This is a genomic window from Chryseobacterium viscerum (genome assembly GCF_002899945.2).
In the GTDB taxonomy this organism is placed as follows: Bacteria; Bacteroidota; Bacteroidia; order Flavobacteriales; family Weeksellaceae; genus Chryseobacterium; species Chryseobacterium viscerum.
The window spans coordinates 230,686-288,356 of the sequence record NZ_PPEG02000006.1; the positions used below are offsets into that span (position 1 = coordinate 230,686).

Here is a 57,671-nt window from a genome sequence, read left to right on the forward strand (position 1 = left end):
ATTCTCCTGGAAATGGCTATACTGCCAACAATCTTAATATCAGATCCTCATTATCATTGGTGATTACTAAGATGGGTCAATAAAAAAAGCTCAAGCATTAGAAATGCTTAAGCTTAATAATTTATATTCAGACAGGGCTTTAATTACAAGGCTCTGTTTTTTTTAATTCAATTTTGCAGTCAGTTTTTTAAACTGTTTTTCAGCATTTTTACCTTCATAAAGGATTGCATATACTGCATCTATAATGGGTAGTTTAAGATTTTTCTGTTTTGCTGTTTTATAAATAGAATCTGCAGCATAATATCCTTCAGCCACCATATTCATAGACTGAATTGCTGACTTCACGGTATATCCTTTTCCGATAAGGTTCCCAAGGTTTCTGTTTCTTGAGAAAAGTGAATAAGCCGTTACCAAAAGGTCACCCAGATAAGCACTTTCATTCACATCTCTAGGTGCTTCATAGATGGCTTCCAGAAAGGTTTCCATTTCACGGATCGCATTGGAAACAAAAACAGCCGTAAAGTTATCTCCATAACCTAATCCGCTTGCGATTCCCGCCCCAATTGCAAAAATATTTTTAAGAATAGCACTGTATTCATTCCCTAAGATATCTTTACTTGTTTGTACTTTGATAAAGTCTGAACTGAAAATACCTTCCAGCTTTTCGGCAGTTTCATCTTCTACCGTAGCAATGGTAAGATAAGAAAGTCTTTCCATAGCAACCTCTTCTGCATGACAAGGTCCGGCAATAACCGCCTGATTTCTGAAACCAATTTTAAATTCATCGCGCAGATAATGGGCAACTACATCATTTACTTTAGGAATAATCCCTTTAATTGCAGAAATAAAAATTTTATCTGAATATTCACAAGTCATTTTATCCAGCGTATCAGACAGGTAGATAGATGGTGTTGCCAAAACAACAACATCGCAGGCAGAAACCAGTTCATTGATATCTGTTGTCAGTTTCAAGCTCTTGAGATTAAAATGAGCAGCGGTAAGATAAGTCGGATTGTGTCCACGAAGTTCAATGGCTCCTTTTACAAATTCACTTCTTACACACCAGTGTACGACTTTGCAGTTTTCAACAAGCATTTTTACGATTGCGGTTGCAAAACTTCCGCTCCCTACAACTCCTACAGAAATATCCTTTTTATTCTTTTTTGGATTCGAAGATTCTGAAATAATTTTCTTTTTAGCCATAATTGGAATGTGAACTGCAAAGATATTAAAACAATGACGTAACGGAGGCTTTGAAACTATGATAAAAGCCATTTTTTGAAAAAATTAACACTTCAACACAATTAAATAGCTAATTAACCGTTAAATACAGAAAAAAGTGAATTTTAATTAAAAATAACCAGCAAAGATTATTTTTAATTAAATTTGCAGCTTCAAAACCGTTTTAAATTTACTAAGAGAAGAAATATGAAAAAATTTCTAAGCAGCAAGAAGAACGTAAACATTCTCCTGGGAGGACTTTTACTAGTAGTTTTTGCACAGGGTGTCTTCATTGCGAAGCTCTTTTCTGAAAGAGACGACAAAACCTACGAAGTCAATCTTGTAAAAATAAACACTGAAAAAGACAGTGTAGATTATCTAAAAATGAAAACTGATCTTACTCTCGTAGATCAGACAGTTGCTCAACTCAACTCCTTCCTGAAGTCCAAAGACATTACCAACGAAAAACTGATGATGCTCGACCAGGACAGTATTTCAAATTCTATTTATCTTTCCAAACAGGCAAACCGCTACAGCCAATATCTGATGGATCTTCAGAAAAAACTGATGCAGGTTCCATTAGGTATGCCTACAGACGGATATATTTCCTCAAACTTCGGAGTGAGAAAAAATCCGATTCCGTTCAAAACTGTTTTCGCTTCGGTAAAGAAGAGTGCGGCAGCGGAAGCGAAACCAGCAGTTGCTGCAGCTTCAAAACCTGAAGTAAAAGCTGAACCTGTTGAGAAGATCATAGAACTTACAGACAGCTATGGAAATAAGAGAGAAGTAAAAGTGATGGTGACTCCAAAAGCCGCTCCTGTGGCAGCTGCCTCTACTCCTGCCACTACAAAAATGGCTGCAGGAACTGCAACAACCAAAACTGAAGTTGCTAAAAAAAATAATCCACCTGCTGAAGCGGATCAGATGCAATTCCACAAAGGGCTGGACATTGCTGTTGCCTATGGTTCTGATGTAAGAGCTGCGGCTGCCGGAACAATTATTTTTTCCGGACAGAAAGGGGGCTATGGAAACTGCGTGATTGTTTCTCACGGAAACGGATTGGCTACGCTCTACGGACACTTATCACAGCTTGTATCTAAAGTAAATGATAAAGTAAAAGTAGGTCAGGTGATTGCTAAATCCGGAAACTCAGGACGTTCTACAGGTCCTCATCTTCATTATGAAGTACACAAAAACAATACTCCGATTAATCCGAAATTGTTTATGAATCTATAAAACAAAAGGCTGTTCGCATTGAACAGCCTTTTTATTTTGAATCACTCTCAAGCTCCGAAGAGTTGATAGGTATTTATTTTATGGAAACTCAATATTCAACATTTTTTTTGTTTTTCTGTCGAATGCCATATTGATAAAAGGGAAAAGCTGATCTCTTTGGCCTACTTCTCTCATGACCACTATATCCCCTAAGTTGGAATCCTTTATAAACTCAAACCCCTGAAACTGTATTCTTTTTATTGCCCCCATTTTAGAATCCATTTCAGAAAGCTTTTCATTTGCAAATTTTTCATCAGGTTTAAATTTAGGATCAAACATTTCAAAAATTCCGTTGTAGTTTTTATTAATCAGAAATGAATTGACCTTTTCAACTTCCGGATATATCTCTTTTACTTCCTGCAATTCTTTTTGGGTAAAAGATTTTGCAAAACTGGCACCATCAGATAAAAGTAATTTTGTTTTAATCACATCATAGTTTCCCGGTTTCTGATTCTGAAAAACGATAAAGGCAATATTGGCAGCATTCGATATCGCTCTCTGAGGCTGGTTATTGATCAGCTTGCTGTCTTTAATCTCCACCTCAAAAAAATCACTACTTTTTCCGTTCAAAGTCTGCACTCCTTTCATCGTTTGGACATAGCCACCATAGAACTTCTGAATTTCGTCGACAGATTTTTTATCTTCCGGAGTTGTGGCCAGTTTCCCGCAGCTGAACAAGAATAGTAACAGTAAAAAAGGTAAGAATTTAATTAATTTCATTGATTATTAATTGGTTTTAAATTTTCATCTAAAGGTTCATAGCTTGGTATATGTATACATTTTCAACGAAAAGCACTTTCCAAACTCTATAGTCAAATATAACAAAAAAGCACATGTAAATTTCACATGTGCTTTTCATTTTTGCTATTATTTTAAAACCTTGAGAGTTCCTTTTAGATGGGTAAATGTGCCGTCGCGACCTGCAATATTTGAGTAAATAATATTTTTATTATAATCCTGTATATGGGTTACATTCGAACCAAGGTGAGGCTCATGCCAATATACCATAAAAACATTCTTTGCTACTTCTACAGCGGTATATTCTACAGTATCTGTGCTGTTTTTTGAATTTCCGGCTGTCCCTTTAAAGGTCATTGTTTTGTTATCTTTAAAATCAAGAATGAATTTTACGGCTCCAAAATCTACTTCAACTTGATGCCCGATGGCAGGATATGGCGATTTTAAATCCCAATCCATTTCTTTAAGGAAAACCTTTACTCCCATTTCCAGTTCTTCTTTTCCGTGTAGATTAGGATATTTTTTGACCATAAAATCTACAATAGCAGGTAAAGTTTTATTTTCAGTCACCGCTTGTTTATAGTTTTCCAGATAGCTTTTCACAAAATCAAGTGATTGTGGTGAGGTAGACAATTCTGCAAAATGGGAAGCAATCACCTGATTGGGGTTCAATGCTTTCATGGCATCAATCTGTCCGATCCATTGATCAATCGCTTTTACACTCTGTGTATCTGCCATCCAAAGATGGGATCCTACTGAAACTGAAATCCCGCCTGCAATGGTTTTAATAGATGGGATCCAAAGAAAACTGTGCGCCGGATCTTCAGGGTTTTGTCTGATCTCAATTTTGTTTCCTTCAAGATCAGGAATAGAAGAAGCGGCTTCAGGAATGATGATCTCTGATGGGGCATCCGCTTTTAATTGTGGTTTCCACACTCCCATTTTCTCATCTTTCGAAGCTGAAATCAGATAAGCTGTCTGAGCCGTTGAGATAATCTTTACATTTGGGAAAGCTTTTTTGATCACATCTAACCCGAAATAGAAATCAGGATCGCTGTGAGAAATAAAAACTGTTTTCAGGTTTTTTCCTGTCGCTTTTATTTCTTTCACAAGCTGTTCTGCATATTGTTTCTGAAACTGGGCATCAACGAGTATGGCATCTTTATCTCCATAAATAATGGTGGAAGTGATCGGAAAAATAGCTTTGGTTCCCGGATTATACACTTTCACTTTGAGGTTTCCTGCAAATATGCTGATAAAGCTCAGCAGCGTCAATATCGACAATAATTTCTTTTGTATCATTTCTGTTTTTTTTTATGATTAGTATGATTAATAAGCTGCTGTAAAACGTTCACGGATGTGGTTGTTCTGTTCCAATTCATCTACCAAAACTACCGCTACATCTTCTACAGACAGACGGCTTCTCCCGTTTTCATCAAACACCGGAGTTTCTAATGAAGTTCTGTATTTCCCTGTTCTTTCCCCTATATTGGCCTGGTTCATTTCTATAGCAGGGCTGAAGAATGTCCAATCCAAAGTATTATTTTCTTTGATTTTGTTTAAATAATCTCTCGCTGCTGTTGCCCCTGGTTTGTAGGCTTCCGGGAAATCTGGAGTATCTACGATCTGTACATTATCCGGAGTATAAAGACTTCCTGCTCCTCCTACTACGATCAATCTTTTTACGCCTGCCGCTTCTACTGCTTTTTGAATATTCTCAGAACCATTCAAAAAATCGTTGTAAAGATTAGGATTCGTCCATCCTGCATTGAAGGTACTGATTACTGCATCGCTTCCTTTTAATGCTTCAGCCAATTCATTTACATTGTTTACATCAATGCTCTTTGCCGTTACATTTTCCTTTGTGTCTACTTTTGATGCATCTCTTACCAATGCTTCTACCGCATATCCCCTGTCTGCTAATTCTGATACTACGTGTGTTCCTACAAATCCGGTTGCTCCGATTACTGCTACTTTTTTCATAATGTTTTATTTTTAATTAAATTGTAATAAATTTTGTTACAGTTAGGGTTAAAAAAATTTTATTCGAACTGGTCAGCGAATTCCTGCAATGACTTGTCTCCTAAAAAGTTTACCACCAAACGATCTGTTTCTTCAAATAATGTATTTAAATGAACGTTAATTTCCTTTCCAACACTACACGCCGGATTGGGATTCTGATTTTTCTTTCCGAGTACTTCAGTATTTTTTACCGCTTTATAGATCTCAGAAATTGTAATCATATCAGCATTCTTTGCAATCTGGCTGCCTCCTTCTTTTCCCTGTCTGCTGATAATCAGACCTGCTTCTTTCAATACGCTGATCTCCTTTCGGACAATCACCGGATTTACATTGATACTACCGGCTACCCATTCGGAAGTAAGCCACTCCTGAGGGCTCTTTGCCAATAATGTCATTATATGTACTGCCGTAGCAAATCTTGTATTGTTCATTGTAATTACTTGGCAAAGATACACATTTTTTAAATGTAACAAAATTTATTACAGTTATTTTTTTCTTAGAGAATTAATTTATCCAGATCAAGCAACAAATAATTGATATTCTGATTGATAGTACGTGTTGCTGACTGCATCTGATTGAGCATAGCAGCGCGGTTATGAAGATCATCTGCCCTGTAAAAGCCTCCGTCACTGAAAATAACAGACTTATCTGCGACTTCTTTTACATCATCAAACTGATAATGAAGCCATCTCGATTTCATATTTCCAATAATGGAATGTTCTTCCCTGTTGGAAAACTTTTTCTCAGTATACATATACCAGATAAAAGGTGGAAAGTTCGGAGATTCTAATTTTTCTTTCCAGATATCCCTTAAAAGATTTCTCTGATGGATAAACTCAACTTTTTTCCCTTTGGGATTAAGAGTTGCCAAACCAAACCCAGCTCCCAAAATACCTCCTCCGATACCTATTGCATTATCCCAACCGTCACTTTTAACGATCCCTCCTGCTATGGAAGAAGCTGCTCCGGCAATGATTGAATATAAAATCAGTTTATTATTTCTTGATGAATTCAGATTATCCACATAGTTTCCAATCTGCGCAACTCTTTCTCCCTCACAATCGAACTCTGCTGCTACGGCATCCAGCTCTGTTAAAGCAATGGTGATTCTGCTGTTGATTTTCGTCTTCAGCTGCAATATTTTCACCTGTGACGTCAGCGAAGAATCTTTTTTAAGTTCAGTGATCTTGTGAACATCCTCCAGATTGTTCAACGCATTTAAAATTAAAATGCTCTGATCGCTAAACATCTCTTTAAGATCTTTATTCGCTATTAAAATAGAATCCGAATTATAAGATGGAAGTTTATTGTTGTAATTATACTTAAAAGGAGCCTTACAGTAGCTGTCTTTTAGGGTAAGAATATTCTGCTGGATAGCCTGATTCTTTTTGGAAACACAGGATACCAGTAAGCCCACCACAGCGAAAAGGTAAAAGAGTTTTTTCATTCAGTCATATTTTTGTGTTAGCAGGATCTATTGCAGAACAGATCTCCCTATTTTACAATTGATCTATACGAAGATAGTACAAATAAAAAAATTTACCTGAAATCAGGTAAATTTTTAATCTATTTTTAAGAAGGATTATTTAATATCCAGCAATTCAACTTCGAAAACAAGCGTACTGTTTGGTCCGATCTCTTTGCTAATTTCCTGATCTCCATACGCTAAATGCGGAGGAATAATCAGTCTCCATTTGCTTCCAACAGGCATCAGCTGAAGAGCTTCTGTCCAACCTGAAATCACTCTGTTTAAAGGGAAAGATGCAGGAGTTCCTCTTTTTACAGAGCTGTCGAATACTTTACCGGAAATAGTCGTTCCGTGATAGTGGCATTTTACAGTAGACTTAGGTCCTGGTTTCTGCCCATCCCCTTCTGTAATGATTTCATATTGTAAGCCGCTAGGTAACTGCACAACGCTTTCTCTCTTACCATACTCTACCATATATTCTTTACCATCATTCAGGTTTTTCTCTGCCAGTTCTTTTTTACGTTTAAATAACATATCTGCTACTCCCATATTATAATTTTTTTACAAAGATAAGATTTGTTGCCGGAAGTAAGAAGCGAGAATTATTAAACATTAAAAATCAACAACTTAAAAAGATTATTAATCAAAATAAGGCACCCATATTTGTATACTTTTCGTGATTCAAAGTCTCTTTATCAACAAAATTCAAATAATTGTAATACTTGCTTAACACAGATTCCGAAACTTGGCGTTATAATTGAATTTTAAAAACTAAATGCCAAATCCATTAAAATATAATAAGAAGTTTGATGAACTAAATGAGGAGGAAAAAAAACTTCTGGAGATCAATAAAAAAACAATAGCGGATTTTGTTGAGCAATCCTCTTCTATAAGTGACGTCAATTATGCTACCCGGAATGCTCATGCAAAAACGTATGCGGTAGCGAAGGGTGCCTTCTGGATTGAACCGGATATCCCTGAATCATTACAGCCTTTTTTTGATAATGAAAAATTCGACCTGACCATAAGATTTTCTAATGCTCAGCTGAAAATTAAAAATTCTAAAAAAGATATTCCGGCCTACGGATTTGCAGTGCAGATCAGGGATGAAAACAGTGTATTACTTGCCAATTACCCTTTGGTGAATTTTCCTTTATTTCCGGTAAATTCGATTTCTACTTTCCTAAAACTGTTTACAGCAATCAACCGGCTTTATATGAAACAATGGAGAAGTTTGTTTCCGATGTTTATTCAGCTGGTCAAAATGATTCCAGCTCTTTGTACAGTTGATTTTATCCGTCATAGTATACAACTGATGGGCAAAAGGAATGATTTTATCCTGTCGTTCGATTACTATTCTGTAGGCGCTTATCGTCTGGGAGATCAGGTGATAAAAATAAAACTATGTCCAAAGTCTGTAGATAAAAATACAGGCAGAAAGCAAAATATAAAGGATTCGTTAAAAGATTATCTTCAGACCCATGACTTTGAAGCAGATGTGATGATACAGATTTGTTATGACCTGAAAGATCAGCCGATCAATAAACTGAATGTAGAATGGAAAAATTCTCCTTTTATTAAGATTGGCGAGGTTAGAATTAATAAAGATTCGCTCCTGGATTCACGCAACTGTACCAATGAACTTCTTTCATTCAATCCTTTTGAAAGTAAAATCTTTTTCCAGCCTGTAGGAAAAATACAAAAACTGCGTGATGAAGCTTACAAAGTATCTGTGCAGACGAGGAGAAAGATTAATAAGCTGCTGCATGGGAAAAACGGCTAGCATAAAGATAAATTATAGTTATAAATTTTTGAATACAGGGCAACAAAAAGTTGTTGGATATAGCCCGATCAAATAAAAAAGGAACAGTGCTTAGACCGTTCCTTTTCTAATATTTATTAAATTATTACTTTTCAGTTTTAATTAATTTTCTTGTGATTATAGTGCCTTTGGCATCTTCTACTTTAACCCAATATATACCTTCTGATAAGGATTGTACATTAATGCTATTACTATCAGCATAGGAACCGACTAATCTTCCTTCTTCACTATAGATTTTTACTGTTTTAATTCCTGATAGATTTTGGATTTTAAATAACTTTCCTGTAGGATTTGGATACAATATTATTTCTTCATTTCTTTTACTATTTTCTCCTACTTGCAATGTCATAGTTGTAGGACATGAAATGGCTGTAGGTATGATTTTTTCAATATTGGTACCATTTCCAAGCTGGCCTGCGCTATTATCTCCCCAGGACCAAAGTGAACCATCCGTTTTTAGGGCTAGTGTATGATTATAACCCCCAACTACACTTTTCCAATTACTATCTGTACCTATTTGTATAGGGGTCATTTTAGTAAGATATGTACCATCACCTAATTGTGCTGTCATGTTATCTCCCCAGGCCCAAAGTGTTCCGTTATTTTTTATGCCTAGAGAATGATTCACTCCGGCGATGACACTTTTCCAATCAGACGCAGTTCCTATTGGGGTAGGTACAATTTTGTCTGTACTCGTACCATCACCTAATTTTCCACTGTTATTGTATCCCCAGGCCCAAATTGTACCGTCTGCTTTTAATGCAAGAGTATGATTAGCTCCAACTGATATGCTTTTCCAGTTCGTATCTGTTCCTATCTGAACGGGAGCTTTTTTCCCAATTATAGTACCATCTCCCAATTGTCCTGTAGCATTAAAACCCCAAGCCCAAAGTGTTCCATCTGTTTTAAGTGCAATACTGTGAAATGCTCCAACTGCAACAGATTTCCAATTGATATCTGTTCCTATTTGAATATAATTATTTTGGTCCGTCAACGTTCCATCACCTAACTGCCCAAAAGTATTATTTCCCTTAGCCCAAAGCGTTCCATCTGTTCGTATAGTTAAAATATGCACCCCTGGAGCCACACTCTTTAAATTTGCAGCACTCCCGATCTCTATAGGACTGGTTATATTTTCATTGGTTGTACTCACGAGTATTCCCATAAAATTACTTCCCCATCCCCAGAGCGAATCATCAGATTTTATAGCCAGAACATAATCTTCTGCAGGAGTTGATATGATACTTTTCCAGTTAGCATTTCCAATCTGAACCGGGCTTGTTTTATAAACATTGGTTCCATCACCCAATTGTCCATACCAATTACTTCCCCAAGTCCAGAGAGTTCCGTCATTTTTTAAGCCGACAGAATTCCATCTTCCTGTAGAGATTTCTTTCCAACATTGGGAAAAAGCCAGAAAAGGCATAAGTAAAAAAAGTAAGAATACTTTTTCGATTGATCGATTTTTTCTCATTTGTATTTAAGTTTTATATCCAAATCCTCCTTCTAGCGAAAGAAAAATTCAGATGATTATTAGTTTATATATAGAATTATTAACCTAATTTTTTGGTAAATATAAAACAAGAAAATGAATTTTCATCATAAAAAAAGACTGTTACAATGACAGTCTTTTTTTACTTTTTATTTAAATTTTCGGTCTTCTTCTTTTATAGCCAGATCATTGATGCTTGCATATCTTTTCGCCATCAGTCCGTTTTCATCAAACTCCCAGTTCTCATTTCCATACGCTCTGAACCAATTGCCATCTTTTGTCTGATATTCGTACTCAAAACGAACAGCAATTCGGTTATCGGTATGTGCCCAATATTCTTTTTTAAGCTTATAATTGAATTCTTTCGCCCATTTTTTCTGGAGAAATACTACAATATTTTCCCTTCCATTCACGAAAGTATCCCTGTTTCTCCATTCGCTGTCGATCGTGTAAGCTTTAGAAACCTTTTCGGGATCCTGACTGTTCCAGGCATCTTCTGCCAATTGAATTTTTTCAATTGCCGTTTCAAGGGTGAAAGGTGGAATTGGGTGTTTTTGTTCCATAGCTTATTGTATTAAATTGGTGGCTATTGTCTTTGATTTTTCAATCAGTTCATTGGATTTGAAAAGCTGGCTTTCTATAATACTGCTCTCAAAAAGCATATAAATATGATCAGAAAGAGTATCATCATTCAGTATTTCTAAAAAATAGTTTCTGAGATCTGTTTTATGGGATTGGATAACCTTTAGGATTTTAATATTATCCATCGGTATTTCCGACAAGATGTTTAGAAAACTGCATCCCCTGAAGTTTTCTTTTTCATTCATATACACAAGGAAATCGAAAGCTTTCGTAGTTTTAGACCTTATCTCTTTTCCCTGCGATACAAAATTGTTAAGCTCCTTAAACCAATACTCATGTCTTACTTTCAGAAATTCTACACACAAGTCTTCCTTAGATTTAAAATGCTGATAGAAACTTGCTCTGGCCACTTCTGCTTCAGAAATAATCTGGTTGATTCCGGTAGAATTATAGCCTTGTCTGGCGAACAATTGAAAGGTGGTTTCTATTATTCTTTCTCGTGGAGATTTCATATTGCTTTTCTTTTACTGAGCAAATGTATGAAAAAAAATAATGAACAGACTAGTCTGTCTGTTTTGATTTTAAAATAATAATTTTGGAAAACGCAAAGGCGCAAAAATTCTTATAAAAATAATGTGGTAAGGCGCAAGGATTTTATCTCCGATAAAATTTAATACTGTCTTGATAAAGTCGATAATAAAAAGGCAACCATGCTAAAAATTTTTGATTTTCTTGCGTCTTAAAGCAGCATAATGTTGATAACTTTTGCGTCTTTGCGATTTCCAATAAAAAAAATATTAGGTCATAAAAAAGCCTCCAGAATAACATTCCAGAGGCTTTTTATATATTTTAAATATTTTGTTTTCTTACAATTCTTCTTTTTTCTCTTCTTCTTTTTCAGGGAAGATGATGGATAAAAGAACAGAGATAACCAATACTCCTCCTACGATTCCCAACGAAACCGGAGATGTAATATGAATCCAAGGGGCAATAAGCATTTTTACCCCGATGAAGGATAAAATAATGGCCAATCCATAAGGAAGTTTGCTGAACATATGGATAAAGTTCGCCAACAGGAAGTATAATGATCTCAATCCTAAAATAGCGAAGATATTCGATGTATAAAGGATGAATGGGTCATTTGAAATCGCAAAGATCGCCGGAATAGAGTCTACTGCAAAAAGAACGTCTGTAAACTCAATAACCCCAACCACTACTAAAAGCGGTGTTGCCATTTTGATCCCGTTTTGAACAGTAAAGAATTTATCACCATCATAATTATCGGAAACTTTCCAGAAACTCTTGATCAATCTTGCTCCTGCTGTATTGCTGTAATCTTCGTCATCATCATCACCTCCATCGCCCCAGGATTTGATCCCAGCATACACAAGGAACAGACCGAAAAGAGCCATTACTATATTGATCTGTACTGCTTTTCCGAAAATATTCATTTCAGGAAGATACGTCAGGTTAATCAATCCTACTCCTGCAAAAATAAATATTGCTCTGAAGATCAATGCTCCAATAATACCCCAGAAAAGAACTTTATGGTGAAGGAATTTCGGTACTTTAAAGAATCCGAAAACCAGAATAAATACAAATAAGTTATCTACCGAAAGGGCCTTTTCAATCCAATAAGCAGCCTGGTACTGTGTAAATTTCTCCACAGCCACCGCATGACTTTCAGGCGATCCGTCTGTATTGAATACCCAATACACCACTCCTGAAAATATCATGGAAAGTGAGATCCATACGATAGACCAGATGGTAGCTTCTTTGGAAGAGACTTCATGACTTTTTTTATTAAATACCCCTAAGTCCAGGAGCAGCATGATAACAACTGTTATCGCGAATCCCCACACCAGACCTGGGTGCAGTTCTAAAATACTTTGATGTTTATCCACTTGAGTTATGTTATTATATGATAAAAGCAATAGATGTACAGAGTACAAATATTGCTATTTTATTTATCTTTTGATTGTCAATTGATTATAGGTAATTCATCTGTACTGTCTGAATCGTCTGCTCCAGCTTTCTATCTGCTGTAGGATCTCCGACGGCATTGAATTTCCATTCCCCATTTCTCTTATAGAAAACTCCCATTACCATAGCAACATGTCCGTTGAAAGAAGCATCATTTGCAACATCATATTTTGCAAAGACCTCTCTTACATTAGTAGGTGATCCTTCATAAATACGGATAGAAGCAAAAGGAATCGTCCCGAAATCCTGACCTTTGTAGCTGTTCAGTACCATTGCCACATGTTCTACATTGGGCTCCAGCTGGCTGAAATCAACAGTGATTACTTCATTATCCAATCCGTCATCTCCGTCTACATCTCCGGTAAGGTCATCTCCACTGTGTTTTACAGATCCATTTTTGGATTTAAGATTTCCAAAATAGATTACTTCCGTAACATTTTTGTTTGAATCATATAAAATACAGCTTCCATCTAAGTCTACTGCTTCTTTTTTGGTTCCGAAAAATCCTTTCTTTTCGATTGCTCCCCAGTTGATTCCTACACAAGCTTGGGAAAGCTCAGCTCCATTTTCTTTTTTAAGGTTGATTCTCTGACCTTTTTGTAAGTTGATAGCCATCTTTTTATGTTTAGTTGTTATTTACTTTTTGCAAAGGCTAAGCTGCCAATTTGTGATTATACTTTTTGCAATTTTACCTTCTAGTTATTATTCAAATTCAAATTAAGCATTGCGCGCAGAATATTCGTTTCTTCATCGAAATCAAATATTTTGCTCATAATATCTATATTTTCCAGGTTTCTAATATAGTCTTTCAAAACGGCTTCCACTTCGGCTGGTAACGTACGTTTTCTTTCGTTCATACTATGCTCCAGCACATCATTTTTAGTTCTCAGCTGATCGATAATGGAACTCTGGTTAGACTGATTTTCAGAAATATCCAGCTTATCCAATTCTTTGTCGAAAAGATACAATTTCTTTTCGTCTACACTGAAAATAAAATAATCGTCAGACTGAAAGACTCTGAAGAGTTCATAATCGCGGTTCCCAATAAGGTAACCGCAAACAAAACGGACTTTAAATCCTTGTATATTCAATCTCCCTAACAGTTTTCTTTCAATGGCGTAGTCTTTATACTGATAGGCAGGAAAAGAACCGGACTGCAAAAGAGATTCATCGGCTTCCGTTCTGTAAAATTCCTGAGCATATTTTTTATGAAAATACAGAACATTCTCCCAATTGGCAGTAAAAATATCTTCTGTAAGATCTTTGTACAAAGTTTTCAGATGTTGGGAAAATACACCGCTGTACATTTTCCTGTCGGTCTGAAAGCTGTCTACCCGTCTTTCTTCAAAACCTGAAATATATTTATTGTTGATGTTAATTTCATTAATGACAGCCAGCATATCATTTTCCTTTTGCCTTTTTATCTTCGTCAAAAGTTCTATGAGACTGTCGGTATACTGCAGGTGGAAAAGTTCCAGTTTATTATAATCTAAAGCCGTATTTTCCTGGAACAGATTGTGGATAATATCGGTTTTGATGTAAATCGATATTATGTCAATATGTTCAAAAAAATTCGCGAGAAGCTTAAGTTTTGTTAATCTTCTTTTGCTTTGCGACAATATGGTTGCTGCATCATCCCCCACCTTGGTATCCTATAAATTAACCTCTGACATTCGCTTTAAGCTCATGCTCCAATGTCTGAAGATCCTGATCCAGTTTTCGTCTGTTATCGGCTCCCTGTTTCTGGATTTGTTTCACTTCATTCAATGTATTGATAAGCATTGACGTTGTTTCTCTCAATGTTTCTACTGACACGATAGTTTGCTCGTTCGCTCTGGCAACATTCACTGAATTCTGGCCAAGACGCTCTGCATTCTTTCTTAGAATCTCTTCTGTAGTAGAAGACACTTTCTGCTGAATTTCAATATTCTGCTGCTGTCTGTACATCGCGACAGCAAGGGAAAGCTGGTTTTTCCATACAGGAAGCGTAGTGGTAAGAATCGTCTGTGCTTTTTCAGCAATAGAAACGTTGTTATTCTGTACCAGTCTGATCTGTGGAAGCGACTGCATCATAATCACACGCACCACTTTAAGATCAGCCATTCTTCTGTCTAGCCTTGCGATGAAATCTCTCTTATCTGCAATCTGGTAATCCTGAAAATTCTGAGGACTGGCTTCCATTTGAGTAAGCTCAACGGCTGCTCTTTCCATTCTGATATTTCCTGCAATCACAAGACTTTCAATCTGCTTGATAGAATTCACATTACTTTCAAAAATAGTCTGAAGAACAGCATTATCTTTTGTAGAAGTAATGATTCCTGCATTTACTTTATAAGAGATCTGCTCAATATTATTGATGATCTTGTCATATTTTGTAAATAAGTTTTCCACCTGAGTGATCACCTTTTTCATGAAAGGTAATTTGCTCAGGAAGCTTTTCACTTTATTTCCGTTAAGCTCTTCTACATCTACATAGTTAAGCTCTACTAAAAGGTCATTGATAAGCCCGCCTACTTCTCCTGAGTTTGATCTTCTTACATTTCCTAAGAAGCTGTCACTCTGGTTTGTTAACGTTTTCTGAAGCTCTGCCCCGAAATTCACAATCGAACCTGGGTTGGCTTCATCAATAGAGTTCGCAAGAACTTCATATTTCTGGCGTTCTTCTGACTGCATCTGAGTCAGATTTACATTTCCTTCTCTGTCCACAAGAACTGCCGGCGCTGCATTTTGTACAGGCTGAGCTGGAGTTGGGGGAACCATTGGAGTAGGTTCAAATGTTTTAAGAGGTTCTATTGATCCTAGTGGATCTATGGGTTGATTTTCCTGATTGTCCATGATTAATTTTGATAAATTGATACAAATTTGTCAAGGCCGTCTCTCTGTCCTGCACCTACAGCCTCAAATTTCCATTCTCCGTTTCTGTTGTAGATTCTTCCGAATTCTACTGCCGTTTCGATTGAGAAATCTTCATCTAGTTCATATTTTAAGATCTCTTCATTGGTATCTGTGTTGAAAATTCTGATGAAAGAATTTCTTACCTGTCCAAAGTTTTGTTTTCTCGCATCTGCATCGTGAATCGTTACCACTACTGTAATTTCTTTGATGGCATCGTCAATTTTCGTAAGATCAATTTTGATCTGCTCATCATCACCTGTTCCTTCTCCTGTAAGATTATCACCCGTGTGAATCACAGATTTGTCCGGAGACTCAAGGTTGTTATAGAAAATAAAGTGGTTATCTGAAACTAATTTTTTGTCGTCACCCAGCAAAAATAAAGATGCATCAAGGTCGAAAGCAGTTCCTGTAGATGTATTATTGATATCCCATCCTAAACCTACAGTAAATTTAGGTGCGTTAATATTTTCTCTTTGTCCTTTTTGTAAGTTAATAGCCATAATATAATTCCGTTTGTGTTAAAGTATTGATGTTATTTTCGTATTCTTTTATTAAATGATAATTGTTGCTGATGGCCAGCTCCAAAAGTAGGTCCATCTGTTCTTTTTTTACTTTAGACGTAAGATAATCAAAATTACTTGAATCCAGGCCTAAAATATATTTCACAATCCTTGTATTGAACTGAAAACTGTCTTTATTCATCACTTCTGCAACGTGTTTTACATTTTGTACTGCATAATAATTAAAAAAGTTTTCGATCTTAGGATCAAGGTCAAAATTCATCAGTTCTGCGTAATACAGGAACATAAAGTCTGCTTCCACGCTATATTCATCCAGAATCCTGTTGACTGTATATTCATGACTTCCCGTGATTTTTATATCGTCTATAAAAATACAAAGTTTTCCTCTTAAAAAATCTTTATCTATATAATAAGTATCATTGGCAATCAGATTTTTACGATCTTCAAAATTAAGATTGCCATAATCTGTTATATACGTGTGATTTCTATTGATTTTGGATAAAACACTTGATTTTTTTCCTTTTTGAAACATATAGAAATCCAAATACTTCTTAAAGTAAAAGCATAAAAAATTGGAAGCCGTAGGAATAGCCATATACGGGCTTGGAAGCACTACAATCTCTTTATCAGTCTGTAAAAGTGCTTCGTTTTCGGAAATAAATCCGTCGAATAATTCTTTTGCAAATTTTTCAGCATACGACTTATCGCCATACTTGAAATAGCTGTATTCTGCAGGTGAGAAGCTAAATTCATCTGCCGAATGAATGTGGTGTAAGCTGTATCTTGTATTCATGTTTATTTTTAGTGTTTAAGTAAATGTGCACTGAAACCGAAGTTTTTTGCCCCTTGATAGTCGGCTACCGGATTGTCTCCGATATGCAAAATCTGATGTAATGGCAAATCCTGGTCTTTGATCCTATTCTTCACTTCCTGAAAAATAAGCGGGTTCGGTTTGGAACAGTTGATTTCATCAGAATAAATATGAAAATCAATATACTGATCCAGGTTTTCATGAATCAGAAATTTTCTCATGGTCTTTCCCTTGATAAATCCTGTGTTGCTTAAAATATTAATGGTCTTTCCCTGGTTTTTGATATCTTCAAAAAAATCATGAATATTTTCAAAAATCACAACCGGTCTGTATTCCAGAAATAAGTCTTCACTCTTTACATAAAACTCATTGAGTTTTTCTTTATTCAACTCTTTTACATCTACATTCAAAGAACCAAGAATCATCAGATAGATCTCAAATGTATCTATATTCCCTCCTGTTACCTCATTAATGGTATTACAAAGATCATCGTAATACTTTACGGTTTTCGTAACCTCCTCTATGGGTTTATCTACATTGAAAAACGAGGAGAACAGCTCAACTCTTTTTGCTTTAAATTCAGGATGAGATTTGATTAAGGTGAGCCACAGGTCAAAAGAAAAATGACAGTGGTTATGGATGTCGATATCTGTTTTCAATAGGTTTTAAGTTAAAAGTTTTATTTAGCTTTCTTGAAAAAGATTTAATTTTTTTTAATCATCAACAAGTGTTTAAATACTATTCTTCCCAAAGATAAAATTTTTATCATAAATGCATTACGTTCGTTCTGTGTTTTAAGATATTTTTATGAAAATTGACGAATTTCACAGACTCTCAGAAGATGATTGATGAACCGTTTAATTTCCGTTCACAAAAAATAGTTGCAAAAATTCTTTGGAAATCAAAAAAAAATTATAATTTCGCAACCGATTAACAATCAACAATGTCAACAAAAATGATAAATATTATAACTTTAAGCAATCCTGTCAGAGCTGTGTTCTTTGGCAGCACTGAATATTTATCTGAATAGTTCTATAGATCTTTTATACCCAAAAATATATTGAAGACCTATCTATTCGGATAGGTCTTTTTTGCTGCCCTATTTTCAGACTTTAACAATTCAAACAACTTCTGTTATTTGTTAAGATCTCTGAAAATTTTTCTCAACTCAAAATACAAAAAATGTTTTACCGGTTTTATCAAGCTGGGGTGTATTTTGTGTTCATTATTTTCAGAACCTTTTCAAAATACAGATCTAAAAATCAACAATTTAAATCAAACAAAATGAAATATAACACACGAAATATAGGGATCATAGCACATGTAGATGCAGGAAAAACAACGTTATCGGAAAGACTTCTGTATTACACGGGACTCATTCATAAAATCGGTAATGTAGATGATGGAAATACCACCATGGACAAGGATATCCAGGAAAGAAGCCGAGGGATTACCATTTCTTCAGCTGCTGTTTCAACGCAATGGAAAAAAGATCATAAAGTGTATAATATCAACATTATTGATACTCCCGGACACATTGATTTCGCAGTGGAAGTAGAACGTTCTCTAAGGGTTCTGGACAGTGTTGTCGCAGTTTTCTGTGCTTCATCCGGTGTGCAACCGCAAACTGAAAATGTGTGGTACCAGGCTGAAAAACATGGCACTTCCAAAATATGTTTCATCAATAAAATGGACAGAATTGGGGCAGATTTCTTTGCGGTTCTCCATGAGATAAAAACCAAGCTGAATGCTGTTCCTCTTGCTCTTCAGATTCCGATGGGCGCTGAAGTACATTTTGAAGGAGTCATTGATCTTATCAAAATGAAAGCATTATACTGGACCGATGAAACCGGGGAAACCATTGTTGAAAAGGAGATTCCGGCGGTATTCCGTACTGAAGCTGATGAATATAGAATGAAGTTACTGGAAACTCTGGCAGAATATGATGAGACTTTCTTTGACATTTTTATGGATACCGAAAATACAGTCACCGTTGAAATGATCGTAGAAGCTATGCAAAGGGTCTGCAGATCCGGAGCAGCAGTTCCTGTTCTCTGTGGTTCTGCCTTTAAGAATAAGGGAATCCAACCTCTCCTTGATGCTGTGGTAACTTATCTTCCAGCTCCGGATCAGCTTGCTGACCTGCAGGGAAAAGATACTCAGACAGAAGAAGCAGTCATACTGGAAAGAAATGAAGCGGCTTCTTTTTCGGGGCTTGTTTTCAAAGTCGTGATTGATAAACATATGGGAAGACTGGCCATGCTTCGTGTCTATTCCGGAAAGATAAAATCCGGCGATACAATACTGAATGTAAGAACGGGTGATAGTTTTAGGATTTCGAGAATTTTACAGATGCAGTCGGATAAAACATTATCAATGGATGAAGCTAAAGCGGGAGACATTGTTGCTTTAACGGGAATAAAGGATGCTAAAACCGGAGATTCTTTATCTTCTCCAGACAAGCCGATATTACTGGAAGCGATTACGATCCCAACCCCTGTTATCAGGGTTGCTATTGAGCCGAAAACGAATGGTGATGAGAAGTCTTTTGGTTTGGTACTGGCTAAAATTCAGGAGGAGGATCCTTCTTTAGTTGTTGAGAGAGACAAACAGACCGGAGAGACTTTATTAAGTGGACTGGGAGAGCTTCATCTTGAGGTTACGTTGGAAAAAATCCGTCTGAATCATGGTATTGAAATCAATCAGGGAAGACCTAAAGTTTCTTACCGCGAGATCTTAACGGGGACTACAATCCATAGAGAAAAGCTTTCCAAACAAAACGGAGGAAGCGGTCAGTTCGCTGATATCAGTTTTGAAATCGGACCAAGGAATGACAATGAATATGGACTGGAATTTGTCAATGTAATCAAAGGAGGTGTTATTCCAACTGAATTTATTCCTTCTGTTGAAAAAGGATTCAGAGAAGCTATGGAGCAAGGTCCATTAAAAGGATATCCTCTGGAAAACATGAAGATTACCCTTCTGGATGGTTCTTTCCATGCTCAGGATTCTGCTGCATTTGATTTTGAAATTGCTGCCAGAGAGGGATTCAAAGCTGCTGCCAGAGGATGTAGTCCAAAATTGATGGAGCCTGTCATGCAGATAGAGATTCAAAGTATTGAGGAATACACGGGGGCTGTCACTGCGGATATCAACAGAAGAAGAGGAATCATCACTTCTATTGATGAAAGATCAGGAAGAAAGATTTTTGCAGCGGAAGTTCCGTTAGCTTCAACTTTCGGGTATATTTCCGATCTGAGAACGCTGACAAGCGGGCGAGCTTCCATCAGCATGAAATTGTCGCACTATGCTTTAGTGCCTGATTTTATCGCGAATACATTAATAACCTAAACAAGCAAGGACTGTAGATTTATCTTACAGTCCTTGTCTTGTTATTTATATTTTTTAATTGATAATTGATAATTGAAACAAAATTCAATTTTGATTTCTTTATTTTTCCGGAATTACCTTATAAGTAGGGTCTTCTTCAATATTAATTTCAACTACCGCTTCAGCATTTTTCAATATTTTTCGGCAGTCCTCGCTGAGATGTCGTAAGTGTAGTGTTTTATTTTGTTCTTTATATCGTTTCGATAACTTGTCTAAGGCATCTATTGCACTCATATCCACAATACGGCTTTCTTTAAAATCAACAACCACCTGATCCGGATCGTTCGCAGGATCAAATTTATCTGTAAATGCTGTCGCTGAACCAAAAAACAGAGGTCCATATATTTCGTAATGCTTCACTCCATTCTCATCAATATGTTTTCTTGCTCTGATTCTTTTAGCATTATCCCATGCAAAAACCAATGCTGAGATGATAACCCCAACCAAAACCGCCAGCGCCAGGTTATGTAAAATAACGGTAATCAATGCTACCGTAACTCCAACAAAAATATCGGACTTCGGCATTTTATTAACAATCCTGATTGACACCCACTGAAATGTACTGATGGCTACCATCATCATTACTCCTACCAAAGCCGCCATAGGAATTTTCTCTATCACAGGAGCTCCAAAAAGAATAATGATCAAAATCAGCAGAGAAGCTATAATCCCCGAAAGTCTCGCTCTGGAGCCTGCATTAAGGTTTACCAGTGTTTGTGCTACCATTGCACAGCCCCCCATTCCACCAAAGAAACCATTGGTAATATTCGCCAATCCCTGAGCTACAGATTCTTTATTGGTGTTTCCTTTGGTATTGGTAATTTCATCTACCATTGATAAAGTAAGAAGAGATTCTATAAGACCTACTCCTGCCATAATTAAGGCATATGGAAATATTATCTGTAGGGTTTCCAGAGAAAAGGGAACCTTTGGAATGTGGAAACTGGGAAGGTTTCCACTGATATGAGCGATGTCTGCTACCGTTTTTGTTGGAATATTAAATCCAAGAGCTATGGCGAAGACCACAATAATCGCTACTAAAGAGGCCGGGACTATTTTTGTTATTTTTGGGAAAAAGTAGACTACGGCGATTGTCAGGGCTGTTAAACCAGCCATTATATATAAAGACATTCCCTGCAGCCAGCTTACAGCTCCACTGTTGTCTGTAATTTTGAACTGTTCGATCTGTGCCATAAAAATAATAATGGCCAATCCGTTCAGGAATCCGTACATAACGGGCTGTGGAATCAATCTTACAAATTTCCCCAGTTTAAAGATTCCCACCAACATCTGAAGTATTCCGGCTAATGCTACTGTGGCAAAAAGATATTCTATTCCGTGAGACTGTATCAAAGCAATCAAGACCACGATGGTTGCTCCTGCCCCACCGGAAACCATTCCCGGGCGTCCTCCCAAAACAGCTGTTACCAATCCCATCATAAAAGCGGCATAAAGCCCTGTGAGCGGAGACAAACCGGCAAGAATCGCAAATGAAAGAGATTCAGGAATCATTGTCATGGCTACTGTAAAGCCAGCCAGCAGTTCATTTTTGTAATTGATTTTCTTCGAAAAGTCAAATAAGCTTATGGTATTCTTCATTGATTGGCAAAGGTATGGACTGTCCCGATGGTATACAATTTTTTCTTTTTATCATTTTTTATGGGTAAGCTTTTCCCTTTAAATAATTCACACATTAAATCTTATAATATGTTAATTTTAATTAAAATCAATAGATAAAGCATGATTTTTATATTTCCGGTTGTTTTTACTTCTTATTTTTGTTTACATTTGAAAGCGAATAAGCAATTATTTGGTACTAATTAAAAATTCAACGCGGGAAAAGCTGTTTATCAATCTATCTACAGCTTTAACTCATAGAATTATATAAAAATCTTAATAGGTTATATATTATTTCACACAAATGGCAGGAAAAAGAAGTTTGAAAGAGAAGAAGAAGAATCCATTGAAAATAAAGAATATATCCCAAGTACATTAAGGTGCTCCCTACTCACCTTTTTTAAAGTTATTTGGTAAGTCACAAATCCGTTTTTTAAGGTTAAAAATCTTATTAAACGCATTTGCCTATTCTTAAATCATAATTTCTATTTTTTATCAATTTCAAATTAAAGTGAATTATTTTCCACTCTATACAATAATATATATTGCCTATTATCGTTTTTTTAATACATAAGTTAAAACAAAAGAATAATATTCAATAAACAATGTTATATAAAGAAATCCATATTGGAAAGTTTATTAAGGAGAGGGTTGATGAAAGTGAAATAACAATAGAGAGAATCTGCAAATTTTTAGGCAAAGACGAAGGAACTATCGAAATGATGTATGTCAGCAGATCGATGGATACAGATCTTCTTCTAAGATGGAGCAAATTATTAGAATATGATTTCTTCAGGCTCTACAGCTCACATTTGATTTTATATGCACCCCCTTCTGCCATCAACAAAAACCAGCAGAAGTCTGAAAAAACGCCTTATTTCAGGAAAAACATTTACACCCAGGAAATCAAAGACTTTATTATGAAAAGAATTCTTTCCGGTGAGATGACGCAAAGCGAAGTCATTAAAGAATATTCTATTCCGAAAAGTACTCTTCACAGATGGCTTCAGAAGAGTGATAATGCCAACGGATAAACAGATAAAGACATGCGCCCCAATTACAAAAAAATCTATCAGGATATGCTCAGAATAGAACATCCTGAAAAGCTGAAGGATCCGAAAATCAAAGAACTTCTTGAGAAGCTCCATAGCAGTGAGGATGTTCTTAAGTTTAATGATAAACTTTTCAAACAATCCAGTGAAAACCAAAAGCTAAAAACCTATGACAGGCAGACTATGCTGAAATTGCTGCAATATCAGAAAAAGCATGGTCATTCTACCAGTTATATGTCGAGAAAATATAAAATAAGCAGAACGACTCTTGCCAAATGGAAGATGATGTTTGAGGGAGAGCTGGAAGAGACCATGAAAAATGCCGGTAAATAATCTACCGGCATTTTTATAAAGGTAATAATAAGGAAAAAAACGGGCTTCCGTTTGCCGGAGTCGAACCGGATAGCCTTGCCGGAGTGACCGACTTCGCTATTCCTCCCATAATTGTGTTACGATGAATTTTTTCCTAACGACACTTCATAATATGAATATAAAGAAGCTGAAAATGGGAAGAAGGAAGGTATTAAAGTCTGAAAATCATCTGACTTTATAGAAAATTATGATACAAAGATCCTTCCAACGTCCCAATTTCAGCTTCTCGTTGTATGAAAACAAGGCGACAGGCGAATAATGTAGTCGTGCTCTAACCAACTGAGCTACTCTTCCTATATCAATCGTGTTTTTTTACTGTGGAAGAGACGGGATTCGAACCCGTGACCCCGTCGTGATGAGCGAAGTAACATTTTTCTACGGCACTTGTTTATTTTTTTTTAAATAAAAAGAGGCAAGATTCGAAAAGACTTATACAAGATCACTTCCGTGACCTTCTGGAGTCGAACCAAATTAAACCGAAGTAGGCCTTTTCTACGGCACTCTTTTGTACAATCAAGGTAAAATTCTCAGAATCTTCCGTGCATTTGCTCTACCTGCTGAGCTACTTCTCCTTTTCGAGGGAAAAGGCAGGATTCGAACCTGCGACCCAATGTTTATTCAATCTCGAAGTATGATTCTAAAACGACACTTGATTTTAATTATTCATAGTTATTAGTTTTCTTTTTACAAAATTACATAGCTACTGCGCAATCTATTTACGTAATATAATTTTTATTTACATATTTATTCGTTTTGCCTTGAAGCAAAAGAACCAAAAATTCAAGACCTGGAAACTCCAGCTAAAAATAACCCACACTCTCTAAAAATTCTAAAACTTGCGCGAATGTTATATTAGTTCTTCGTTTCAATTTCTGTGTCGCGCTTCAAACAATAGAATTTTCTTAACGTTCGTATAGCTTATTTTCTTAACGCCTCCATTTCCTATGTCACATTTCCATAGTTCTCGTCGCTGGAAATTTCGACTTCTATTTTTATTTTTCCATTGATGTGATTTTAATAAAAGAGGCTAGATTCAAAAAGGTTTTTACAAGATTACTTTCGTAATCTGTTTTGGAGTTGAACCAAATTATTCCGAAGTAAACCTTCTCTACGGCACTCTTTTATATGATCAGGGTAAAAATGGCGGAATCTTTCTGTCTCATCTGCTCCACCTGCTGAGCTACATTCCGTTTACAACAAGAATGACAGGAATCGAACCTGTGACCTGATGGCTAATTCGAAGTATGATTCCAAAACGACACCTGATTTTAATTTTTCCATTGGGTTCTTCTGTACTTCTTCCAGTTTCGCTGGAACTTTGTATACTTGGCGTTCACCACTTCAAAACCGTGTGGAAAACAGCGCGAACAACCCATTTCATCCCCGTACAAGATTCTGGAAATCTGTATACCGGAAATTTTCATTGGAAAGTCAATTAATCCATATTCATTGGATCCGAATTTTTGTCTTACCGCTTTAATTTTTTTCATAAGTATTGAGTATTAACCTCAATACAATGCTTCTTTTAGATCTGGTTTATAGTTATTCATGGTTATTAATTTTATTCTTTGCAAACTTATATGGCTACTGCGCATTCTTTTTACGCGGTTTGTTTTATTTTAAAAATAATGACGAGATCAATTCAAACAGTTTAAAAATCCCTAAAACCGGAATTAAAATAATGAATCCGACTAATAAAAAAAATCCAATTTTGCTTATAATATTTGTGTCATTTTCTGAATAGTTTCCTTTTTCTCTTGTTTTAGCTTTAAAAACAGGAATATGTTTTGTGGTTTTGAGACTATGCTGCTCAAGTTCACTGATTACTTTAATGGCGTACTCGCTAAGCAAGCCTTTATCTCCTCTGAAAATAATATCTTTTAAAATTGCATTTCCCGAATTGCTTAAAGACTTTCTGTAAATCTCCACAGCATTTTCCATTTCATTATTTTCTGGTGTGGATAGAATCCAGAATTTACCTGCTTCATCAAGGAATCCTGCGTCAAAATAAATTTGTCCTAACTTTTTTCTTAGAGAAATATCATTGGGAAACTGATTGATCATGTTTCTTAACCTGTCGCATGCTTTTTTCTTTCTTCCTTCTTTAATATCTTCTTCAATTCTGTACAATAAATCTCCCATCTTTTTATTTCTATTTTAAAAACCAAGTAACAATGTATAAGAGTTTTTGATTCTGGTCAAATTAAAAGTTTGATGATGGAACTCTTATGTAACGAGATTGGTTTGTTCATTTTGGAATCGAAGAACCCCTTTCTTATGGCACTGATTTTTATTTACAGTGCAAAACTACATTGTATGTACGCAATCTTTTTACGTAGATTATTTTTATTTAAATTTTGTTCGTTTTGCCTTGAAGCAAAAGAACCAAAAGTTCAAGACCTGGAAACTACGGCTAAAAATAACCTACCTCTCTAAAAATTCTAAAACTTGCGCGAATGTAATAGTACTTCTTCGTTACACTTTCTGTGTCGCGCTTCAAACAATAGAATTTTCTTAACGTTCGCATAGCTTATTTTCTTAACACCTCCATTTCCTAGGTCATTTTCAAATTCCGGCTAATTGCTGTGAAACCTTCTCCGGATATTTATAATTCATCATTTTTAAAATGGATAATATTCTGTTCTTAAAATTGATTTGATGCCGGATTACTTTTTCCAACTCAGCTTTGAGTTCGGATTCATCTACTTTTGCAACAATTTCTATATTTTCAATATCTTCTATATTTGATTCTGTATATTCTGAGAAACAGACTTTCCCATTTTCTGTTTTGTACAACACCCACGGATGTCCTATCCAGATATCCCTCCATTCTGAAGATGGATTTTTAAAAATACTTTTCCAATCTTCAATATTACTTATATCACCACAACAATTAGGTTGTATCAATATTTCATTTTCCATTTTTAATACAATTCCACCGTCAAAAGGCATGACGAAAACATCTTCTTCAGATTCCTCTGATTCCATGTCTTCAATTTTAGCTTCAACAATCATCTTCAGAGTTTCATCATCAATAGTTTCGATATCTACTAAATAAGACTCTTTCTCAATAGTTTCAAAATTAAAATTCAGTCGAGAAACAACTTCTTTCCATTTTATAAACCATTCTTTATAATTGGGATAGTCATCAATTTCCGGTAATCCGACTTCTTCTTTGAAATGTCGTAACGGGTTCATTTCAATTGTATTAATCAGTTTCATAGTATATAGTTTAATTTACTAGCCCGATTGCAACGGCATGCTTTTTTCGTTCTACCTTCTTTAATATCTTCTTCAATTCTGTACAATAAATCTCCCATATCCAATTCTTTATTTCTCTTATTATTATCTTGAAATTTTATATTATCATTAATCTATTTTAAATGTAGATTTCCAAACAAAAATATCATAAAAGCTGGAAGCATTGAGTTTGCTAATCTTGTCCAGAATTTCTTTCAATCTTTCTCGTTGCTTTGTTTTCAATTCAGTTTTGGATAAATTAACTTCACAATATTCCTGTACAAAGCTTCTAAAATCAGAAGCTGTTACAGAGCGAAACATTTTTTCCAAGACCTGCATTCTAACGGTTAACAATAATTCATCATCCCAATCCTTTTGCTCTTTTTGAATGTACTTTGTATCATAACTTTCGAATTGAAGTGGAGAGAAACTTGTACACCAATCACCCCATTGGTCTTTATCAAAATTCCCTGTAAAGATCTCCATGGTATTTCCCTCAACTGTAATAACTGAATTCATATTGATATGATCTGCTTTTATAGCATTTATCCATTCTTCAGCATTAAGTATCCTTACTCCATGAATATTTACTACGAAAAGATCTCCCGCATGATCGAAACATGTTGAATTCTTAAACTTAAATTGGAAAGATTGAACCTCAGTTTGTATAACATCTGCAAACACAGGATATTTATTGATAATTTTCATAGGTTTCTACTTATTTAAAAGCAGTGCCTTTTACAGCACTACTTTATGTATCATTTCTACAGCTGATTTTTTATCTTCCAATGCATTCAATACATTGAAAATTTTGTCTGACCAACCGGCAATAAGGTGTACATCATCTTTCCTAATATCAAGCGGCTGTGTACCATAACCCGCCAGGTCAAAAATATACAGTTTTGCATAAGGAGCGATAGCTTTGTATCTTTTCCATACGTCTTCAAAGGAGTTTCTGTTTCCTGTGCTATCCCACATCTGAGTATCGGTAAACAGCATTACTTTATCTACTTTTTCTCCTCTTTTGATCAGATCTTCGATGACCAGATAACCATTGGTAGAATATCCTACTTCACCTTCTCTTTTGTAGAATGCATCCACATTTCTAAGAATACCATTTTTAGGCATTGGAACCCTTAGCCAGCGGTCACCGAAGATACCTGTCACCACGTTTTTACACTGTGACTGCAGGATCATCGACATCAGCAAACCGATGTCATACAGCAATATTTTACTTTTGCTGGAAACCGCTTTCTGCATAGAACCTGACACGTCCGCGGCGATCACTACTGAAGTGTCAACACCAAAGCCTTTTATATTTTTGGCACTCACCACTACAGCATCTTCCAATGCTTCCAATACTGAGGACAAATAAGGAGAATCTATGGTTTTCAATTCTCTGTAAGCCGCCAGAAATCGGAATGGAAGTTGTTTTGAGCCGGATACCGCTCTTTCATCAGAAAGATATCGGCAAACTTTGTTTATTGCTTCAGATGATACTCCAGCTTCAAGAATATTCCTTAAGTTTCTCATGGTTGCCATATAACCCAATTTGTTGCTGAAGATCAGTTCTTCCCATTTGTTTTTGAAGGCCAGTTTTCTTTCTGCATCATCTGCAAATTTCGTTTGACCTAGAACAGAAAGCTCAACTTCCCAGGTATAAGGCGTTTCCAGTGTATTGTTAGCAATTTTGTTGAAAACTGCCTGCTGGTTTTCGTCTTTAGCTTTTGGGTGAACCAGAAATAATACATCTTTTAAAGTTACATCTGCTTTCCTGTTGTATTTCGCAAACTGATATTCATCAAATTTGTTGAATGATTTTACCAGACCTTTCTGAATCTGCTTTGACAACTTATTAAGCTTTTTAGTATCTGTTCTCTTATTGGCAAGCTGGTAATAGGCAAGCAATTCTGTGATTTCGTCTGCTCTTTGAACGATTCCATCTACTGTTTTGCTCACCAGATCTGTACCGGAAGCCTGTTTTGCCAATTCGGTTGTCAAAACCAATGGAATGGAACGCAAGTACATATCTTTCCTTGCATACACCGCCAGTTTTGCCACAAATTCAGGGTCATTTTTTTTAATCAGAGACTGAATTCTTTCCAACCTATCATTTCCTTTTTCATAGTTGGCATCTGACAGTCCTGTTGTAACAACAGCACTATACAATTCTTCTGCAGGTGTCATCGCATATGCTTTTGCACCTTCGTAGTTCTGTACTACTTTATTTTCTTTTTTTAAAAAATTAAATTTCATGGTTACTGTTTTTTTTGTTAAACATGGAGAAGGATTGATACTTCCTCTCTGATTTCTTATGCAAAGTAAAAACAGTATTACGCAGTCTTTTTACGTAGTGTTATTTTCTTTGATTTTTTTAAAATTTTTATTTTTGAAATATGATTAAAAGGATATTTATATTGAATAACTCTCGCAGATTTTGCAGGATTACACAGATTGTAAGTTTTGGCTGAAGCCGGCGGAATAAAGTCATAATTTATTAGGCGGGCTAAAGCCCACCCCTATTGAATTAACATTGAAAACAATTATTGCTATTTAACAACTATCTAATATCTAATATCTAATATCTAATATCTAATTATAAAATCCTTCTATCATTCATTTTCATTAAAGGAATCGTCTCCAACAGATATTTCAGTAAAGGTTTTCTAGCTTTGTATCATTAAAATTAGAGCTATGATTAAAGGATTATATGAAACTCATGTACAGGTAAGTGATTTGGAAAATGGAATTCAGTTTTATACGGAAGTATTAGGATTGAAACTGGCCCATAGAGATGAAACCAGACCTATTGCTTTTTTATGGGTTGGAGAGGGTAAAGAATTTATGCTGGGGTTATGGGAGCAGAAGGAGAATCTTCAGACCAGACATTTTGCCTTTTCAAGCAGTAAGGAAGATATTTTGAATTACTCAGTAGAATATTTAGAAAATAAAGATTTAAAACCTTATAATTTCCTAAAAAACGGCAGTGTTGAGCCTATGGTATTTGCATGGATGCCGGCATTGGCTATTTATTTTAATGATCCGGATGGAAACCAGCTTGAGTTTATTTCTATTCTGGAGGGTGAAAGTAAACCGGAATTGGGGGTTCTTAGTTATGAAGAATGGCTGAAGCAGACAAAAAATTAATAAACAAAAATTTATTAAATGTTATACAATGCAAAGGTGCAGGAAAATCAAAATTTTAAGGAGATTAAGGATGAGTTCTTCTTATAAAAACTAATTTTTGCACCTTCGCGATTGTTAACAAAATAATATAATAAGCATCAGCAGTTTTTAACTGTTTACCAGTTTTTTCACAGCCAGCACATGTTTACAAGGACCTCTTTCACCTTGATATTTACTAAACCATTCACAGGTACAACGTTCTTTTTCTTCTTCAATGATGACCGTATGATGCACACCGGTTCCTTCTACTCTGGCTTCTGTTCTTTCCTTATTGTTGTTTAAAATTTCTAATTTTCCCGCTTCTATCAGCTTTTCAGCATTTTTTATACGGGGATTTAATCCAATAATACGGTTTAATTTAAAAGGAAGTCTTCGGTAGAAAAATTCATTATCATCAAGGTCGTAACCTAATAATCCCATTGCGGCAAGTCTTCCTGTAATATTTTCAGCCTTATTGAAGCTGATATTCTCTTCCAGAGCAAGCATAGCCGGGTTAAAAGATTGGTTGGCATAGGCGTATTTGTCCAAAGCATCAATCCACTCATCTGAAACTTCAGAAACTAAACTGTCCAGTAGAGCGCCTTCTCCTGAGAAACCTCTCCAGCATTCTCTTGACAAAGAAAAGCTGAATCTGATATTCCCCATATAAAGCTGCCAGGTAGTAGACTGCATATTAGCATGTGGAAAAACCTGCATAGAATCAATATATGGAAGCAAAGGCTCCAACAGACGAAGCCTGTGAAGCCCTCCAATACAAACGGCATCAGCAGATGTTACCGGAGAAAAGATTGGCTTATTTCCTCTCACAATAAGGTAATAATCAGACTTTACTACTCCTTTCGGCATTCCACGAAATAGCTGTTGTGTCTGAATTCTGTTAAAAGTATGGCGTTTTTCGGATTCTGATAAATAAACCTGAACCGTTCCCAGACCTTTGATCCATTTTACAGGCAGAGGAACTTTTCTTTCTATTATTTTTTTTTCTTCCTGATAGAGCCCAACTTCTTTTTCACCTACGGAAAGCATAATCTTTTCATTCGGTCGGATACTTCCCAATGCAGTTATCATCGGTTGGTTAAAATCCACATTCGTTGTTCCGTTTTCCAGGAATTCCCCATCAAGACCATCAGGCAGGACGTCCAGCCTTGCGTAAACTCCTGCGCAATGAGAAAAACCTTCAAAGCGCAACCTTCCATTTCCGGCAGTCACAATCGGATCTTTAAGAAGTGCCATCTGAAAAGGAGACAGGTTAAAGCTGGATTTCACAATATTGGAAAGCGTGATCAGACATCTCGCTAAAATAAAGGGCTGTCCTACATTTCCCCAAAAAAAGCACGAAACGCCAGTGTCTTTCTGTATCTCACTATATTTAGCGAGAAACAGTTCTTCCATGGCATCTCTCCTAGCCAGGGAGGATTTCCCTGAATAGTTATAAATAAGCGTATCTTCCATAATTTATTTCTTGAGAAGAAGATTGCAGATTTTTTTCAGACTCGAGTTTTCTTTCCAGATGTCTAATTTTTCTTTGACCTCTTTATGGGCTTCTGACTGGTTCAAAGCCAATACTTCATGATAAATTTCCAGAATTTTCTTCAGATTGGTAACGGGGGTATCCATTTGAAGCAATATATTGAAAATCAATTCCTCGAGGGCAATATTATGATTTTTGCTGACATTCAGCATATGATGTTGTATAAGGTCTGTAAATCTTTTTACCGGTGCCCATTCTAACTTTTCGTGCAAGCCGATTACTCTTCCTAACCACGCATTGTCCATCATATGATAAGAAACATGTTCCAGCCACATTTCTGCAGCTGTCCCACGGATGGTCTTATCACTGTCCAGGAAAATAGTTCCTAAGAAGAGATATCCTATTTCATCCAATGGCTTTTTGATCTTATAAAGTGCATTCGCGGTATTCAAAACCAGACTTCTTTCATAGACCTCCGCAATTCCGGAATAGAAAAGGCAGTATTTAATGACTTTTGCCAAGGCATTTGCAGGCGTATTTGGAAAACAAAGCATCAGTGCGGGAATTTCTGAAAGCTCTTTCTGCTCCGCAACAAAATACTCCATGAACAGAGGTTCTTTTCTTTTTTCAAGATGATATTTTGGAATAGTAATATTCAGTTCTACAGGGTAGTATGAGTTTTTCTTACTATCAATAGTCTTCCACTTGTAAGCACCTGAAAAGAATTCCACAGGAATATCATCATATCCAAAACCTCTGAATTCTTCAAAAACAGTTTCCGGAGAACGGGTAATTCCAGCGGTCATCCACCATGAAGGGTGTTCAAATTTCCCTTCCGGTTTAGCATTTTTGCCAAAGAAGAAAAGTAATAATTCCCTGTATTCACCTTTTAATCTTTTTTCAACTTCCACTATAGCTTTTGAGGTGTCGTCTAAAGCACAACGCTGCAGTGCCAGCTGAATATCCAGGTGATGGGGTTCAGTATTATTATTCTGATAATTTTCCAATCTTTCTACCAAAGTGACAGGGGAGACCCAGCACGGAGCATGGGTGATTGGAAACAACAAAGGAGTCTTATCTCCCGATGCTATTTTTTGGAAGGCATAGGCAGCAAGCTCTTTAAACGCCTGTCTGGCAGGGCAATCTGCTCCGATATTCTCTATCGGACCCAATTTTTTCTGATAATTTGAATAGGATTCTCTTCCTGCTTCCTCTTCTTCTGTTTTCTGATATATTTTTTCCAGGTTCTTAAGCTGAATCGGATATTTTTCCAGCAAGCTCAAGCCATAATTGATAATAGCGTTGCATAATAAAACATTCAGATAGGGAACTTCCCATTTCGCAATCGTTTTACAGGCTTTTAAAAATACAGGTTCTATCAATTTCACAGATTCGGCATCTACATCACCGGCAAATTGGATAAATCCTGTCAAAGCAATATCACAATGATAGCTATAGGGATCATCCATTGCCAAAGGAAGATAAAACATCAGGTCTTCAAAGTTTTGAAGGATCTTTACGGCATTTTCGTCTGCTGTAAGAGACAATTTCTCTGAGTCTATTGCTTCCAGCTCTTGCTGTCTCTCTTCTATATATTTTGCCAAAAGAGGACGTACATTAGTCAGTATATTATCTGAATAATGAGAAAGCGCCTCCATCATATTTTCAGAAGCCGGAATATATTTCAGGATAATCTTTGCTGTTTTCGATTGTATACCGTCATCTTTACTTACAAATGCTGTACTTAAAGCCATTCCCAACATTTCAGGATCCATTTTCTTTCGCTGAAATATTCTTTCTGTAAGAACCAAACTGGAAACGACCACCGTTTTCACTTCTGAACTCAGCAGATTCGGAAGATAATGTGAAAATTCATCATTCTTAAAATCAGGACTGCCCACTATTTTCTTCAAATGTGACAATATGGTATTCACCGCTTTTGACTGCGAGGAAGATAGTCCTGCAAGCAATTCATCCTGTAATTCAGAAAGCTCTTCGTCACTTGGTTTTAATGCTGTAAATGCATCCATAAACCATCCCGTAACATTTTTATTAAAGTTTCTATTGGAAGCCAGAAGGCATTCTCTTAAAAATCTTTTTCTTTCAATTTTTTTATCTGCAATCAGCCTTTGAACGATAGGAAACCATTCTTTACGGAAGGGTAAAGATTTGGAAGGGTATTCACATAGATACCAAAAGTGGGTATTAAGTGTTTCAGGATGATCGTCAAGGTCAGACGGATAGTTACTTAGGTGATGTCCCAGCAATTCCGGTTTAGGTTCTACATATCCTTTTTCCGTCCATCCCAGAATATCCTTATAATTGAAGGCTGTAAATTCTGCTTCTACAGATTCATTGATAAATTCTGAAAACCATTCCGGGCATCCCCACTCCAGTATCTGTTCGGTTTGTTCTGCATTACGGAAAAGACTCCAGTAGTTTTTACCGAAATTCTTTTTATCCATACAGACAAATGAAGCGATATCTATAATCGAATGCTGATTCACAGATCCTGCCGTATGGTAGGAATTTTTAGTCATTACAATCTTACTGATCTCACGGTCCATTTTCTTTATAGACGGTACCAGTATTTTCCTTTCTTCAGTACTAAGCTCTTTTAGGAAGGGGATGATCTCATGTATTTTTTCCTCATTAAGGATCTCATAAAGTCTTTCTTTCATGTGCTTTTAATTTGATAATATAGTTTTCAGGTTATTTTCTTTTTTCCATTCTATAAGCAGTCCAAGAACTGTGTTGTCCGCTTTGGACTGATTTTGATTTAACAGCTCATGATCAGGCTCGAGGAGCCTTTTAAGATTAAAAACCGACTTCTCAACAGCTGATAGAATGGGCATCAGCAGCTTTTTGAAACCAGGGTTATTACTGACAATCAAATTGATAAGATTCCAAAGACCATCTGTACTCTTTACGGATATCCATTGAAAACTAATCTTTTTATCGATTATTGTTTCCAGGTTCTGTATCTTAAAATCATAGGAAACTACCTTGCTTATTATGACTTCAAAAGCCGTACCACAGAGGGTTTTGTATTTATTAAACAGTATTGAAAACAGAAATAAATAATGTACCGATTGAAAAGATATATTCGTTTTCATCCAGACATTTATATTTTTTATATCATATTGACAATCAATGTTTAATACTGTTTTTTTATGTTTTTTTGCAAAAACAAGGTCTGAAAAATACGGTACTCTATATAAAATCCGGATCAGGTTATCATGATAAACACCTTGATAAAAATTGAATAAATAGTATAAAAAATAAGTATTTTCAGGAACGTCTTTATGGTTTCCAAACTTCCCTATCCATACCGGAACGCAGGTTTCAGGGAGTGGGTCGACAACATCAGCCGGTATTGAATAATATCCGGATCGTCGTCTTTTGTACTCATTTCCCGCTTTGTATCCAACCAAAGCAGCCCACACAGAGATCGTATTGCAGTCCCCTTTTTTATTAGTCTGTTTTTTTAAAAGAGCAACAACTTCTTTTTTATCTTTTGGTGTAAGCTTTTTAAGAAAAGGAACAATCTCCTTTGTTTTATAGTTTAAATATTTTGCCATAAAACCTCCATCAATAAGCATAAATTCATTCTTATCAGCTAAAATAAAAAAAAATGACTGACAGACAGTAAATTATCCCTTAAAAGTGAATTTTTTAACAAAATATTAAGTTAATAAAACCACCACTACCACTATCATCAGTACCACAAAAACAATTCCCTGTTTAAAGATATATTAGCAAAAAAGTGGATTCAGGCTCGGTATTTTACTTTTTATTCTTTTTCTACCTTATCAATTTTCAGATTTCAGCTGCTTTAAAATATCATCTTTTTACCATACCGATACGTTAATTTTAATTAAAATATTAAAATCAAGATTGTAATCCATTAAAATCTAAATATTTGCAACATAATAGCACTTGATAACTCAACTCTTTTTCAATGATAAGAACAGAATTATTATTTCTTGCCGTCATCATTCCTAATAATAAAAAGACTGCCTCATTACTTTGAGACAGTCTCCATTTTTAAAATGACCTGTTGTTATTTCAGATTATTTAATAATTTTTCAGGCACCAATGCAGGATTTTTGCAATGTTTTTTGCATCATCCACTCCTCTGTGGTGTGTTCCTTCCAGGGTAAAGCCTAATTCACCCAAAGCCCTGTTCATCCCAACACTTTTCCTGATGGTAGGATGAATTTCGCCAAATAATGTCTTTACATTGATATGGTCATCACTCATAGGATAATCTGTGTAGAATCTTCTTGCCTGATCCTGAAGCATATTCAGGTCGTAGTTTCCGTAGCTGGCCCACGTCAGTTCTTCTGAATCGTATTCTGCTCTCAGGATATCAAATGCATCATCCAGCATGATTCCTTCGCTATCCAGCATATTTTGGGTAAGCGTAGTAAGCTCTGTACAAAACGGGCTTACTTTTGAATATTGGGGCTTTACTAAAATCCCTTCATTTTTAGAGATCTTACCGGTTTTTACATTCATGATGCATACACCGATCTCGATGATCTCGCTTTCCTGGCCTCTTGGCGGTCGGTTATCCCAACATGTCGCTTCCAGGTCTACTATTAATATATTTTCTGTTGTTTTCACTTGTTTAAAATTTAATTGTTAAAGGGAGGAAGAGGGAAGTTTTCACAGAGTCTAATTTGCTTCCAGCCTCCAGCTTCTGTCTTCCAGCCTCATTACTATTTACAGAATCTTAGTTAAAATTCTGGCTGTATTGTAAGCATCGTCTGCTCCGCTGTGGTGAGTGCCTTCAAAATCCATATTCAGATGACTCAGGGCTCTTTTAAGACCTATTTGTTTGTGCAAGTTGAAATGTCTTTTAAATTCATGCATCACATTCATATAGTTTTCTGAAAAAGGATTCGTTATACCAAGCCAATCACACTGTTCTATGATCTGCTCTCCATCGAAGTTTCCGTATCCTGCCCATGTTAGGGGTTTGGAATGGTATTCATTTTTGATTATTTCACAGGCTTCTTCGAAATAAATTCCTTTTTCTTCTATCAGCTTTGGAGTAATTCCTGTCAGTTTTGTGCAGAATCTGTTGATATCTGAACGTTCAGGAATGACATAAATGCTTTGTTTTTGGGAAATTGCTTTTGATGTTACATTTAATTTGCAAATTCCTATTTCTATAATATCGACTTTCTGCCCAATGGGAATTCTGTCGTTTTCCCAGCACGTAGCTTCCAGATCGATAATTATGATCTCATTGGTTGTTTTCATGATTTTTTTAGAAATGAGAAGCTAGAGGTTAGAAGTTATTTATGTTTCTACTTCTCCTACCCTTCAGCTTCCTTTCCGTTGTTAATTGTTAATTTCTAGGAGCAAATGGAGGCGTCCATTTTTTCCTCTTCATCAATTCTTTGACTTCCTCGTAGGAAACCGGATAAAAATTGTGGCAGTCTACCCCAACGTCAAAACTCAGAGCCATCTCATCATCCGGCAATGTTCCGTGTGAATGTCCGTATAACTGCCATACACCGCGGTGCGAGCCATTCCAGGTACGCATGGCGTAATGGAAAAGAATGATTTTCTGTTTTCCGTTACTTTGGTCCGGTTCATCAATTTTCAGTTCGTGATAATCTCTGATGGAAGCAAACCGCTTGGGATAAGTTAAAGCCGCTCCTTCATGATTGCCTTTGATCAGGTGGATATCACCATTTAATCTGTCTAAAATTTCTTTCGTAAAATCAGGTTTTCCCAGACTCATATCTCCTAAATGATAGACAGTATCACCGGGTTGAATTTTCTCGTTCCATCTTTTAATGAGTTCTTCATTCATATGGTCGAGAGATTCAAAGGGTCTTTCGGAAAATTTTATAATATTTTCGTGACCAAAATGATGGTCTGCTGTAAAAAATATATTGGGTTTCATTTTTTTAATTATTTTTTAAACTATAACATTCTCAATATCATCTGAATACAGACTAAAAGTCTGCGAACATAGTTCACAATTGGAGTTAAGAATCTCTAAGTTCCTTAAACAGATTCTTCCTTCAAGATTCGACGTAGTCAATGACAAATTCAGTATGTGATTTCTATAGTTTTTGGTTTAAATATTTTTAATTAATTCTTGCGAAATGCTTGATAAAAAGCTGTTTCAATTTCTTCCTGATCGCTCTCCGTGTATCTTCTTGAAAAGTGAATCGGTATTGCTTCTTTCACCTGGCACTCATTCATAATTTTTCCTGATGCAGAAGCAAAACTGTGATAATTGATCTTTGCAAATTCCTGGTCTGTATCTTTATAAAATGTTTCGATATATACCAGATCAGCTTCTCCAAACACGTTTTTTATTTGTTTGTAATTGTTTTCGTCTACTGCATGATCCATGATAACCCCAAGTTTATACCCTGCATTGCGGGTCAACAGATGAAACAGATCAGCTGCTTTGTACTTGGTTTGCTCAATTTCGATTTCTTTATCAACATCATTATTTTCAAAAGCGGTCTTCATCTCACTGATCCATTTTCCTTTTCTAAAGCCGGAAGCCTCTTCATTAAAGGTGACCGAATCTTTTTCTTTAAACAGATAAGCAATAGAATCTGTTTTGTGATCAAGAATGGCAAAATCAACATGGACGTATTCATCTTCAAACAGGAAATCCTGTGTTCTGATCAATTCAAGGTTCCAGTGTGGCGGACGAAGGGTGTAGACATTAATTTCTTCTTTTGAAACAATCTCCCGGATTTCATACTCAATCGCGTTTTCCGCAATCAGATTCCAGGTGTAAGATTTCAACCTTGCCTCAACCTGTTGATGAATATTTTTTGGTCCGCAGATCACCACTTTTTCTCCACTTCCGATCTGATGTCTGAAAATTCCATCGAAATTTGAAAAATGATCAATATGGGTATGACTGATGAATACTGCTGATATAGACTGTACTTCTTTTACCGTCAATAAACTTGCTTCACCACAATCACACAAATAGTGCTTTCCTGAGTTAGGAACTTTGATCAATATACTGATGTCTTCTTTTAAAAGACTTTTTATTTCTGCTTGTAACATTGTTTTTTCTTTTTTTAAACCACCCTGTCAAAAGTTTTTGAATTTCCGCCACCCTTCCAAAGGAGAGGAATTCTCACACTTTCATTTGTTATATTTCTAAGTGCTTTCTATTTTTCTGACAGTAATGACTGCGTTTTTATACATAAAAAAGTTTCGGTAAAAATTACCGAAACTATACTTTAAGAGTCATCAACTCTTCTTTTATAAAATCAATGACTAAAGAATTCAACTTTTTGTTGATCCTTTTCTGCTCTTCTTTTTCAATAGTAGTGAAAGCTGCCGGAAAGTCTTTTTGGAAATCCTCTAAAATATCCTGTGAAAAAAGACCAATCACCTTACCCATGATTTTAGGTTCGAATTCGCCAATTTTGCTTACCACATTATTCAATCTGTTGGCAGTAGCATATTTTTGTATTTCTTCCCAGATTTCCTGAGCTTTTTCACCGAAATAGATCTGTTTCTGAACAGTTTTACCTTCTTTTCTAACCATTTTGGATTTTTCGACCCATTTTTCATTCTTATTTTTCAGAATGATTCTTGCACCGTTTCCAAAGTATTGGGTTTTCAAGGTTTTTACAATAGTACCTTCACAAATGTTATCTTCCAATTCAGGAAGTCCCAGCCAAGCCGGAATTTTTGAATTGAAAACATTGGGGAATCTCAAAGCTTCTTCCAAAGTTCCCTGGAACAAGATTTTAGCATAGAAAAATCCTGTCTCCTGAAAAATCTGATTGACCACTTCTGTACCCAAATAGGTAATCCCATTCAGTTTAATATCGAAAGCGTAAAATTCGTTGTGAGGAGTATATTCAATACCTTTCTGTACCTTCACAGCATCTTTTACCGGTTCCACTTCTTTATGTTTGTAACCGCCACCGAACAATTCACCGTAGATTACCACAGTTTCAACATCCGGATAGATGGTTTTCACTTTTTGAAACACTTCTATTACATTTTTTCTGTAGCGTTCCAACATCTGATGTGCATTGAAAAATTTCTCATCTTTTTCGATGAAAGCAGTTCTCTTCGCTATTTTAATTTCCTTTCCATCGGTAAAGAAAGAGAAATTAGCCCCGTGAACTTTTTCCTGTACAATGAAAACCTCATCCCCAAAGCCCTGCATCCTGATCTGTTCGATCACGCGGGCCTGGTAAGCATTTTCTATAGTGTTATATGTTTTGAAAATCATTTTGTTTTAGTTTTTAATCGTTTCTAAAATTTTTTAAAAGGCTTAGAATGTTTTCCTTTCCTACCGGGTTCATAGAGTGGGAATAGAATTTTGGAAGGTCCAAATAATTATCCATACAATATTCTATAAGCCATTTAGCGCAGTCGTATCCTGTCTTTTCAACATATTCCTGAGAATCCTGTTTCAAATAATGTTCATCTGCAAGGTCATGGTCGAAAGAAATCATTTCCGGAAGTCCTTTTTCCAAAATCCTGTTGACAAACTGTTCGTAATTCCGAACGATATGCCAGTCGCTTCTGAGGAAAATATCCTGTTTAGTATAATAATAAGCTTCAATAGGATATCTTATATCATCCAGAAATAATAATCTTTTTGTCTTTTCCATGATTTAACTTTTTATAAATTCTTTAAGCTTCCAGCTCCTTACATCCCTCTTCCTGCTTTATTATACCATCATATCAGCACAATTGGAACTTGCGAAGGCAAAAGGTTTTGCTTTAAACACATATCCCATTCCCAGAATGTATCCCATTGCATCTTTTAATGCTACATTGGATTTAAAATCCGGGTCAGTATTAATGTCTGCGTGTACCTCCATTTCCACCCCATAAGTATCCAACACAGAGCAGATAGCGTATGCAATTTCTACGGATTTGTTGACCTCATTCAGCATTCGCTCTTTGATACTGATACTCTGTATTGCTCTTTCTTTTCTGATAAAGGTAAACGCTCCTTTTCCTTCACGAATAAATACCACTGCCGTAGCATAATTGATGGCATCTCCATATACATGAGAGTCTGATCCCACACATACTTTCAGACGGTGTCCGTCTGCCTGTTCGCGAATGATGGCTTCTTCTACCAGCTGTGTGATAGAGTGTTGGAAAATTTTTCCGTTCATATTCTGCCATGTTTGTTGTTGCGTTTCCATTTTTTCTACATGTTTTAAATTTATAAATGATTGTTGATAATTAATAAACGATAACGAGTCGTTAATTTCTATTTTTTGCACTCCGAACTGGACTCGAACCAATACCATCAGTTTTGGAGACTGAGATGCTGCCATTACACTATCAGAGTAAATGCTGTTAATTCATTAGGACTCGAACCTAAACTACAAGAATCAAAATCTTGTGTGCTGCCTATTACACTATGAATCAAGGTTTAAATTTATGAGTAATAAGTAATTGATCATGAGTAATGCCAGAAACGAGTCAGGTATCAATGATTACTCATTGCTCATTACTTATCATTCATATTTTTGTGGAACAGACAGGAATTGAACCTGTACCTTTAGTTTTTCAGACTAACGTGCAGACCTTCTACACCACTCTTCCGATTATAATTGATCAATGATGATTAATAATTGATCAATTACTCAGCAATCATTGATCATTAATCAATTATCATTCATTAGTTGGTACGGGAAGAGGGATTCGAACCCCCAAAAGCTTGATCCTAAATCAAGAGTGTCTACCATTCCACCATTCCCGCAGGTTTTTTTATAAGTAATTAGTAATTTTTTATGCTGTTTAATTACTCATCATCCATGCTTATTACTCATATTTTGTACCTCTCCCCAGATTCGAACTGGGACTTTACGGGGTTTAAAGCCGTTTTCTCTGCCAATTGGAATAGAGAGGCGTAATTTATTAGTAATGAGTAATATGAAAATCTATGGTTATTACTCATTATTCCTTACTTATTGCTCATATTATATCTAGGTTTGAGAAAGCTCTGTCTGTTTATAAACTATGCTTGCTAGTGTTTGTAAAGATCTTCTGCGCTTGACAAACCTTTCTCATTTCCTAATTATATTTTATTTTAAAAAAAGGAAAAGGCTGTCTTTATTTTTATTGATTAAAGATCTTCTGCTCTTGACAGTCCTTTTTTCTTTTCTTCTTTTTTTGTGAATGGTAACTGGCCAATTTTTTTTAAAAATCTGAACTTTCATGGTATTAATATCAATTCAATATTGACCAGCTATTCACATCCAGTACTCTATAAGGGAATCGAACCCTTATTTTCTGCTCGAAAGGCAGGCGTCCTCACCGTTAGACGAATAGAGCTTTAATCCACTGACCAGGAATCGAACCTGAACAACAAGAGTACATTTCCTGCATGCTGCCATTACATTATCAGTGGTTGGGTGGAAGTAGTAGGATTCGAACCTACTCAGCTATGAAGCAACAGATTTACAGTCTGCCCCGACTCTCCAACTTCGGCGTACTTCCGGATTTCATGAGTAATTAACAATGGTTAATCAATAATTTCTCATTTTCATTTTAAAAAGAAAAGGCCTGTCTGTATTGAATGTTTGACTAAAGATCTTCTGCGCTCGACAGCCTTTTTCTTTTCTTAATAAAGGATATTTCATAAGAGTAATCATCACTCTTTCATTGAGATGGTTATGGGATTCAAACCCACTCAGTTTACACAACGGTTTTGCAGACCGCCCCGACTCTTCCACTTCGGCGAACCATCAGATTTAAAAAATAAAGTTTGCTCTGATTTTATTTGATGTAAGAACTTCTGCGCTTGGCAAACTTTATTTTTACCTAAAATTTTATAAATGATATTCTTCATTCTAACTGTTCTTTGGAGAGACCAGAAAAAGCTTGTCTGTACTTTTGTGTTTGGTGTAAAGATCTTCTGCTCTTGACAAACTTTTACTTTTTCTCCTAAAACAATTAACAATTAGTTACCTGCGATTTTGGAAAGACTTGAACTTTCAACTTCCGGTTTAACAGACCGGTGCTCTAACCAATTGAGCTACAAAATCATTGTAATTCCGGAAGGACTCGAACCTTCAACCTTCGGTGTATCAGACCGATACTCTAACCACTTGAGCTACGAAATCATTTGTATTCCATAAGGGGATCGAACCCTTGTCGTTCGGTAGAAAGCCGAATGCACTTGCCACTATGCTAATGGAACAAATTGTCTGGAAAGCAAGATTCGAACTTGCGACCTCCCGCGTCCAAGACGGGTAAACAACCACCGTTATCTTTCCAGCTTTGAGGCTCACTTCTGTTTCTTTTCCGGGAGACAGCCGGATTGGAAATTTTCTATGAACCTTTTTGTGATCCCGAGAGGATTCGAACCTCTAACCCTGGGTTTAGAAAACCCATGCTCTATCCAGTTGAGCTACGGAACCGCTTGGTAATCCCAGAAAGATTTGAACTTTCAACTCCCGGTTTAAAAGACCGGTGCTCTAACCACTTGAGCTATGAGATTTTATATTTTGGGTATCTCCGGGGATCGAACCCTGTTCTCCGGTTCCACAGACCGGCGCTTTACCAAATAAGCTAAAGAAACCATAAAAAAAACGCCTCTTTTCGGGAGGCGCTTCATATATTTTAACGTAAAAGATCATTAGCTGACCCACGTATATAAGCACCTTTCATCCACAATTTCACTATCAAAAATACACAGAACTCCTGTCGGCTCTTGTCCGAATAGTCTTGAATACTGATTGAATATGTTGTGTAACTGTTTCATTTTATTTTTGTTTGTTTCTAAATTATTTTTAATTGAATCCTGAAAACCTGTTGCTTTCAATTTTCGGTTGCAAAGTAAATATGAATTTTTGGAATCCGCAAATAAATTTTCAAATTAAATTGTTGATAATCAACCTATTATACTTTCGTTTTAGAGTAGGGAATTTCTGCCCGCAATATTCTGCAGATATCTTAATTACCTAAATGATTGTCTCTCATTGGGTTGCTTATCACTCTATTTTATCGTATTAAAGTTTCATTGTTAATTAAAAATTTTCATGTTTATAGTTATTTTTTTTCATTCTAAATAATTTCTGACCTAAAAAACAAAAAACGTCTCGATTTTTCGAGACGTTTCTGTTGTATTTTGATTAATTTTTTACAAGTTTATAGTAAATAATTTCCAAAGTCAGCACATTTCGCCTCATTCCATATCACCTCATCATACCCTAATAACCCTTTATTAGAAGGACTTTCGAATAGTTCTGCATTGATATGTGCTCTTTGTATTGTCATAATTTTCTGGGGCAAAGATAAATATTTTTTGATATTATTTTATAATTTTCACAAGCTCGGGAAGGTTTTGGATACGCAAAAGCGCAAAATGATATCAAAAAACTCTTATAATCTGCAAGGATTTTATCTGCGATAAAATTGAACACTTTCTATTTTTAGGTCTCTCGCAGATTATTCAGATTGAGCAGATGTTTATGTAAGAATCTGATTAATGTCTTTAATCTGTAAAACGTTTTTAATCTTTATTTGCTGAAAATCTTCGATTTTCTTGCGTCTTAAAAATTATACATAAAACTTAGAAAACCTTTGCGTCTTTGCGATTTTCCAACAAAACAGAATTACTGTGTTATCTTAAACGCAAAGTTTTAATTTGATAGTTTTTTATTTTAAGAGAGCTAAGGGGAATCAATTACCATTGATTGGATGAAGCTGGTGTTATATTTTCCCTAATAAAAAGTTCACCATTTTTCTTGTTTTAATTTCTGAACATTTTATTTCTTCCTGTTTTGAATCTGGAAATGTCTTTCAGAATCACCTCATCATTGGGATTAAAAAATTTCAATTCATTCACAATTTCTGAGCGGGTAGCTACTTTTTCAGCAATGATTTCATAGGCTATATTTCGTGTTGCAGCATGTAATTTCGGGTCTTTTTTGAACTCATGCTTCATCGCTTCAAGGTAAGTGATCTTTTTGTGAGCCGGAGTTTTTTGATATAAATACTGTATTTCAGATTCCAGTTTTTTAACATCAAAGATATTGGCAAAGTAGTTATTCAAGCAGTTGAATGCATCTTTGTCTTCTTCCCATCCTTTCAGCAATACTTTTTGAGCATCTTCTGTTTTTTCCATTTTTTTACGAAATATCAAAGAAGCTTTTACCATCTGATTATTGGTCACATAATCATCTGCAACGATCTGATAATAAGTATGGGCATTTTTAAGATCGTTGATTTCTTTATAGAGATCTCCTACTTTTTCTTTCTGCTCCATTTCTTTGTAGAGGTCAATTGCTTTTTTGTATTGCTTTGCTTTTTCATAACAAATTGCAGCATCGGATTTATTGTTCAGCTTTTTAAGATAGACTACGGCTGCTTCATTGTAGAACCCTCCATTTTCCAGTGTCTTTGCACCTCTGTAGTTATCCTGCAGCAGATTCATGTAAACTCTTGCTGCTTTTTTATAATTATTTTCAGCAATATATTTTTCGGCAAGTTCTTCGTATTTGCTACGGATCCTGTCAAAAAGGGAATTTTCCAGGTAGAAATTGCTGCTTCCACTCCCTTTTCTTCCTGATGAATTTCTGTTGTTTTGTTCTTTATCTTTTAAAGAAGTGATCACAATAAGGATAATAAAGGCGGCTATTAAAAAGACAACCAATGTCCCGATGACACTCCAGAAACTCTCATGGAAAAGCTGGGCAACGATTCCGATGACCTTAAATAGGGCCAACAGCATGAATGCAGCTATAAATTTGTCTATAAATTTCTGTTTATTCATCATCATCGGAGTTTAAAATGGTTTTATCATCTCTGAAAAGACGATACAAAAGTAGCATCACACAAATCACAAGAACCCACACAAACCAGTTGTATCCAAACATTTCTACCAACGGATAGAACAGATAAATCAGCATAGCTACCAGGATTGCTATTAAAATAAATTTCACCCAGGCAGGTACATTATCGCCACCAAGGTTTAATGATTTATTTTTAAATAGAAACAAATACAATCCTACTCCGGCAATCATCAGGATTACCATATACATAATGTCTGAAACCGGGGCCTTTTTTTCCAATGGAGTTCCTTCTGAGCCCATTCCTTTAACCTTTGATTGATCAATGGATGCGGAAGAAGGATCTACGATATCCAGTGTACCGTAAAGTTTTCCTAGTGAGTCAGCCATCAAAGCCTTTCTTTTCTTCAGAAGAAATTTTACGACGTCCCCATTTACAGGTTTCCCTCTGGTATACTGCTTCAGGGAATCTGAAATTGTACGTTCCAGCTTCTCGGTTTTTCCTTCTATATGCTTTGTGATTTTTTTGGTGTAAATGGTTTTAAGAGAATCCCGGCTTTGCTTTTCTTTATTCACAAGCTTTTCGATGTCTCTTCCTATTTCTCCTACTTCTCTGCCACCCGCTTTTTTATAATCTTCTTTGGCTTCCTTTGTTTTAGTTTCAATAATTCCGGCATTAAGAAGTTCTTTGGATAATCCTTTTCTCGTCTGATGATATATGGAATCGATCTTAAAATCAATTTCCGAGATTCCGGACTGAAAAGCAATCATATCAGAAGGTGCTTTTACAGCATCCTTTACAATTTTCCCTGAAGAAGTACCATTTTCGTCCTGTTCGGGGTTCTTTTGATCTGAAGGTAATGCAATCTTTAAGACTATAGCTGCAATAATAACTGCCCAGAATATTCTGCGGAAATTTTTTGTTCCTGCACTCTCGATTTTACCCTTGGAACCTCCACCAAATAATCCTTCCAGCCAGGTGAATTTTCCAAAGCCATCTCCTCTTGAAGTTCCCATGACATCCAGAGAAACGCCCAATTCTACTGCTCTTTCAGGATATTTTTCAATGTATTTTAAATATTTTTCTATTTCTTTTTTATTCCCGGCCATTACTTTTTTAAGGTCAAACGGCAGGTTGTTCATCCATTCTTCTTCCGTTTGCTTTGGCTGTAATGCTTCCATCACTTTTTCGTCATCTATTTCAACGGTATAGCTTTCAATTTTTTGAGGAATTGAAACTCCATTCAGAGGTTTTCTGATATTCTCATCTATAATACCAGGTTCCTGAATCAATGAGATCCAGTCGATTTCTTCAGTTAGTTTTACCAGTCCGAATTCGGGATGCATAATCAGAAAATGAGAATCAAGCTGTACCCAGTCTTCCGGATTTATTTTAGGATAAAAAGTAGTGTTTTCAGGGATGAAAAGCTTGTTATCTACACACTGGAAGTAAGCATTCCTGCCTATTTCCTGCGGGGCATTGTCATTAAAAACAAGGAAACAACCGTACAGTACATTGGGACTGTTGGTCGGAATGGCATAAGATTTTACCTGGCTTAAATCAATCCCAAGCATTTCCATTTCCTGAAGCCATACCACGGGTGAAGAGCCTCTGATCAAAAGCCCCTTTTTGGGATAGTTATTTTTCGGGAAAGGTTTTATTCTAAGCTCCATAATCCAAAATCTGTTCTATAAACGGTTTCAAAAACCTGTCGCACATATCATCTATTGTTCTTACTTTCAGCAGAGCATGTTCCGGGAGATAATATTCTGAGCCTCCAAATTCAGTATAGGTTGCCAAAGAGAGAAATCCATTAGCCGTGGAAGGAATAAAAAACTCTTCAATACTCTTGTTGCTGCTTCGGAAAGTCAGCATTCCCCGTGAGTCTGCAATAATCTCGCTCCCATCGGGAAATGTAAATTTATTTTTATGCTGTTCGGCAAAAATTTTAATATCATATCTATTTTTAGAAAAATTCAGGGTGCTTTCTGAGGTACAGTATAATTCATTTCCGGAAATGACCAGATTTTCATATTGATTGATTCCTATTTTATTGAAATTATTAATGATTCTCAACCCACTACCGTTCAGTTTGGCGACTTCGGCTTCGGCTTTTATATTATTTTTTTCAAATTCTTTATCTTTTTCAGTAATAGGTTCTATAGAGATACTTCCATCAATATTTATTTTATAATGAGCAGGATTAAACTCCTCATGCAGGTAAAAACTTCGCCCAAAATAAATCAGCTGGCAGTGTCCAGGAATATTCATCCCGGTAAGGTTCTGCTCAGAGTATTCCTTTGTATTAAGATTAAGCTTTGATATTAATTTTTGATCAGCCTGATACTGGCACAGAATAAAATGCTGCTGCCTATTTTTTGCCAACGCAAACTGTCCTTTGGGTTTTATGGAAATGTTATCGAATAATACTTCACAGCCATGAAATGTTTTATAGTAATCATAAGAGTGTCTGTCGTAATAATTATCAGAAAGATAGGTTTTCAGCAATTGCTTTTTTGAACTCAGGATAAAGAATTCCCCCTCGTATAAAAACTGTGCAATCTTATTAATCGGTGTTGGGAATAAGACCGGATAATTTTGCGGAAGATCCGTTTTCTTCCCATTGAAGTTATGAATGGATTGTCTTTGTTGTGGAGGATTAGCCCACAGTTCCTGCAATGGAAGTTTTATTTTCTGAATATGTTTTCTGGCTCCTTTGTGATGTTTATAAAAATTTAGCTCACCATCTGAACTGGTAGTGACCAAAAACTTAAGCCGGTCTCTGTTCTGATGGACTACCCGCTGAACTTTTTCATCCTCCATGTTCTCCTGATGGGTAATAAAGAAAACTTCAATATCTTTTTCGGCATGTTCCTGATTAAAAAAATGTTCCAACGCTTCCGAAACTTCGAGAACCGGGCTCACCTGATTAAGGTTTTCAACGACTTCTTCCACCTTGTTGAGGGTAATCGGAACACCTGCCAGTCCTAAAGCAAAAACTTTACATTCAGAATGGGCCTTCGGATGTTTGATGACGGCAATAGCAGAAGCAAAAGCCAATACTTTTGGCGTCCCCCAGTTTCTAAGGGAAGTATCAATCAGGATAATTCTTTCAAAAACATTTTCTTCAGGCGGAATTTCTCTTTGAATGTAAAGAGCTTCATTATTGGCCACACGATTCATAAAAACATCATCTTCATTGGCAAATTCGGATAGAAGCATTCTGTGAAAGTCACCTTTGTTAGCCATATCAGATATCCCTCCAATAGGCTGTTCTCCGGGAGAAAGATGACGCATCGGAATTTTCAGTCCGCTCCATATTCTTTTGATCAGACTTCCTACCTGAAATGTTTTAGGCTCTTCAATCAATTCTTTGATAAAGTCTTTATTGGTATCCGCCGTTGCTTCTTCTTCTACCACTTCATCATCCAACTCCGGCTCATCAACCAGGCCTTTCATAGCATCAATGATAGATTGCGCAGTAGGAAATTTTTCGTTCAGATCCAAAGCACTTAAATCTTTGTTTAAGGCTAATGAACCGGTATCTTGCTGTTCTGCACAAGAAGCCAGTTCGTGCGGTCTTTTATAATAGATTCTTATATGAGCTTCAGCATTTACTGAAGATATTCTGTTGTGCCCATTTTTGAATAAGGTCTGCAGAAGTACAATTCTGTTTTGTTTCTGCTTGTAAACGTTGGGAAGTAATCGTATTTTTTCAAGAAATTCAATTTGTTTTTCCACATTGAATTCGAAATCCTCTCCACTGTAAAACTCAGCGGTACGTCTTAACGGACCGGCAAAATCTACATATCCGTCCTGCATCGCATACAGCATCATAAGCAATGCTCCGAATGGAGGCCATCCCTGCGGCTGAAGTTCTTTAAGGATCTCCATCACATAAGGCCTGTAAGCAATCGCTCCCACTCCCGGAACCGAGAGGAGATTGTTTTCGTGATAACCGGAATCACCGGGAACATCTTCATCAGTTTTCCATTCCCAGAAGTAATTTTCATAGGACTGGAAATAGGCCTTTAATTCCATTCTCTTGATTTTTCTGTAAGACGAAATGAGCTTACTGACAACGGGCGGAAATCTGTTTCTTTTATTAAAAGGTAGTTTCCATTTTCATCCCAAAGCAACCATCCTTCCGACTCTTTATTATATTTCTGCTGTAGCAGTGTACTTACATTTTTAAATTCAAAATCCAGACCTGCCGGCAGTAAATGTCTGTCTTTTGTCCAATAGGTCTTTCCGGGAAAGCTCAATAATGGAACACCCATAAACAGGGCTTTATCTCCCAAAACAGTCCATTTTATTTTTTCAAGTTTAAACCTGGGTAATGCTGTGATACTTTCCTTAATATCAGCAATACTGCTCAGTAAAGCAACTACAGGCTGTTCTTCGTTACTTTCTTTTAACCTTACCTGAACCTGTTCCTGAATTCCAAAATAGTTTTGATTCGAAGGCGGAAAAGTAAGCTGCAATGCCTTGTCTATAGATATCCAAAGCAATGCTGTTCTCATTTTTTTACTCGGAACCAAAGCCTCTTTCCTGAACAAAAGACCATCCCTAAGCTCATACAGAATAAAGTCCGGTAATTGTTGTATTTCCGGTGCTGCTGCCTGCTCATCGGTAAAACCTCTCAGCCAGATTATCTCTTCTTCCACTGCAATCTGAATGTTTTTCCAGTCTCTGATGGAGCCCAGAAAATCTTCATTGGGACGGGGAAGTTCTGCCCAAAATTCTTTTAAACGCTTTGAAGGATCTTCTGCCATAAGCTTTCAATTTCTTGCTGGATATATTGCTTCTGTTCCGGATTTCTGATCCAGTCACAACGGGTCTGCAGGTATCTCAGTTTATCTTTTATTACATTCTGTTCTTCAAAACTCAGCATTCCACCATTCCATTTTTCCACAAGAATTGTCACATCTTTCATGACTTCTTCAGGATTGGGTGTTTTGTTGTGCATAGCCTGTGGATGGGAATCCGGATGGTCATCTTTCTCGATGGTCCTGTTGATAATTCCTTCCAGAATTTCAATCTGCTCTTCTGTATCCCAGATATGTTTCAAGACCCAAAGATCGGAAAGTACCGCTTCTTTTCTTCCGCAGATCAGGGCACTGGCAGCAATCAGGTTTTGAAGTTTCACGGCTCTACGGTCTGAAATGGCAATACCTGTATTTCGAAGATTGATGATCGTATTCAGGTAGACTTCATAAATGGGTTTAAGGTCTATTGTTCTACAAAGGTTCTGAAGCTGTCTGATCTCATCGGCATGAATTTCCGGAATTTCCGTTTCTTCTTCATTCTCCAGTTTTCTTCCTGCTAAAAGGACCTGTTGTAATAACTCAGGATTTACGTAATCTACATTGATTCTTACCAGAAAACGGTCAAATAATGCATTCAACGCTTCGTCTTCCGGAAGAACGTTACTTGCTCCTACAAACATCAGTGCCGGCAAGTGCTTTGTTTCTTTTCCTCTTTTAAAAATTTTCTCGTTGAGGGCCATCAGAAGTGAATTCAAGATGGCAGAATTGGCATTGAAGATCTCATCCAGGAAAACCATGGAAGCTTCGGGCATCATTCCTTCCGTATTGGTGAGAAGTTCTCCTTCTTTCAGTTTTCTGATATCAAAAGGCCCGAATATCTCGTTCGGTTCTGTAAAACGGGTTAATAAATATTCGAAATTTTTGCCGTCTTTTACTGTTTTTGCCAGCGTTCTTACAATTGCTGATTTTGCGGTACCCGGAGGTCCGTACAAAAAGGCATTTTCTCTTGCCAAAAGGCAGATTCCCAGCAGATCTACGACATCATTTTTACCTACAAAAGTATCTTTTACGTAGTTAAGAACTGTATTGAGTTGATTTATATTCTGATTCATTGATTTAAAAAATTAAAATTTCCACTTTAACTGTTATCTTCGGTTATCGTTTTTAGTTCTCGCCAGAATGCGTCTTTGTGTATTCCGAATTCGGCTATTATTAGTTTATTGATAAACGGAATTTCCGCCAGTTTATAATCCTTTTTTTCAACAATTCTTTCCAGATATAGTTTTCTGTAAGTATTGTCTTTTAATTCTTCCTGCCAGTTCACATTTTTAAGATCAAGATCATACCCTATTCCCGAATAGTGAAACTGCATCAGAATATCTTCCAGCATGGCAATCAAAGGATCTTCAGAATCGACAGCGTTTAAAGCCACAATAATCTGCGGTAAAAACCTGAGTGATAAATCTGCGGATAAAATAGAAGAAATATCACGGACTCCTTTAAATCCGGGAATAAGATTTTCAATATTTTTTTCAGTATTTTCTCTGATCAGATAAAACTGGGCACTATGATAGAGAATTTTTGCAGCCCATACGGCTGTTTCTTTGTTACAAGTCAGTTGATCGGATAGAAACTCCAGTCTTTCTTTTTCAAATTCTGTTTCAAAATAATCTCCTGCTTCCGCCTCTTCCTGGGGGGAAATTTTCTGTAAGCTTGAAAAAAGAGTAATACATTCTTCCTTACGAAGTAAAAAGATCGTGTCTAAAAACGGTGACTTGGTTTCCATGATCTAACAAAAATAAAATTATTTCGTTGAGAATAAAATTTTTGTGGAGAAGATTCATGTTAAATATGGATTCTTTACGGTAATTATAAGGTTGGAAAAACGCAAAGGCGCAAAGAGAATAAGCATGATGTTTTTTTTAAGGCGCTAGAAAATCAAAGATTTTCAGCGAGGTTACGTTTTAAAATTTAAACCTTATAGGTTTTAAAAACCTATAAGGTTTGAGATTGCGTATTCATTACTATAAAGATTGCTTCGTCGCTATCGCTCCTCGCGATGACTTACTGTGATACGATTTCAATGATATTATTTTCCGGGTCAAGGATTACGCTTTCGTAATAGCCGTCTCCTGTTGTACGAGGTTCTCCGGCAACTGTGTACCCATCTTTTCTCAATATCTCTGTAAGTTCATTTACTTTCTCTTTACTGTCTACTGAAAATGCAAGATGAATGATTCCGTACTGCTGGGATTCGTAAGAGTTTTCGGTTTCTTTGATGTTTGGTCTGGTCATTATTTCAAGACGGCAGCCCTTATCAAAGCTTAGAAAGTAAGATTGAAAGTTTTTGACAGGATTATGGTATTTTTCATTGGAAACGGCTCCGAAATACTTCTGATAAAATGCTTTGGATTTTTCAAGGTCTTTAACCCAAATGGCAATATGCTCAATTTTCATTTTTAAAATTTTAAATATTTTACTTCTGCAAAAGTAGCCTGACTGCCTTCATGATACCTGCTCCACATTATTCTTTTATGGTTCTGTATTTACCAGATTTAATTTTTGATTTATACAAAAGACAATACCTAAAATTTTATTTAAAACATTTATTAGTAATATCTTATACATTCTGTTGATCAGAGATGGCTTCATTGTTTCCATTTTCGTAATGACAGAAACAAACTAAAAGTTATTATCTTTGTGCCATTCAAAAAAACATTATGAGTATTCACATCAGTGCAAAAAAAGGAGAAATTGCTAAAGTAGTATTGCAGCCGGGGGATCCGCTTCGTGCACAGTATATTGCTGAGAATTATTTAGAAAATGCTAAACTGGTAAGCAAAACCAGAGGTATTCTTTATTATACAGGTCTTTATAAAGGAAAAGAGATCACAGTAGGTGCCAGTGGAATGGGCTTTCCAAGCATCGGGATCTATTCTTTTGAGCTATTTACAGAGTATGAAGTAGATACGATCATCAGAATCGGGACTTGTGGTGCTTACAATACTGATCTTAAACTTTTTGATATTTTAAATATTGAAAAAGCTGCCAGCGAAAGTACTTACGCCAAATATGCATGGGGAATTGAAGAAGAAATTCTTCCTCATCAGGGGAATATCTTTACTACCATCAATGAAACGGCTAAAGATTTATCATTAAACGCTAAGGCAATCAACATCCACAGTAGTGATATTTTCTACAGAAAAGATCCTGCCACTCCTGAAATTGCTACAAAATACAACTGTCCTGCAGTAGAAATGGAAGCATTCGGTTTATTTGCGAATGCTCAGCATTTAGGAAAAAATGCAGCTACTATTCTTACGGTAACGGATATTATCCCTACACACGAAAAAATCTCTGCTGACGAAAGAGAAAAAGCTTTGAATCCAATGATGGAACTGGCTTTGGAATCGGCAATAAAGAGTTTGTAAGAGCAAGAGACAATTTTGTTTATAAAAAAAGAGCTTTACTTCATCAGTAGAGCTCTTTTTTATAGTCTGAAAAAATTTCTGGCCGTTTCTGTGGTCTCGTCTGCGACTTCGGAAATGCTGATCTTCTTCAGATGGGCAATTGTTTGTGCTACATACGGTAAAAAGGAAGGTTCATTCCGCCTGTTCTGCATCCTGGACATATTTTTCGGAAGCATAAAAGGGGCATCTGTTTCAATCATCATTCGGTCAAGAGGGACATATTTTATAACGTCTTCGAGATGCTTAAATCTTTTCTCATCACTGATCGCTCCGGTAAATCCCAAATACAATCCTTTATCCAAATATGTCTTTGCTTCATCCAATGTTCCGGTAAAGCAGTGTACAACAGCTTCGGGTAATTGGGAAAGGTATTCATCTGTGATGTCATTAAACCTTTTAAATGCTGATCTTTCATGAAGAAAAAGTGGTTTATTGACTTCTATAGCCAGTTCCAGCTGAGCTTTATAACATTTTTCCTGTATGGGTCTTGGAGAAAAATCCCGGTCGAAATCCAGTCCGCACTCACCTACTGAAATCACATGATCCTGTTTCAACAATTTCCTGAGTTCACCGATACTTTCCCCGTTAAAAGATTTGGCATCATGAGGGTGAATTCCCGCTGTTGAAAATAAAATTTCCGGATATTCTTCTGCAATCTCAGCAGATTCTTTGCTTCCTTTTACGCTGGTTCCTGTGAGAATCATATGTTCTACCCCCTGGTCCAAAGCGCGGTTGATAATTTCGTCGTGTTCATTATAGAACTGTTTATTGGTCAGATTAATACCAATATCAATGTATGTATTCATTTTGTTTTTTATTATAATTAATTGTTGTTTTTAGTTTAAAAAATAGAAACAGGCTGGGTTTGAACCAGCGACTTTCCTTTGAGTGGAATGTTTTTCCGGTTAAACTACTGTTTCCAATTTATATTATGATTTTATTATTTCTTCAATCATTGTTTTTAATTGTGGTATTGCTGATGTACTGCTTTCCCGAATTGAGTAAAGCGTTTTGCTTCCTTTCAGAATATAATCAAAATAGGTATCACTTTCAGGATTGATGAGCACAATCCATTTGGCCCGTATTTTTACTGTTTCCACAATATTGACAGGCAATGCTGTAGATCCTGAAGTTCCGATAATAAACAAAATATCCGTATGATCAGCAATGTCATAAGCGGTATCAAAATAATAATATTTTTCGTTATAGCTTTCATCAAACCATAAAGTATGTGGTCGTAACCAACTTCCGCATTTTTTACATTTCAAACCGTCAATATCTTCTGGTGTAAGATCTTCGGTATATTCTTTCCGTTTTACATTTTCAGGAAAATCAATAGGTGTACTGCATTCTTTCGAGCACCGTACTTTCTGTTTATTTCCATGGATCTCATAGACTTTTTGTGTTCCAGCCCTTTGATGGAGACCGTCTACATTCTGGGTTATAAGCTTAAATCTGTCTCCCAAAAGATGTTCTATTTCTGTCAGCGCTAAATGTCCCTTATTCGGTTGTGCTTCTGCAATAAGTTTCCTCCAGAAAAGGTTATACTGCCAGACTTCTTCCGTTTCCTGTCTGAAATACTTTAACGTTCCAAACTCTTCCGGACGGTGATATTTTGTTCTTTTAATCCAGATTCCATCGATGGAACGATATGTTGGAAGTCCACTTTCAGCAGAAATTCCGGCTCCGGTAAGGAATGTGATATATCCTTTTTTCTCTTTGATTATTGTATGTAAAATTGATTGTAATTCTTCCATGATTTTTAGTTTAAAAAAATAGAAACAGGCTGGGTTTGAACCAGCGACTTTCCTTTGAGTGGAATGTTTTTCCAGTTAAACTACTGTTTCCAATTTATGTTTCTGCTCTCAGGAGATTAAAATATTCTGAGGCGGTTAAAGGTCGGATTTCTCCGGCTGGAGTCATTTTTTCCTTCAATTCACAGATCAATAGATCTCCCTGTCTTTTTAGATTTTTGATATGCGGGATCAGATTACTATGTATTCTGAAAGTAGATGCAATAGCCGTCAAAGCGTCATCTTTATATTCCTGCTCTATCCACAGCCAATGTTCCTTTTTTGTGGAAGGACACCAGCATTTCACAGCATAAGAATGTTTCATTCTATCTCCCCATATAAAAATTCCGAGTTTATTGTTTTCAACTTCATGAACTTCATAACGGTTCACTTTCTTGGTTAAGTTTTCGTTTCCGTTTTCATCATATTCCACGTAAGAAACTTCTATTTCCCTTTCATTGATCTTTTTAGCTTCCAATTTTTCCATCAGATTTCCTACACCATAATAGCTGAAGCAGAAAAGTTTGAAATTTCTATCTGTGGTATTAAAGAATTCCTCATATTTCATCGGCTTCACTTCATCCCAAAGACTTTCAATTTTATCTAAGATCTGCGTAAAAAACGGAGTATCGAAATGTTCCCACTGTCTTTCATACTCACGGGTCTCAAAATTCTGAAAACTGCTGTGTCTTAATTTTAGGATTGCAACCAATTTTCTCAAAGGATAGCTCTTTTCCTGAAGAACATAAGGGAAAAACATCCGTGAAACAATGAAATGATCTTTCGTAAGATAGATGTTATTATTTATTTTAAAATAAATATTCTTTGCCAGCTGTTCAAAACCGGGATTTGTACCATACAAATAATTATTAATACATTTCAAAGCCGGAAACTGAAACCCCTGCAACCTTGAATCTCCCCATTGTCCGAGATACTCCAATGATTTAAAATTCACATTCCGGCTCTCCTGATACATAAGCTGAACTTTTCCGTTAATTTTTTGAAGATGTTCAAAACTATCGGTTTCATGGATAATCAGATCACCCACCTCAGCAATGTTAGGAGCAACCGCATTATAAGTATTGAAAACACCTTTCACATATTGAAGAGCATTCAGGTAGCACTTTTCAGAACCATTATATTGGAAATTTCCATTGATATCAGTCAAAACAGGAAATACGGCTCCGCTCCCGCCATTGAGTATAATATTTCCAGATTTCTCAAGTGCCGGGAAAGTGACATAAGAACCATTTTCCAGATGAATACTTCCGCTGGTTTCCTGAAGTTCTGGAAATAAAATACTTGTATTTTCAAATTTCAAGTTACCGATCAACTTCTTCAACACTGGAAAATAATGGGTAAATTTGTGTCCGATCTGGTATTCACATCTGAATTTAAGAGAACCATGAACAAATTCCAGATTTGGGAATGATATATTTTCACCTACCACACTTATTTTACCGCGGATTTCCCGGTGAGGAATTACAATATTATTTCCAAGGATCTTAATATCAAAAATACCGTCTTTCAGAAGCACATCTGCCTGAAACTGGTAATTGATAGGAATAGCATCTCTCGTTTTCAGCAATTTACCATTCTTAGCATTGACTGTAGCATTTTTCACTGAAATATAACCCCCGATTATTTCCAGGTTTTTAAAAGCAGCATCAACGATGCATTTGAAATGGCCGCTTACTTTTTTAAGCTGATCCAGCTGGGTATAGCAATGCATTTTAAAATGACCTTCCACCGTTTCAAGTTGTGGAATTTTACAATTATCTGCATCAATAGAAAGATTTCCGTTGATATGTTTCAGTTCCGGAAAACGGCAGCCTTCACCACGCAAAAGCAGGTTTCCTTTTATTTCGGTACAGTGAAACGTCATGTTTTTGGCATACACTTCTATCTGGGTATGGTCGTCAAAAACAGCCTCCGTAAAGTCTTCTTCGGAGAATATTTTATATCGTTTTGTAGTATCAGTCGTATGCATTTTCTATTATTTGTGTTATCGGGTTATATTCCTGTTGGATATACTTTACAAAGCAACCGCTTTCTATACGGAGCATTCTATGTTCATTATGGGTGATAAAAGCATCTTTTGCAATCAGAAATGTTTCTGTAGTTCCGTTTTTAGAATAGATGTAATAGTCTTCCGCTTTCAACATGTGCTGGTTGCTTGTTTTTTCAAGACAGTATTCTTTATAATCCTTTGTATGTTCTGCCAGATTTTCAATTCTGTTCAGGTAGTTTCTGTTTGTTTTTCTTTCTCTTACTGTTGAAAAGTATTTTGGGATATCCTGTTCTTTCGTCACCATTACATTTTCGAAAGATTCCTGTTTCCATTCCGTCGAAATCATTTCCAGTTCTTTCACCACTTCTGTTTTAGAAATTCTTGGTTTCGGCGTTCTTTCCATAGGTTTTCTTTCCTGCCACTGCATGGGTACGGGAACTTTTATTTCATCAATGATGTTTAAAAAAATCAATAAATCTTTAAGCATGGTATTATAATTTTAAATGAAAGCCAAAGAGACCGGGATCGAACCGGCAACCTATCCTCCGTGGATATGCTTTTCCAGATTAAGCTACTGCTCTGACTTTCTGATTAGGGAGATAAGCACGATTCGAACGTGCATCGATTCCGGGCAGGGCATCGTTTTTCCGTTAAACTATTATCTCCGTTATTTACTTTGGGAGTCCAACAG

53 protein-coding genes and 18 tRNA genes (1 of these 71 running past the window's edge) are annotated in these 57,671 nt (G+C 36.1%); 8 read left to right on the forward strand and 63 right to left on the reverse strand.

The window, feature by feature from the left end; all coding sequences use genetic code 11:
- Positions 1 to 83: the end of a hypothetical protein gene (locus C1634_RS15515; RefSeq protein WP_103233623.1), read on the forward strand. Its footprint begins 688 nt before the window's first position; the window shows 83 of its 771 coding nt (coding positions 689-771); its start codon lies beyond the left edge, outside the window; the stop codon is at positions 81 to 83.
- A 79-nt stretch (positions 84 to 162) separates the two neighbouring features.
- On the opposite strand, the gene C1634_RS15520 is transcribed toward C1634_RS15515, so the two are convergent.
- Positions 163 to 1,203: an NAD(P)H-dependent glycerol-3-phosphate dehydrogenase gene (locus C1634_RS15520; protein ID WP_103233622.1), complete on the reverse strand. Its 1,041-nt coding sequence runs from the start codon at positions 1,201 to 1,203 to the stop codon at positions 163 to 165.
- A 225-nt stretch (positions 1,204 to 1,428) separates the two neighbouring features.
- Between C1634_RS15520 and C1634_RS15525 the strand changes: the two genes are divergently transcribed.
- A complete protein-coding gene (locus C1634_RS15525; RefSeq protein ID WP_103233627.1) occupies positions 1,429 to 2,457 on the forward strand; it encodes a M23 family metallopeptidase in 1,029 nt (342 codons plus the stop codon).
- Positions 2,458 to 2,535: 78 nt separating this feature from the next.
- Here the strand turns inward: C1634_RS15525 and C1634_RS15530 are convergent, their stop codons facing one another.
- From C1634_RS15530 to C1634_RS15555, 6 genes are all read right to left on the reverse strand, one after another.
- Positions 2,536 to 3,216, reverse strand: a complete 681-nt coding sequence (locus tag C1634_RS15530) for a hypothetical protein (protein ID WP_103233621.1) — start codon at positions 3,214 to 3,216, stop codon at positions 2,536 to 2,538.
- A gap of 147 nt (positions 3,217 to 3,363) precedes the next feature.
- A complete protein-coding gene (locus C1634_RS15535) occupies positions 3,364 to 4,536 on the reverse strand; it encodes an MBL fold metallo-hydrolase (RefSeq protein WP_103233620.1) in 1,173 nt (390 codons plus the stop codon).
- A 27-nt stretch (positions 4,537 to 4,563) separates the two neighbouring features.
- The gene (locus C1634_RS15540) at positions 4,564 to 5,217 is read right to left on the reverse strand and encodes an NAD(P)-dependent oxidoreductase (protein ID WP_103233619.1); all 654 of its coding nucleotides are present in this window, start codon (positions 5,215 to 5,217) and stop codon (positions 4,564 to 4,566) included.
- 59 nt (positions 5,218 to 5,276) lie between these two features.
- A complete protein-coding gene (locus tag C1634_RS15545; protein WP_109738725.1) occupies positions 5,277 to 5,687 on the reverse strand; it encodes an Rrf2 family transcriptional regulator in 411 nt (136 codons plus the stop codon).
- 65 nt (positions 5,688 to 5,752) lie between these two features.
- Positions 5,753 to 6,703 (reverse strand): hypothetical protein, encoded by a 951-nt coding sequence (locus C1634_RS15550; protein ID WP_103233617.1) that lies wholly within the window; start codon positions 6,701 to 6,703, stop codon positions 5,753 to 5,755.
- Between the two features lie 135 nt (positions 6,704 to 6,838).
- A complete protein-coding gene (locus tag C1634_RS15555) occupies positions 6,839 to 7,273 on the reverse strand; it encodes an FKBP-type peptidyl-prolyl cis-trans isomerase (protein ID WP_103233616.1) in 435 nt (144 codons plus the stop codon).
- Positions 7,274 to 7,499: 226 nt separating this feature from the next.
- Here C1634_RS15555 and C1634_RS15560 point away from each other — a divergent pair, with 226 nt between their 5' ends.
- Positions 7,500 to 8,507 (forward strand): catalase family protein, encoded by a 1,008-nt coding sequence (locus C1634_RS15560; RefSeq protein ID WP_103233615.1) that lies wholly within the window; start codon positions 7,500 to 7,502, stop codon positions 8,505 to 8,507.
- Between the two features lie 124 nt (positions 8,508 to 8,631).
- Here the strand turns inward: C1634_RS15560 and C1634_RS15565 are convergent, their stop codons facing one another.
- The 10 genes from C1634_RS15565 to C1634_RS15610 all read right to left on the reverse strand — a co-directional run bounded on the left by C1634_RS15565 (position 8,632) and on the right by C1634_RS15610 (position 17,489).
- On the reverse strand, positions 8,632 to 10,020 hold the full coding sequence (locus tag C1634_RS15565) for an RCC1 domain-containing protein (RefSeq protein ID WP_103233614.1): 1,389 nt from the start codon (positions 10,018 to 10,020) through the stop codon (positions 8,632 to 8,634).
- A gap of 167 nt (positions 10,021 to 10,187) precedes the next feature.
- Positions 10,188 to 10,601, reverse strand: a complete 414-nt coding sequence (locus C1634_RS15570) for a nuclear transport factor 2 family protein (RefSeq protein ID WP_109738726.1) — start codon at positions 10,599 to 10,601, stop codon at positions 10,188 to 10,190.
- Between the two features lie 3 nt (positions 10,602 to 10,604).
- The gene (locus tag C1634_RS15575) at positions 10,605 to 11,132 is read right to left on the reverse strand and encodes a TetR/AcrR family transcriptional regulator (protein ID WP_103233645.1); all 528 of its coding nucleotides are present in this window, start codon (positions 11,130 to 11,132) and stop codon (positions 10,605 to 10,607) included.
- A gap of 354 nt (positions 11,133 to 11,486) precedes the next feature.
- Positions 11,487 to 12,524 carry a TerC/Alx family metal homeostasis membrane protein gene (locus tag C1634_RS15580; RefSeq protein ID WP_103233655.1) on the reverse strand — a complete coding sequence of 346 codons (1,038 nt, stop codon included), beginning with the start codon at positions 12,522 to 12,524 and terminating at the stop codon, positions 11,487 to 11,489.
- A gap of 85 nt (positions 12,525 to 12,609) precedes the next feature.
- Positions 12,610 to 13,218 carry a TerD family protein gene (locus tag C1634_RS15585; protein WP_103233646.1) on the reverse strand — a complete coding sequence of 203 codons (609 nt, stop codon included), beginning with the start codon at positions 13,216 to 13,218 and terminating at the stop codon, positions 12,610 to 12,612.
- A gap of 80 nt (positions 13,219 to 13,298) precedes the next feature.
- Positions 13,299 to 14,222, reverse strand: a complete 924-nt coding sequence (locus tag C1634_RS15590; protein ID WP_123921474.1) for a hypothetical protein — start codon at positions 14,220 to 14,222, stop codon at positions 13,299 to 13,301.
- A 40-nt stretch (positions 14,223 to 14,262) separates the two neighbouring features.
- Complete coding sequence (locus C1634_RS15595) at positions 14,263 to 15,438, reverse strand: toxic anion resistance protein (RefSeq protein WP_185145139.1); 1,176 nt, start codon at positions 15,436 to 15,438, stop codon at positions 14,263 to 14,265.
- A 2-nt stretch (positions 15,439 to 15,440) separates the two neighbouring features.
- On the reverse strand, positions 15,441 to 15,998 hold the full coding sequence (locus C1634_RS15600; protein ID WP_103233648.1) for a TerD family protein: 558 nt from the start codon (positions 15,996 to 15,998) through the stop codon (positions 15,441 to 15,443).
- A complete protein-coding gene (locus tag C1634_RS15605; protein WP_103233649.1) occupies positions 15,988 to 16,812 on the reverse strand; it encodes a phosphoribosyltransferase family protein in 825 nt (274 codons plus the stop codon). The genes C1634_RS15600 and C1634_RS15605 overlap by 11 nt, the downstream gene beginning before the upstream one ends.
- 8 nt (positions 16,813 to 16,820) lie before the next feature.
- Positions 16,821 to 17,489: an HAD family hydrolase gene (locus tag C1634_RS15610; protein WP_103233650.1), complete on the reverse strand. Its 669-nt coding sequence runs from the start codon at positions 17,487 to 17,489 to the stop codon at positions 16,821 to 16,823.
- Between the two features lie 625 nt (positions 17,490 to 18,114).
- Here C1634_RS15610 and fusA point away from each other — a divergent pair.
- Positions 18,115 to 20,181, forward strand: coding sequence for an elongation factor G (gene fusA, locus C1634_RS15615; protein ID WP_228410090.1), 2,067 nt, complete (start codon positions 18,115 to 18,117; stop codon positions 20,179 to 20,181).
- Between the two features lie 99 nt (positions 20,182 to 20,280).
- Here fusA and C1634_RS15620 read toward each other — a convergent pair whose 3' ends face one another.
- Positions 20,281 to 21,819 carry a SulP family inorganic anion transporter gene (locus C1634_RS15620; protein ID WP_103233652.1) on the reverse strand — a complete coding sequence of 513 codons (1,539 nt, stop codon included), beginning with the start codon at positions 21,817 to 21,819 and terminating at the stop codon, positions 20,281 to 20,283.
- Between the two features lie 623 nt (positions 21,820 to 22,442).
- Between C1634_RS15620 and C1634_RS15625 the strand changes: the two genes are divergently transcribed.
- Both C1634_RS15625 and C1634_RS15630 read left to right on the forward strand, forming a co-directional pair.
- Positions 22,443 to 22,871, forward strand: coding sequence for a transposase (locus tag C1634_RS15625; RefSeq protein WP_103233653.1), 429 nt, complete (start codon positions 22,443 to 22,445; stop codon positions 22,869 to 22,871).
- A 45-nt stretch (positions 22,872 to 22,916) separates the two neighbouring features.
- A complete protein-coding gene (locus C1634_RS15630) occupies positions 22,917 to 23,222 on the forward strand; it encodes a helix-turn-helix domain-containing protein (RefSeq protein WP_228410091.1) in 306 nt (101 codons plus the stop codon).
- 1,307 nt (positions 23,223 to 24,529) lie between these two features.
- Here the strand turns inward: C1634_RS15630 and C1634_RS15635 are convergent.
- The 5 genes from C1634_RS15635 to C1634_RS15660 all read right to left on the reverse strand — a co-directional run bounded on the left by C1634_RS15635 (position 24,530) and on the right by C1634_RS15660 (position 28,757).
- The gene (locus C1634_RS15635; RefSeq protein ID WP_103235673.1) at positions 24,530 to 24,751 is read right to left on the reverse strand and encodes a phosphate ABC transporter substrate-binding protein; all 222 of its coding nucleotides are present in this window, start codon (positions 24,749 to 24,751) and stop codon (positions 24,530 to 24,532) included.
- A gap of 124 nt (positions 24,752 to 24,875) precedes the next feature.
- Positions 24,876 to 25,403, reverse strand: coding sequence for a DUF6584 family protein (locus tag C1634_RS15640; protein ID WP_109738727.1), 528 nt, complete (start codon positions 25,401 to 25,403; stop codon positions 24,876 to 24,878).
- A 423-nt stretch (positions 25,404 to 25,826) separates the two neighbouring features.
- On the reverse strand, positions 25,827 to 26,483 hold the full coding sequence (locus C1634_RS15650) for a hypothetical protein (RefSeq protein ID WP_109738728.1): 657 nt from the start codon (positions 26,481 to 26,483) through the stop codon (positions 25,827 to 25,829).
- Positions 26,484 to 26,630: 147 nt separating this feature from the next.
- A complete protein-coding gene (locus C1634_RS15655; RefSeq protein WP_103232773.1) occupies positions 26,631 to 27,209 on the reverse strand; it encodes a hypothetical protein in 579 nt (192 codons plus the stop codon).
- A 30-nt stretch (positions 27,210 to 27,239) separates the two neighbouring features.
- On the reverse strand, positions 27,240 to 28,757 hold the full coding sequence (locus C1634_RS15660) for a TROVE domain-containing protein (RefSeq protein WP_103232774.1): 1,518 nt from the start codon (positions 28,755 to 28,757) through the stop codon (positions 27,240 to 27,242).
- A 438-nt stretch (positions 28,758 to 29,195) separates the two neighbouring features.
- Between C1634_RS15660 and C1634_RS15665 the strand changes: the two genes are divergently transcribed.
- Positions 29,196 to 29,648 carry a VOC family protein gene (locus C1634_RS15665; RefSeq protein WP_103232775.1) on the forward strand — a complete coding sequence of 151 codons (453 nt, stop codon included), beginning with the start codon at positions 29,196 to 29,198 and terminating at the stop codon, positions 29,646 to 29,648.
- Between the two features lie 147 nt (positions 29,649 to 29,795).
- Here the strand turns inward: C1634_RS15665 and C1634_RS15670 are convergent, their stop codons facing one another.
- From C1634_RS15670 to C1634_RS15825, 32 genes are all read right to left on the reverse strand, one after another.
- Positions 29,796 to 31,139, reverse strand: a complete 1,344-nt coding sequence (locus C1634_RS15670) for an SWIM zinc finger family protein (protein WP_103232776.1) — start codon at positions 31,137 to 31,139, stop codon at positions 29,796 to 29,798.
- 3 nt (positions 31,140 to 31,142) lie between these two features.
- A complete protein-coding gene (locus C1634_RS15675) occupies positions 31,143 to 33,839 on the reverse strand; it encodes a DUF6493 family protein (protein WP_103232777.1) in 2,697 nt (898 codons plus the stop codon).
- A gap of 6 nt (positions 33,840 to 33,845) precedes the next feature.
- Positions 33,846 to 34,760 carry a DUF7825 domain-containing protein gene (locus C1634_RS15680; RefSeq protein ID WP_103232778.1) on the reverse strand — a complete coding sequence of 305 codons (915 nt, stop codon included), beginning with the start codon at positions 34,758 to 34,760 and terminating at the stop codon, positions 33,846 to 33,848.
- Between the two features lie 475 nt (positions 34,761 to 35,235).
- The gene (locus tag C1634_RS15685; RefSeq protein ID WP_103232779.1) at positions 35,236 to 35,787 is read right to left on the reverse strand and encodes a 3'-5' exonuclease; all 552 of its coding nucleotides are present in this window, start codon (positions 35,785 to 35,787) and stop codon (positions 35,236 to 35,238) included.
- Positions 35,788 to 35,886: 99 nt separating this feature from the next.
- A complete protein-coding gene (locus C1634_RS15690) occupies positions 35,887 to 36,429 on the reverse strand; it encodes a 3'-5' exonuclease (protein ID WP_103232780.1) in 543 nt (180 codons plus the stop codon).
- 88 nt (positions 36,430 to 36,517) lie between these two features.
- On the reverse strand, positions 36,518 to 37,081 hold the full coding sequence (locus C1634_RS15695; RefSeq protein ID WP_103232781.1) for a metallophosphoesterase family protein: 564 nt from the start codon (positions 37,079 to 37,081) through the stop codon (positions 36,518 to 36,520).
- A 191-nt stretch (positions 37,082 to 37,272) separates the two neighbouring features.
- On the reverse strand, positions 37,273 to 38,217 hold the full coding sequence (locus C1634_RS15700) for an MBL fold metallo-hydrolase (protein ID WP_103232782.1): 945 nt from the start codon (positions 38,215 to 38,217) through the stop codon (positions 37,273 to 37,275).
- A 172-nt stretch (positions 38,218 to 38,389) separates the two neighbouring features.
- Positions 38,390 to 39,406, reverse strand: a complete 1,017-nt coding sequence (locus C1634_RS15705; RefSeq protein WP_103232783.1) for an RNA ligase, Rnl2 family — start codon at positions 39,404 to 39,406, stop codon at positions 38,390 to 38,392.
- 13 nt (positions 39,407 to 39,419) lie between these two features.
- Positions 39,420 to 39,791: a cyclic-phosphate processing receiver domain-containing protein gene (locus C1634_RS15710; protein WP_103232784.1), complete on the reverse strand. Its 372-nt coding sequence runs from the start codon at positions 39,789 to 39,791 to the stop codon at positions 39,420 to 39,422.
- A gap of 60 nt (positions 39,792 to 39,851) precedes the next feature.
- Complete coding sequence (locus C1634_RS15715; RefSeq protein WP_103232785.1) at positions 39,852 to 40,337, reverse strand: ribonuclease H-like YkuK family protein; 486 nt, start codon at positions 40,335 to 40,337, stop codon at positions 39,852 to 39,854.
- 78 nt (positions 40,338 to 40,415) lie between these two features.
- Positions 40,416 to 40,486, reverse strand: a tRNA-Trp gene (locus tag C1634_RS15720).
- A 184-nt stretch (positions 40,487 to 40,670) separates the two neighbouring features.
- A tRNA-Phe gene (locus tag C1634_RS15730) sits at positions 40,671 to 40,743 on the reverse strand.
- 81 nt (positions 40,744 to 40,824) lie between these two features.
- Positions 40,825 to 40,900: transfer RNA gene (locus tag C1634_RS15735), tRNA-Leu, on the reverse strand.
- A 76-nt stretch (positions 40,901 to 40,976) separates the two neighbouring features.
- Positions 40,977 to 41,050 (reverse strand) — tRNA-Leu (locus C1634_RS15740).
- 353 nt (positions 41,051 to 41,403) lie between these two features.
- A tRNA-Glu gene (locus C1634_RS15745) sits at positions 41,404 to 41,475 on the reverse strand.
- Between the two features lie 81 nt (positions 41,476 to 41,556).
- Positions 41,557 to 41,640: transfer RNA gene (locus C1634_RS26035), tRNA-Tyr, on the reverse strand.
- A gap of 168 nt (positions 41,641 to 41,808) precedes the next feature.
- Positions 41,809 to 41,890 (reverse strand) — tRNA-Cys (locus C1634_RS26040).
- A gap of 224 nt (positions 41,891 to 42,114) precedes the next feature.
- Positions 42,115 to 42,188 (reverse strand) — tRNA-Asn (locus tag C1634_RS15755).
- Positions 42,189 to 42,192: 4 nt separating this feature from the next.
- Positions 42,193 to 42,266 (reverse strand) — tRNA-Ile (locus C1634_RS15760).
- A 5-nt stretch (positions 42,267 to 42,271) separates the two neighbouring features.
- Positions 42,272 to 42,343 (reverse strand) — tRNA-Glu (locus C1634_RS15765).
- Between the two features lie 6 nt (positions 42,344 to 42,349).
- Positions 42,350 to 42,421, reverse strand: a tRNA-Pro gene (locus C1634_RS26045).
- A gap of 68 nt (positions 42,422 to 42,489) precedes the next feature.
- A tRNA-Arg gene (locus tag C1634_RS15770) sits at positions 42,490 to 42,563 on the reverse strand.
- A 3-nt stretch (positions 42,564 to 42,566) separates the two neighbouring features.
- Positions 42,567 to 42,643, reverse strand: a tRNA-Lys gene (locus C1634_RS15775).
- Between the two features lie 8 nt (positions 42,644 to 42,651).
- Positions 42,652 to 42,719 (reverse strand) — tRNA-His (locus C1634_RS15780).
- Positions 42,720 to 43,293: 574 nt separating this feature from the next.
- Positions 43,294 to 43,422 (reverse strand): penicillin-binding protein, encoded by a 129-nt coding sequence (locus tag C1634_RS15790; protein WP_068939893.1) that lies wholly within the window; start codon positions 43,420 to 43,422, stop codon positions 43,294 to 43,296.
- Between the two features lie 475 nt (positions 43,423 to 43,897).
- A complete protein-coding gene (locus C1634_RS15795; protein ID WP_109738775.1) occupies positions 43,898 to 44,920 on the reverse strand; it encodes a soluble NSF attachment family protein in 1,023 nt (340 codons plus the stop codon).
- Complete coding sequence (locus C1634_RS15800) at positions 44,913 to 46,610, reverse strand: hypothetical protein (protein WP_109738730.1); 1,698 nt, start codon at positions 46,608 to 46,610, stop codon at positions 44,913 to 44,915. The genes C1634_RS15795 and C1634_RS15800 overlap by 8 nt, the downstream gene beginning before the upstream one ends.
- The gene (locus C1634_RS15805) at positions 46,600 to 48,978 is read right to left on the reverse strand and encodes a hypothetical protein (RefSeq protein ID WP_103234730.1); all 2,379 of its coding nucleotides are present in this window, start codon (positions 48,976 to 48,978) and stop codon (positions 46,600 to 46,602) included. Before C1634_RS15805 ends, C1634_RS15800 begins: the two co-directional genes overlap by 11 nt.
- Complete coding sequence (locus C1634_RS15810; RefSeq protein WP_103234729.1) at positions 48,969 to 49,712, reverse strand: hypothetical protein; 744 nt, start codon at positions 49,710 to 49,712, stop codon at positions 48,969 to 48,971. Before C1634_RS15810 ends, C1634_RS15805 begins: the two co-directional genes overlap by 10 nt.
- Positions 49,685 to 50,818: an AAA family ATPase gene (locus C1634_RS15815; protein WP_103234728.1), complete on the reverse strand. Its 1,134-nt coding sequence runs from the start codon at positions 50,816 to 50,818 to the stop codon at positions 49,685 to 49,687. The genes C1634_RS15810 and C1634_RS15815 overlap by 28 nt, the downstream gene beginning before the upstream one ends.
- 26 nt (positions 50,819 to 50,844) lie before the next feature.
- On the reverse strand, positions 50,845 to 51,492 hold the full coding sequence (locus C1634_RS15820; RefSeq protein WP_109738731.1) for a hypothetical protein: 648 nt from the start codon (positions 51,490 to 51,492) through the stop codon (positions 50,845 to 50,847).
- Between the two features lie 278 nt (positions 51,493 to 51,770).
- Complete coding sequence (locus C1634_RS15825) at positions 51,771 to 52,163, reverse strand: VOC family protein (protein ID WP_103231397.1); 393 nt, start codon at positions 52,161 to 52,163, stop codon at positions 51,771 to 51,773.
- A 263-nt stretch (positions 52,164 to 52,426) separates the two neighbouring features.
- Between C1634_RS15825 and deoD the strand changes: the two genes are divergently transcribed.
- Positions 52,427 to 53,137, forward strand: a complete 711-nt coding sequence (gene deoD / locus C1634_RS15830; RefSeq protein WP_103231396.1) for a purine-nucleoside phosphorylase — start codon at positions 52,427 to 52,429, stop codon at positions 53,135 to 53,137.
- A gap of 59 nt (positions 53,138 to 53,196) precedes the next feature.
- Here deoD and C1634_RS15835 read toward each other — a convergent pair whose 3' ends face one another.
- The 8 genes from C1634_RS15835 to C1634_RS26055 all read right to left on the reverse strand — a co-directional run bounded on the left by C1634_RS15835 (position 53,197) and on the right by C1634_RS26055 (position 57,645).
- The gene (locus tag C1634_RS15835) at positions 53,197 to 53,982 is read right to left on the reverse strand and encodes a TatD family hydrolase (protein WP_103231395.1); all 786 of its coding nucleotides are present in this window, start codon (positions 53,980 to 53,982) and stop codon (positions 53,197 to 53,199) included.
- A 44-nt stretch (positions 53,983 to 54,026) separates the two neighbouring features.
- Positions 54,027 to 54,096, reverse strand: a tRNA-OTHER gene (locus C1634_RS15840).
- 9 nt (positions 54,097 to 54,105) lie between these two features.
- The gene (locus C1634_RS15845) at positions 54,106 to 54,933 is read right to left on the reverse strand and encodes an SIR2 family NAD-dependent protein deacylase (RefSeq protein ID WP_109738732.1); all 828 of its coding nucleotides are present in this window, start codon (positions 54,931 to 54,933) and stop codon (positions 54,106 to 54,108) included.
- A 20-nt stretch (positions 54,934 to 54,953) separates the two neighbouring features.
- A tRNA-OTHER gene (locus tag C1634_RS15850) sits at positions 54,954 to 55,023 on the reverse strand.
- A gap of 4 nt (positions 55,024 to 55,027) precedes the next feature.
- Entirely contained in the window at positions 55,028 to 56,959 is a 1,932-nt protein-coding gene (locus C1634_RS15855; protein ID WP_109738733.1) for a hypothetical protein, read from the reverse strand.
- Complete coding sequence (locus tag C1634_RS15860; RefSeq protein ID WP_103231392.1) at positions 56,946 to 57,467, reverse strand: hypothetical protein; 522 nt, start codon at positions 57,465 to 57,467, stop codon at positions 56,946 to 56,948. Before C1634_RS15860 ends, C1634_RS15855 begins: the two co-directional genes overlap by 14 nt.
- Before the next feature lie 23 nt (positions 57,468 to 57,490).
- A tRNA-Pro gene (locus C1634_RS26050) sits at positions 57,491 to 57,562 on the reverse strand.
- Between the two features lie 13 nt (positions 57,563 to 57,575).
- Positions 57,576 to 57,645: transfer RNA gene (locus tag C1634_RS26055), tRNA-OTHER, on the reverse strand.
- Positions 57,646 to 57,671 lie beyond the last annotated feature (26 nt).

Excerpts from the sequence above, each read along its gene's own strand:
- C1634_RS15825 (WP_103231397.1), bottom strand. The coding sequence starts at position 52,163 with ATGAAAATTGAGCATATTGCCATTTGGGTTAAAGACCTTGAAAAATCC.
- C1634_RS15800 (WP_109738730.1), bottom strand. The coding sequence starts at position 46,610 with ATGGAGCTTAGAATAAAACCTTTCCCGAAAAATAACTATCCCAAAAAG.
- C1634_RS15605 (WP_103233649.1), bottom strand. The coding sequence starts at position 16,812 with ATGAATACAAGATACAGCTTACACCACATTCATTCGGCAGATGAATTT.
- C1634_RS15705 (WP_103232783.1), bottom strand. The coding sequence starts at position 39,406 with ATGATTTTCAAAACATATAACACTATAGAAAATGCTTACCAGGCCCGC.
- C1634_RS15550 (WP_103233617.1), bottom strand. The coding sequence starts at position 6,703 with ATGAAAAAACTCTTTTACCTTTTCGCTGTGGTGGGCTTACTGGTATCC.
- C1634_RS15575 (WP_103233645.1), bottom strand. The coding sequence starts at position 11,132 with ATGAAATCTCCACGAGAAAGAATAATAGAAACCACCTTTCAATTGTTC.
- C1634_RS15810 (WP_103234729.1), bottom strand. The coding sequence starts at position 49,712 with ATGGCAGAAGATCCTTCAAAGCGTTTAAAAGAATTTTGGGCAGAACTT.
- C1634_RS15715 (WP_103232785.1), bottom strand. The coding sequence starts at position 40,337 with ATGGAAACGCAACAACAAACATGGCAGAATATGAACGGAAAAATTTTC.
- C1634_RS15630 (WP_228410091.1), top strand. The coding sequence starts at position 22,917 with ATGCTCAGAATAGAACATCCTGAAAAGCTGAAGGATCCGAAAATCAAA.
- C1634_RS15640 (WP_109738727.1), bottom strand. The coding sequence starts at position 25,403 with ATGGGAGATTTATTGTACAGAATTGAAGAAGATATTAAAGAAGGAAGA.
- C1634_RS15555 (WP_103233616.1), bottom strand. The coding sequence starts at position 7,273 with ATGGGAGTAGCAGATATGTTATTTAAACGTAAAAAAGAACTGGCAGAG.
- C1634_RS15805 (WP_103234730.1), bottom strand. The coding sequence starts at position 48,978 with ATGGAATTAAAGGCCTATTTCCAGTCCTATGAAAATTACTTCTGGGAA.
- C1634_RS15585 (WP_103233646.1), bottom strand. The coding sequence starts at position 13,218 with ATGGCTATCAACTTACAAAAAGGTCAGAGAATCAACCTTAAAAAAGAA.
- C1634_RS15520 (WP_103233622.1), bottom strand. The coding sequence starts at position 1,203 with ATGGCTAAAAAGAAAATTATTTCAGAATCTTCGAATCCAAAAAAGAAT.
- C1634_RS15835 (WP_103231395.1), bottom strand. The coding sequence starts at position 53,982 with ATGAATACATACATTGATATTGGTATTAATCTGACCAATAAACAGTTC.
- C1634_RS15700 (WP_103232782.1), bottom strand. The coding sequence starts at position 38,217 with ATGTTACAAGCAGAAATAAAAAGTCTTTTAAAAGAAGACATCAGTATA.
- C1634_RS15790 (WP_068939893.1), bottom strand. The coding sequence starts at position 43,422 with ATGACAATACAAAGAGCACATATCAATGCAGAACTATTCGAAAGTCCT.
- C1634_RS15665 (WP_103232775.1), top strand. The coding sequence starts at position 29,196 with ATGATTAAAGGATTATATGAAACTCATGTACAGGTAAGTGATTTGGAA.
- C1634_RS15545 (WP_109738725.1), bottom strand. The coding sequence starts at position 5,687 with ATGAACAATACAAGATTTGCTACGGCAGTACATATAATGACATTATTG.
- C1634_RS15795 (WP_109738775.1), bottom strand. The coding sequence starts at position 44,920 with ATGAATAAACAGAAATTTATAGACAAATTTATAGCTGCATTCATGCTG.
- C1634_RS15620 (WP_103233652.1), bottom strand. The coding sequence starts at position 21,819 with ATGAAGAATACCATAAGCTTATTTGACTTTTCGAAGAAAATCAATTAC.
- deoD (WP_103231396.1), top strand. The coding sequence starts at position 52,427 with ATGAGTATTCACATCAGTGCAAAAAAAGGAGAAATTGCTAAAGTAGTA.
- C1634_RS15565 (WP_103233614.1), bottom strand. The coding sequence starts at position 10,020 with ATGAGAAAAAATCGATCAATCGAAAAAGTATTCTTACTTTTTTTACTT.
- fusA (WP_228410090.1), top strand. The coding sequence starts at position 18,115 with ATGAAATATAACACACGAAATATAGGGATCATAGCACATGTAGATGCA.
- C1634_RS15635 (WP_103235673.1), bottom strand. The coding sequence starts at position 24,751 with ATGAAAAAAATTAAAGCGGTAAGACAAAAATTCGGATCCAATGAATAT.
- C1634_RS15675 (WP_103232777.1), bottom strand. The coding sequence starts at position 33,839 with ATGAAAGAAAGACTTTATGAGATCCTTAATGAGGAAAAAATACATGAG.
- C1634_RS15690 (WP_103232780.1), bottom strand. The coding sequence starts at position 36,429 with ATGAAAACAACCAATGAGATCATAATTATCGATCTGGAAGCTACGTGC.
- C1634_RS15540 (WP_103233619.1), bottom strand. The coding sequence starts at position 5,217 with ATGAAAAAAGTAGCAGTAATCGGAGCAACCGGATTTGTAGGAACACAC.
- C1634_RS15570 (WP_109738726.1), bottom strand. The coding sequence starts at position 10,601 with ATGGAACAAAAACACCCAATTCCACCTTTCACCCTTGAAACGGCAATT.
- C1634_RS15530 (WP_103233621.1), bottom strand. The coding sequence starts at position 3,216 with ATGAAATTAATTAAATTCTTACCTTTTTTACTGTTACTATTCTTGTTC.
- C1634_RS15625 (WP_103233653.1), top strand. The coding sequence starts at position 22,443 with ATGTTATATAAAGAAATCCATATTGGAAAGTTTATTAAGGAGAGGGTT.
- C1634_RS15600 (WP_103233648.1), bottom strand. The coding sequence starts at position 15,998 with ATGGCTATTAACTTACAAAAAGGACAAAGAGAAAATATTAACGCACCT.
- C1634_RS15525 (WP_103233627.1), top strand. The coding sequence starts at position 1,429 with ATGAAAAAATTTCTAAGCAGCAAGAAGAACGTAAACATTCTCCTGGGA.
- C1634_RS15815 (WP_103234728.1), bottom strand. The coding sequence starts at position 50,818 with ATGAATCAGAATATAAATCAACTCAATACAGTTCTTAACTACGTAAAA.
- C1634_RS15680 (WP_103232778.1), bottom strand. The coding sequence starts at position 34,760 with ATGCTTATTGATGGAGGTTTTATGGCAAAATATTTAAACTATAAAACA.
- C1634_RS15855 (WP_109738733.1), bottom strand. The coding sequence starts at position 56,959 with ATGCATACGACTGATACTACAAAACGATATAAAATATTCTCCGAAGAA.
- C1634_RS15595 (WP_185145139.1), bottom strand. The coding sequence starts at position 15,438 with ATGGACAATCAGGAAAATCAACCCATAGATCCACTAGGATCAATAGAA.
- C1634_RS15695 (WP_103232781.1), bottom strand. The coding sequence starts at position 37,081 with ATGAAACCCAATATATTTTTTACAGCAGACCATCATTTTGGTCACGAA.
- C1634_RS15670 (WP_103232776.1), bottom strand. The coding sequence starts at position 31,139 with ATGGAAGATACGCTTATTTATAACTATTCAGGGAAATCCTCCCTGGCT.
- C1634_RS15860 (WP_103231392.1), bottom strand. The coding sequence starts at position 57,467 with ATGCTTAAAGATTTATTGATTTTTTTAAACATCATTGATGAAATAAAA.
- C1634_RS15650 (WP_109738728.1), bottom strand. The coding sequence starts at position 26,483 with ATGAAACTGATTAATACAATTGAAATGAACCCGTTACGACATTTCAAA.
- C1634_RS15535 (WP_103233620.1), bottom strand. The coding sequence starts at position 4,536 with ATGATACAAAAGAAATTATTGTCGATATTGACGCTGCTGAGCTTTATC.
- C1634_RS15660 (WP_103232774.1), bottom strand. The coding sequence starts at position 28,757 with ATGAAATTTAATTTTTTAAAAAAAGAAAATAAAGTAGTACAGAACTAC.
- C1634_RS15560 (WP_103233615.1), top strand. The coding sequence starts at position 7,500 with ATGCCAAATCCATTAAAATATAATAAGAAGTTTGATGAACTAAATGAG.
- C1634_RS15655 (WP_103232773.1), bottom strand. The coding sequence starts at position 27,209 with ATGAAAATTATCAATAAATATCCTGTGTTTGCAGATGTTATACAAACT.
- C1634_RS15845 (WP_109738732.1), bottom strand. The coding sequence starts at position 54,933 with ATGGAAGAATTACAATCAATTTTACATACAATAATCAAAGAGAAAAAA.
- C1634_RS15820 (WP_109738731.1), bottom strand. The coding sequence starts at position 51,492 with ATGGAAACCAAGTCACCGTTTTTAGACACGATCTTTTTACTTCGTAAG.
- C1634_RS15710 (WP_103232784.1), bottom strand. The coding sequence starts at position 39,791 with ATGGAAAAGACAAAAAGATTATTATTTCTGGATGATATAAGATATCCT.